This is a genomic window from Pseudoalteromonas sp. NZS71_1 (assembly GCF_015864305.1).
In the GTDB taxonomy this organism is placed as follows: domain Bacteria; phylum Pseudomonadota; class Gammaproteobacteria; order Enterobacterales; family Alteromonadaceae; genus Pseudoalteromonas; species Pseudoalteromonas arctica.
In genome coordinates this window covers 288358-346028 of the sequence record NZ_JADYXM010000001.1, presented here as the reverse complement: position 1 = coordinate 346028, position 57671 = coordinate 288358, and the positions used below count along the sequence as shown (strand labels likewise).

The following is a 57671-nucleotide window of genomic DNA, read 5'->3' as shown; positions in this document are numbered from 1 at the left end:
AAGTAAGTTGTTCCCGATAATGTTTTCATTAACAATGACTCGGCATCATTAGCACGAAACACACTTTTTATTTTTTGCTCGCAGCGTTCACCCTTACTATCGTAGTAATCTATGGTTTCTACTCGAATAGAATTACTGGCATAGCTTGCTGCTGGTAATTGCGCTAACTCTTCGATTGTTTTTGGCATACCGTAAGTTTCAATAAACTGCGGTGCAGCTAAAATTAATAATCGGTTACGCGCTATTTTACGTGCAATAAGTGATGAATCTTTAGGCTCACCTACACGAAAAGCCAAATCAAATCCTTCAGAGACTATATCAACTAATCTATCGTCTAAACGCAGTTCAACTTCTACTTGAGGAAAGCGTTTTTGAAAATCATTAAGTACAGGTTGTAAATAACGACGACCAATAAGTGTTGATGAAGTGATTTTTAATACGCCACGCGGTTCTAAATGGTAGTTTTCAGCCATGCGTACGGTTTCGCCGAGCAGCTCTCTAAGCTCAGCGGCTTTTTTGATCATTTCGGCACCCGCCGCTGTGAGCGAAAATGAACGCGTGGTTCGGTTAAGTAACCTAACGCCTAACTCATCCTCTAAACGGCTAATTTGTTTAGATATAACAGAGCGATCTATGTTGCGTATTTCTGCAGCTTTAGCAAAAGAGCCTTGCTCAACCACTTCAAGTAACATTAAAAGTCGACTTGTTGTATCCATTATTACACCTTAACTAATCTATTGATGCCATTTTGGCATTAATGAATTTAAAAATCTATGGTTTTTAAACACGGGTTTAATCCGTATTATGCGAGGCTAATCAACAATGGAGCGTCTTCATGAACAAACATCTAATTGCTGCTGCACTTACTGCGGCATCTTTAACACTAGCAGGTTGTGCTGATGAGAGCACAGCTCAATCAGCACCTGCACAGCAACTTCAACCAATTGATGTAGCACAGGTGCTTGTTAAGCCGGTACAAAGCTGGCACACATATACAACGCGTTTAGAGTCTCCACAAGAAGTTGCCTTAATGCCGCGTGTATCAGGAATCATCGATAGCATTGAATTTAAAGAAGGCGATGTGGTTAAAGAAGGCGATGTTTTATTTCAATTAGATGCTCGTCCATTTGCAGCGGTTGTTGCAAGCTTAAAAGCGCAAATCAACAGTGCAGAAGCTGCACTTGAACAAGCTAAAAGTGAAGACAAACGTGCGGTACGCTTATTAGACCGTAAGGCAATCTCAACTGAGCAAGCACAAGCGCGTACTTCAACACTACGCCAACGCGAAGCACAGCTTTCTGCACTTCAAGCACAACTTACCTCAGCAGAGCTTGATTTAGAGTTTACGTCAGTGGTATCACCAATTGATGGCATTATTTCTCGCGCAAATATTACTAAAGGTAATAACATACTTGCGGGTCAAAGCGTATTAACGTCAATTGTTTCAAACCAAGCTATGTACGCTTATTTTGATGTTGATGAACGCACCTGGAATAGCTCGTTTAACGATGTTACTGCTGCGAGCCACCAAACTGTTGTAATGCAAAAAGTCGGTCAAAGCGATTTTGCATACAAAGGCTACATTAACTTTATTGATAACCAAATTAATTCATCAACGGGCACATTACGTGTACGTGCAGTATTTAATGAAAACAGCAACCAATTACGCGCAGGCTCGTTTGCACGTATTAAGCTTGCAGCCAACTCTATTAGCGACGCGATTATTATCCCAGAGCGTGCAATTGGTACCGACTTAAAAAATCGTTTTGTATTAACGGTTGGCGAAAACAACGTACTTGAATACAAACTAATTACTATTGGTGAACGTTACGGTGCATTACGTGCGGTTACTTCAGGCCTTAGCGAAGGTGATGTAATTGCTGTAAATGGTCCTGCTCGCGTAGGCCCAGGTATGCCAATCTCTCCGCAAACAGTAACAATTGATACAAGTGGTGTGGCATTTACATTGTCAAATGACAACGCACAATTTGTGGCTAAGCAATAAGGTTTATTGATGAAATTCTCGCATTTCTTTATACAGCGCCCAATATTTGCGGCCATGCTGTCATTGGTTATTTTAATTGCTGGTGGTATATCACTATTCCAATTACCAGTAAGTGAATACCCAGAAGTAGTTCCTCCAACTGTTGTTGTTACCGCTAACTACCCGGGTGCTAACCCTACCGTTATTGCGCAAACAGTAGCAACACCGCTGGAGCAAGAAATTAACGGTACTGAAAACATGCTATATATGTTTTCGCAAGGTACCAGTGATGGCCGCATGACACTAACGGTAACCTTTGCGTTAGGTACCGATTTAGATCGTGCTCAAGTACAAGTACAAAACCGTGTAAACAGTGCACTTCCGCGTTTGCCAGAAGAAGTACAACGTTTAGGTGTTGTGGCTGAAAAGTCATCACCAGATTTAACCATGGTAGTGCATTTATACTCACCTGAAAAAACGCACGATACAGCTTACTTATCTAACTATGCTGATTTAAACATTAAAGATGAAATTGCGCGTTTACCGGGTGTAGGTGATATTCGCATGTTTGGTGCTGGCAAATACTCAATGCGAGTATGGCTAAACCCAGATGCACTTGCTGCACGCGAATTAACAGCAACAGATGTAGTAACAGCGCTTCGCTCGCAAAACCAGCAAGTTGCTGCAGGTAGCTTAGGTGCACAACCAATTTCAAACGACAGTCAATTTCAAATATTGTTAAACGTTAAAGGTCGTTTAAACAGTATTGAAGAATTTGAACAAGTTATTATTAAAGTAGGCGACGAAGGTCAGTTAACGCGTTTATCTGATATAGCCCGTGTTGATTTAGGCCAAGACACTTACGCACTGCGTGCTGAGCTTGATAACCAACCAGCACTTGCAATGCCAATATTCCAACGCCCAGGTTCTAACGCTATTGAGCTTTCCGATCAAGTACGCGAAACAATGGCGCGCTTATCTAAAGATTTTCCTACTGGTGTTGAATACGACATTGTGTACGACCCTACGGTATTTGTTCGCGGCTCAATTGACGCGGTAATTGCAACGTTGCTTGAAGCAATTGTGCTGGTAGTTATTGTTGTTATTGTATTTTTACAAACCTGGCGAGCATCAATTATTCCGCTAATTGCTGTGCCTATTTCGCTCATTGGTACGTTTGCAGTAATGCAGTGGTTAGGCGTATCAATTAATACCTTGTCGTTGTTTGGTTTAGTATTGGCCATAGGTATTGTTGTAGATGATGCGATTGTAGTTGTTGAAAACGTAGAGCGTAATATTGAAAAAGGCTTATCGCCGCTTGAAGCAACCCGCGTTGCAATGAGCGAAGTAACAGGCCCTATTATTGCCATTGCGCTAGTACTAAGTGCTGTATTTATTCCTACTGCGTTTATTACCGGTTTATCAGGTCAATTTTATAAGCAATTTGCACTTACAATTACAATTTCGACTATTATCTCAGCATTTAACTCATTAACGTTATCGCCTGCACTTGCTGCATTGTTATTAAAATCGCATGATGCAAAACCAGATGCGTTCACGCGTTTACTTAATAAATTGTTTGGTCGTTGGTTATTTAAACCATTTAACCGCGTATTTAATCGTGGTGCTAAAGGTTACGAAAAACTGGTACAAAAACTAATTCGTATGACCGTTGTTGTAATGGTGGCTTACATTGCACTTGTTGGTGGCACAATTAAGTTATTTGATACCGTACCAGGTGGCTTTATTCCACAGCAAGATAAACAGTATTTAGTGGCTATTGCGCAGTTACCTGACGCATCAAGCCTTGATCGTACTGAAGATGTACTTGCTCAAATGCAGCAAATTGCATTAGAAGTACCAGGCGTTGCACATACTGTTGCTTTTCCTGGCTTATCAGTGAACGGTTTTACGAATAGCCCTAACAGCGGCATTGTATTTACACCACTTGAGAGCTTTGATAAACGTACCGACCCAAGCCAATCAGCGATGGCGATAGCGGCGCAGTTGAATAAACGTTTTGCCGTCATTGATGAGGCATTTGTAGCGGTATTTCCACCGCCGCCAATTCAAGGGTTGGGCACAACAGGTGGTTTTAAACTGCAAATAGAAGACAGGGCTAATAAAGGGTTTGAAGCACTATTTAATAGTCTGCAGGCCGTAATTACTAAAGCGCAACAAGACCCTGCATTAATGGGCCTGTACTCAAGTTTCCGTATCCAAGTTCCACAAATGGATATTGATATTGACCGTGAGCAAGCGCTTATTCAAGGTATTCCACTTGATGAAGTATTTAATGCCCTGCAAATTTATTTAGGCTCTGTGTACGTAAATGACTTTAATATGTTTGGTCGTACGTACCAAGTAAATGCACAGGCTGATGCTGACTACCGCTTAGACCCTGATCAAATACTTAATTTAAAAGTACGTAACCGCTCAGGTAATATGGTGCCACTAGGCTCAGTATTAACAGTAACACCAACAATTGGTCCTGACCGTGTTATGCATTACAACGGTTATCCAAGTGCAGAGTTAAATGGTAGCCCAGCGCCAGGTTATAGTTCTGATCAAGCACAAGTTGCTATTGAAAAAGTACTCGCAGACACACTACCAACAGGTATTGAATATGAGTGGACTGAAGTAACGTACCAACAAGTACTTGCCGGTAACACCATGGTTTATGTATTCCCGTTAGTTGTATTACTTGTATTTATGGTACTTGCAGCGCAGTACGAGAGCTTACGTTTACCACTGGCAATTATACTAATTGTACCAATGACTATTTTCTCAGCCTTGTTAGGTGTGTGGTTTGTCGGCTCTGACAACAACATATTCACCCAAATAGCGTTAATAGTACTGGTCGCGTTGGCTTCTAAAAATGCAATATTGATGGTTGAGTTTGCAAAAGATAGACACGACTCAGGCTTATCGCACTTAGAGGCAATACTTGAGGCATGTCGTATGCGCTTGCGCCCAATATTAATGACCTCAATTGCATTTACAGCAGGTGTTGTACCTTTAGTACTTGCCACCGGTGCAGGCGCCGAAATGCGACACGCAATGGGTAACGCAGTATTCTCAGGCATGATAGGTGTAACCGTGTTTGGCCTATTGTTTACGCCGGTATTTTATATGTTAGTGACTAACAAAAAAGAGAAAGCGCAGGAGAATACTCATGACTAAATTAATGCAAAAAAGACTTAAAACAAGTCTGACCGCCAGTGCAGTATTAGTCGTTGCGTTTTTAGCCGGGTGTGCGAGTAAAATAGACACCATGAGCGAGCAAAAAGCCGTTAACGAATTTGTTGCCAAAGCTAATATTGCTAGTAACGTTAGCGTTGCTGATGAAACAAACTGGTGGAAAAAGCTTAATTCTGATCAACTAAATGAGCTTGTTACTGGTGCGCTTGCAAATAACTATAATTTGCAAACAAGCCAGCTAACACTTAAAAGTGCATTAGCGCGACTAGGAGAGCAAAAAGCCCAATACCTACCGCAAGGTGGCGTAAATGTTGGCGCAGCTCGAAGCGATGCACCAAGCGTGTTTGACCGCCAATCAAGTGCAAACGTTGCTCTTGATTGGCAGCTAGATTTATTTGGTCGCATAACAGCGTTGGTTGATGCTGCAAATGCATCAGCCATGAGCCAAGCAGAGCAAGTACGTTTATTACAAATTGAAGTAGTTTCGTCAGTCGTTAAAGGCTTTGTAAGTTATCAAGGCAATGTTGAAAAACAACACATTGTTACGCTTCAAATTGAAGCGCTTGAGCAAAGTATTGACGTTCTTCAAGCCCGTGTTGACGAAGGCGTCGCAAACGAGCTTGATTTAAACCGTACGATGGCGCAGCTTAGGCAGCAACAAGCATTAATGCCTGCTATTGAGTATGCAAAATACAGCGATTTATCTGCTCTTGCAGTACTAAGCGGTAAGTTAGCGCAAAATATTGCTATTGAAAACGAGCAAGGCGTGCTTGAACGTGACTTTAGCGTAGCACTAAAAAACGCTAATAATGCCATTGCCTTACGTCCAGATATTAGCCGTGCACTGTTTGACTTTAGCCAAGCAAATAGTTTAAGCGTTGCAGCTAGTAAAGCGTTATTACCCGATATTAGCTTATCTGCTTTTGCAGGGGTTGTGAGTATAGATAGCACAGGCTTAAAAAATACCGATCAACAGTGGCAAGTAGCGCCGCAGTTGCAATGGTCGTTATTAAGCTACCCAGCATTATTAGCACAGCGCGACGCGCAGCAGTTTTTAAGTGAAGCCGCTTACAGCGATTATCAACAAGTAGTATTAACTGCACTAAGTGAAAGTGAACTTTCACTGCAATTGTTGGTCAATCAAGCACAGCAAAAACGCTTTGCCGATGAGCGCTATGACTTTGCTAATAAAGCATTTTTACAAGCACAAGCAATGTACGAAGAAGGTCAAATTCCTTACCTTGAGTTGTTAGATGCGCGCCAGGATGTTTTAATAGCACAAGAAAATGCTGTTGAAACAACAATTTCTTCACTGCTTGCCAAAGTAAATGCTTACCAGTCATTTAATGGCCAATGGAGTTATGCGTTAAACGACACTAATAAGTAGAGTTATATTGATGCCAAATACTGAAAATTTACATGAATACATTATCCCGCAAACGATGCGCGCTATTGTACTGCCAGAACCAAATGAAGCAATTGACTTAGCGGATGCTGAGCTGCCTGTTCCTATTTGTGCAGATAACGAGCTGCTTGTAAAAGTAGAGTACGTTGGTTTAAATCCAGTTGATGGCCAATTTGCTAAAACAGGCTTTTGTAAATGGCAGTATCCACACATTTTAGGCTTAGATGCCGTAGGTGTTGTGGTTAAAGCTAATAAAGGTGTGTTTCCAAATGTTGGCCAGCGCGTTATGTGGCATGCCAACATTGGTGAGCAAGGTGCTTTGAGCGAATACACCAAGGTACCTAACTTTGCAGTGTCGGTTGTGCCAAGCGGTTTAAATCCGGCCATTGCAGCAACACTTCCATGCGCCGGTATGGCAGCACTTATAAGCTTAGATAAAATAGGCATTAGTGAAGGCGATACTATTTTTATTGAAGGCGGAGCCGGAGCGGTAGGGCAGTTTGCTATTCAATATGCAAAACAGCGCGGTGCAGATGTATTTACCACGGCATCAAAGCGTAACCATAAGTTGGTTAAGCAGCTAGGCGCTGATGTGGTTTTTGACTATAGCGATAAAAAGCTATGCGAAAAAATCCGCAGAGAACTTGGCCCACAAGGCTTTGATGCGGTTATTGATACGATTGGTGGTGAGTGTACTCAGCGTAATATTGAGTTAATGCGTTTTTGCGGACGTATTGCCTGCTTAAATCCGCTCCCTTGTTTTGATCAAGACTTAATGTATCACCGAGCGCCCAATATTAGTGTTGTATCGATTGGTGGTGCGTGGCTTGCTAATAGTTTATGTGCACAACAACGTTTGAGTTTTATGGGCAACTTGTTACTTGAAGGCGCTGTTAGTGGCGACATTAAACACCCAGAAATAACGCCCGTAGATTTTAGTGCTGAGTCAGTATCGCAAGCACTTAATAAACAACTTGCTGGTGGTTTTACCGGCAAGCAAGTTGTTAAAGTTGCTAAGTGAAGCGCTTATACAATTTGATTTAAATTTAGGTAGTTTTAGCTAGATTAACTGATAATGTAGCCTCTACAAATTGAATAAAAACGTAGCCTATTTGTGCTGCGTTTTTTTATGCCCATAAAAAAATAGATACAGCGCTAGGGTCTGTTGATCTTTCAAGGTTGAATTTGCAGCAGTCTGTTTGGTATTTAGGCAAGGCAGAGCCTATGTAGTGTGGTTATTCCCCATAAATGGGCGATAACGTAGCATTAATGGCAAACAGGCGCTGCCCAAAGGGTTCTTCCTAGGGGCTATTTACTCTTTGTTGCTCGGTTTTTACTTAGCCCACTAGGTTACAAACCTCGCGCCGCGATTAAATAGCCCCTAGTTTGAACAAATTTTAATCCGCAAAGATCAACAGACCCTAGAGATTTTGCTGTTTTATTCATCATTTTAGTTAAAATACTTTTTTTCAGCGTACAGCTGTAAGCCTTTGTGTTTCAACAGTTTACGTTCAGGTAAAGAAAATAAATTGAAAAAACTGTTAATTAATTGAATAGAGTAATTGATCTAAACGATTTTTTATGACGTAATGTAGGTATTATTTAGCTGGTCGGATGAGTTCAATCATGAGTTTACGTGCAAAACTAAAAAAAGTATTACCAAGTATTTCTATCACAGAACAAGAAGCGCTAGACGCGGGTGATGTATGGCTTGAAGGTTCTATCTATCAAGGTAAGCCAGATTTCAGCGCACTTCGCGACGTACCTGCTGCTACATTAAGCGCAGACGAGCAAGCATTCTTAGACGGTCCAGTAAAAGAACTACTGGGCATGATTGACGATTCAGTGATTCAAAACGGCATTCATTTACCAAATGACATCTTAGAATTTTTGAAAAAAGAGCGTTTTTTCTCGCTTATCATTCCTAAGTCGTTTGGTGGTTTAGAGTTTAGCCCTTATGCAAACTCTACTATTGTTGGCACAATTGCGACTAAAAGCTCAGCAGTTGCGGTAACCGTAATGGTTCCTAACTCGTTAGGTCCGGGTGAGTTATTACTTCACTTTGGTACGCAAGAACAACAAGCACATTACTTACCACGCCTAGCAAATGGTACAGACATTCCATGTTTTGCATTAACAAGCCCAGAAGCGGGTTCTGATGCAGGTGGCATTCCAGACATTGGTACAGTTACTAAAGGCATGTATAAAGGCGAAGAAGTACTTGGCCTTGAGATTACATGGGACAAGCGCTACATAACGCTTGCACCTATTGCTACCGTACTTGGTTTAGCTTTTAAAGTAATGGACCCTGATGGTTTATTAGGTGGTAAAGAAAGCTTAGGTATTACTTGTGCACTTATTCCTAAAGAGCACCCAGGTGTAGAGCTTGGTAATCGTCACGACCCAATGGGTATTCGTTTTTACAATGGTACTACACGTGGTAACAAAGTATTTGTACCAATGGACTTTGTTATTGGTGGACAGAAAAATATCGGCCGTGGTTGGCAAATGCTGGTTAGCTGTTTAGGTGCTGGCCGTGGTATTTCATTACCTGCGCTAGGTGTTAGTACAGCACAAGTTGCATTTAAATCAGCATCTGAATACGCAGCAGTGCGTGAACAGTTTGGTTTAGCCATTGGCCAGTTTGAAGGTATTCAAGAAAAACTAGCTGACATTGCAGGTAAAACATACCTACAAGAAGCAATGCGCGTACTTACAACTGAAGGCTTAGGCATGGGCTTAAAACCATCAGTAGTAACTGCAATCGCTAAATACCACATGACAGAGCTTGGTCGCGACGTGCTTGATTCAGCAATGGATATTCAAGCAGGTAAAGCGATTCAAAACGGTCCACAAAATACATTAGCAAGTGGTTATGTTGCTCAGCCGATTGCCATTACGGTAGAAGGCGCGAACATTCTTACACGTAACCTAATGATCTTTGGTCAAGGTGTTATGCGTTGTCACCCATATTTACAATCTATGGTTGAGTCAATTCACAGCGAAGACAAAGGCGCAGATAAAGAATTTAACGGTATTTTACGTAAAACAATTGGTTACAGCACAGCAAACAGCTTACGTGCTTTCCGCCTTGGTGTTTTACCATTTACAGCAAGTGCTAATTCTGAATTACCAGAAGTACGCGACTATGAAAAAGCAGTACATAAATTATCTGCAAAACTTGCAGTGTACGCAGACTTTTCGTTACTGGTACTTGGCGGTAAATTAAAGCAAGCAGAAATGCTATCGGCACGTTTAGGTGATGTAATGAGCTTCTTATATGCAGCTATGGCATCAATTAAATACTACGAGCAAAAAGTATCAAGTAGTGACCGTGAACAAGCAGCGCCGTATTTCCATTACGCGACTCGTTTTGCACTACAAAGCGCTGAAGAAGCATTGCATAAGTTTTTAGATAACTTCCCTGCAAGTGGTACACGTAAGTTTATTCGTTTCATTACAATGAACTACTCAACTAAAATGCCAAAAATTAGCGATGACTTAATCCGCGAATTAGCTAAGCAAGCTCAGCTAGATACCGCATTTAAAGCGCAAATTACGCATTTAGTTAAACCAGTTGAGGGCGATGGCCATCATATTAATGAGCAAGCTTACAAAGCTAAAATGGCATCACTTGGCGAGCTGGCTAAAGTTAAAAAAGCATTACGTGCTAAAGTAATTAAACCAGGTATACGCTTTAACATTACGCTTGATAACGCACTAGCGGCAAACGTAATCACACAAGCTGAACACGTTCAGTTAATTGATTACAACATCAAACGTGAAAAAGCGATTCGTGTAGATGAGTTCGATTTTGATATGAACCTACTAGACGATAACGCACAGCCGATTAATCCGCTTAAAAGCGTAGTTAATCAATAAAATTAAATTCAATAATGCAAAGCGCCCGCAGTATCGGCGCTTTTATTGTTGAAAAGTATTAGTGTGGAGCCCCGCTTGTGTAAAAACAAGCGGGGCTTTTTTATGTGTTTTTTAAAGTAGAAATAGATAGCGGTATTGGTTTGAAAGTGAATATGTATCTGTAGAGGATTAAAGAGGGACGTTTATAATCTTGAAAAAGGGCTAACAACCCCATTAGCACCTTGTTGTAGTACATGGGTATATATTTGCGTAGTACGCACATCACTGTGACCTAGCTGTGTTTGTACTGTACGAATATCAGCGCCGCTTTGCAGTAAGTGCGTAGCAAAAGAGTGGCGCAAAGTATGTGGGGTAACGTGTTTATTAATATGTGCATCAAAAGCGGCTTTTTTAACAGCGCGTTGTAATTGTTTTTCATCGATATGATGACGTCTTAATTGCTTACTCTCAGGATCAATGCTTAATTTATGTGATGAAAATAAATATTGCCAGCCCAGCTGTCTATTGTGGTTTGGATATTTTTTACGTAATAAATGAGGCATGTAAGCGCCGCTATACAAGGGGTTTTTCAAATCTAATTGCAGGTAACTATCAACTAATTGTATTTGAGAACGTAATTGCGGTGTGAGCTCTACTGCAAGCGTTACAACACGATTTTTGCCTCCTTTGCCATCCCAAATTCGAATGCAGTTATAGTCAAAGTCAATATCGTGTATCCGTAAACGCAGTACCTCCATTAAGCGCATACCGCTACCATAAAGTAATCCACAGGGTAAATAATGCTTTGCAGAGCACACTTTAAAAAAATTATTTATTTCTTGCTGCGTTAAAACTACCGGTAGTTTAGTTGCTCGTTTGCTCTTAATAAAACCTAATGATAATGAAAGTGGTTTTTTAATCACTTCTTTAAATAAAAAGCTCAATGCATTTAAGGCTTGCGCTTGAGTGTTAGGAGCAACATTTTGTTGGTTGACAAGGTGGTTTAAAAAAAGTTCGACCTCATTGTCTCCCATCGTTGTTGGGTGCCTCATAGAGTTAAATCGAATAAACGAAGCTATCCAGTATAAATACGCTTTAACGGTACTTTTAGCATAACGCTTTAGATACATTTGTTCGGCTATCATAGTTAAAAAAGGTGATTTCATGATATGAATCTCTAGCAAAAGTTAGCTGTATATATAGACAGTGCTTGTTGTTGTTTTGTCCAATATTACTGATCTCCACCATTTCGGTGCATTTTCGCACTGATTAAAAATAATTTTCAGTTAACTAATTGTTTACAGGTGTTTATTTGATGGTTAAGATAAATGCATTGTAATATATGGACATTTGTCGGTTTATAAAACGACAAATGTCGTAGACAAAGTTGTTACATTTCACAACCAAGTAGGCCGTCATCATATGGATATCAGAAGAGAAAACGCACTTAAGGCTTTAGCAGAAAGGTTTGCAACTTTTTCAAATGTTGTAACCATTCAAAACAAAGCTGGATTTAATGATATAAATAAAAGTGCAGAAAGGCTGTTTATAGATGTTTTAAATATTGCATACAACCTTCGCTTGAGAGATATGAATGCAATACAAGATAATTACCCTGCTATCGACTTGGGGGACTATAATGCTAAAACTTGCGTACAGGTCACATCTGAATCCTCGAACCAGAAATTCAGGAGTACTGTTGCAAAATTCAAAGAAAAGCAATTAGATCGAGACTTCACAGAATTAGTTTTTCTAATAATTTCAAATAAAGATCTATGTAGCTTAACTGATAATGATATTGATACTCGTGTCATTAATCTTAATAATTTATACAAAGCCATAAGCAATCTTCCTGACAGAGATGTTTTCTACATTGAAAGTTATTTAGCAGAGAATCTAGTTAGTCGCATCGAACAATCAGACAGTATTTTACCTTCCGGATTAATGACAACCTATGCAATGGTGCGCCCAAATGCGTTTATTTCATTTTTAGGTTTTGAAAGCGAACCTGAATATACAGACCAACTATTAAATGATCTGAAATCACTTTCACAAAAACTATCAAATCTAACTAAGCATCAAAGAGAATACTTATTTTATGTCGTTGGGCAAGGCCAGTTTGCTCGTAATCTTTATGGTCATTTAGACGAAAATAATATTGTCATGCCTACAAACCAAGCAGCTCAAGCATTCGGTGGCTATGGGTTTCAGATATTTGAAGTTTTAAAAGCTCAGGATCTATTATTTGTAAATGATGAATATGATCCACACGGAGATGATAGATACATTAGTGTTCTTGAGCCATATTTCAGGGGCGAGTTAGACGACGGAAATTTGTTTTGTGCACTAAAAAAATTCAGCAACGGTGATAATAATAAGCTCAGAAGAATAATCTTAGAGTGTGATTTCTCACAGCTTCAGTGATGAAATGTAACAAGTCAATTAAAAGGACTAAAAACAGCGGGCTATCTCGCTCCGCTCGTATTTTAGCCCACAAGTTTTAGCCTCTTATTGAGACGTTATGTTTCAATCATGGAAGGTGCAAATAAATATGTTTGGTTTTATATTTAAATATATATTCTTTAGTATTATTAACGTCGTTTTATTCCTTCTAGCAAGTTTTGCTTTAATGGCGTTGCTACCTGAAACTATCGTAAATGGAGATACATTCGAGTTGGTCTATGGAATAGTTTTTATTTCTTTTTTAGTTCTAACTGGCTTTGTAGTAAACCATCAAATCACCCCAAAAGTTGGCTTTATCGAAGGCTGGAAACTTGGGTTTCTAAGTATAAAAATGTATATTAAGCCCTGAGTAACTGAAACATAAAAAGAATTTCAAGCAGGACAAAATATAGTTGGCTTTTGTTCACTCCGTTCACCTATTTTAGCCAACTATATTTTGCCTCTTAAATGGGCGTTATACGCACAAAGGACATGTAGTTGAATAACGAAGCTGTTAAACCAAAATACTTAAATTACACTGAGATATTGGGTTTTAAAATTCCTTTAGTGTGGTGTTCGTTAGCTATGTTAATTGGCCTAATATTTCATGAAGTTGTAGAAGCAATTTTAGTACCGACGCTAACGTTATTGATGGTTTATATTTGTTATAAAATAACCAGTTTTTTCCTGAGCTTTCAGGAACACAGTGGGGAAAAAATAAACTAGACACCCATCCTAAATTTTGCATTTTTTAAAATTAAAGGCTAGCCTTTATTTAGTGCAAAAAACAAGCAGAGTGTCTTATGGCAATCGCAAGAAAGCGTCAAGTAAGTTTGGTTGATACAAAATACTACCACTGTATTTCACGTTGCGTGCGTCGTGCTTTTTTGTGTGGTGAAGACCGTTTTACAGGCAAGTCTTACGAGCATCGACGAGGCTGGGTTGAAGATAGGTTGCTCGTATTAGCAAAAATATTTTGCATTGATGTCTGTGCTTATGCTGTTATGAGTAACCACACGCACTTAGTGTTGTATGTTGATGATAAGAAAGCGAATAGGCTAAATGATAAAGCGATTATTATTCGCTGGCATAAACTCTGTAAAGGCACATTACTAACGCAAAAATATGTACAAGGTGAAAAGCTAAGTAAAGTTGAACTTATTTTTTTTAATCAAACAGTAAAGCAATACCGAGAGCGCCTATCAAGTATCAGCTGGTTTATGCGGCTATTAAATGAAGACATTGCTCGCAGAGCAAATAAAGAAGATAACTGCACTGGACGGTTCTGGGAGGGTAGATTCAAATCGCAAGCATTACTAGATGAAGCAGCCCTTGCGGCCTGCATGGCGTATGTCGATTTAAACCCCATCAGAGCAAAAATGGCAAATAGACCAGAAGAATCTGACCATACCAGCGTTCAAAAGCGACTAACATACGCTAAAGAGGGCAAGCAACCAAAACAACTCCTGCGCTTTGCAGGTATACCACGTCAAATAATGCCAAAAGGACTCCTGTTTGGGCTTAAATCGTACCTTGAACTTGTTGAATTAACAGGACGTTGTATACGAGAAGACAAGCGCGGGCATATTGATAATATGAACCTTCCTTTACTCGAAAGATTAAATATATCCCCTGAAAACTGGTTAAAACTCACCACACAATTTACGCGCGTATTTCATGGCGCAGTGGGCAGGCCAGCCTCACAAGAAGGTTATTGTGAAAACTTAAAGCGAAAGCGGCGAGCGAATATCAGTAACTGCGAAAAGCTACTGGCATAAAACGTAAACTACTCAGTAAAACTATTCAGTAATAAATCACAACTGCACCATGCAGTCATTTTCATGCGTGCAATTTAGATTAAGAGCGCTAGTGACTTATTTGATGGATGAAATGTAAATAACCTGTCGATAAAAGATATGTTATTAACCTACAAATTAAATTTAATGGCAACATTTTGTTTGTTCAATTAGAGTGGCTGTCTAGTTTATCGTTTTTAACTACACGGCCGGATGTAGGCAATACCCTTTATAAGTATAACACACTAGGTGAACTCATCTGGAGCCAAGGTGGCGTTGCTAATACACAATGTACCAGTACAGCGCCGAGTGGGAGTACTTTTTATACATATGAAAACTTAGGCAGTCTTAAACAAGTTAACTACCCAGATGCTTCAGGCGATGTTAGCTACGAGCGCGATAACAACGGGAACGTTAAAACCTTAACAGCTGGTAATGTAATTCATCGTTATGAGTACAACAACCAAAATCGCCTCGAAGAAGAGCAGCTATTTGTGGGTAATGAACTACCTCTAATGCTTAATTATAAATACAATGCTTTGCAACAGCGTGAACAGTTAGGTTACCCAGATGGAACTATTGTAAACTTCAAACCCAATGGCTTTGGTGAGCCAACAGAAGCACAGGTGTATAAAAGTGGAAATGTTGATTTAAGTTTTGCGAAAAGTGCAAGCCACTATGCTAATGGTACACTGAGTTCGTTTACGTATGGTAATGGTGTTAAGCATCAAACAACACTATATGCAGATAGCCTACTACCAAAACAACTTAAAGACACAGGCCCCGCTGGCAGTAATATACCTAGTACTGTTATGGCTTTAACATATGATTACGACAATAATGCAAATGTAACGTCGATTATTGATAGCCAAAACAGCGCCTATAGTTTAACTAATTTACAGTATGACGACCTTGACCGCTTAACCAGTACCACTGGGGCGGCAGGTATTGGGTCGAGTGAAATGCACTACGATGGGCTCGGTAACATTACGTACTATAAAAATAAGAATAAAACACTTAATTACACCTACGACTACGCTAAAAATCGGTTATCTAAAGTAACCGGCGTAAGCGGACGATATGGCTCAATAGGTTACGATACCCGAGGTAACATTACTAATAATGGCGCATACTCACTGAGCTTTAACCGCGCTAATCAGCTTACTTCAGCCAAAGGCAACAGCTATTTATACGATGCGCATAACCGCCGTGTAAAACAAACTGATGATAATGGCACTAGCTATTCAATGTACAGTCAAGATGGTACATTGCTGTACAGAGAAAAAGGCAACACCATAACCGGCAGCGGCACTGACTATATCTACTTAGGTAAAAAACTCATTGCTAAATATGGTGATGTAACACCACAAACAGTGAGTGAAAGTCGTCAGCATGCTCGTCCATTTGGTGAATCGATAGAAGCCCCCAAAGATGATGTAGGGTACACAGGGCATAAATTCGACACCGACTTAGGGTTGAGTTATATGCAGGCACGATACTATGATCCAGTCATAGGTCGTTTCTACTCGAATGATCCTGTTGATGCTGCAACATTTTTGTCAGGAGGCAATGTTCATGGGTTTAACAGGTACACTTATGCCAACAATAACCCATACAGATATATAGATCCTGATGGTAGAAGTTGCACAAGCGCTGACGGAAATACTACCTGTAAACCAGAAGATTCTAGATTTGAGTCGTTTTCATTCGATACACCTGAGGGGTGGACCGACTTTGAAGCAAGTGATAAATCGTTCCACGCATACACACAAGAGGAAGATGCAGGTTCGGGTGGCGCAGATTTTGGGAGTGCATTGACCAACGGATTAATTGCCTCCCCTACACCTGCTGAAGGTGCAGCAACGACAAGTGGGGCAACCATTGATGTCGACATAGCGGGACCTTTTGGCAAAGATGAAGTTACTTCTACTGTGAGAACAGATTCTAGTGGACAGTCCTTTATAACTAATGTTACACAAGAAAATCATACATTACACTCTGGCTTTGTTATTAGGCAAGTCAAGCCTAATGGAAGTGGCGGTTTTAAAATTGTTACGTATGGTGAAGGCAATGCTTTGAAACAATTAGCACCGGGTGCAACTGGTTTTGCAAATTCAGCGTGGAGCGCTAATTCCAAGGCTATTATCGAAAAGGCGAGAAAGTGACAATACTTAACTTATTTTCTAAATTGAATTGGTTACAAAAAACGTTCTTGATTTGCTTATTTTGCTTTTCTAACTTCTTGGTTGTTGTTAGAACAATTTGGTTATATGAGCCGTCATATGTTTGGTTTACCTATCAAATTTGGCATTTTGTTTTGTTCATTTTTACGGTGTGGCTTATAGAAAGTCGCTTTAACTATATAAAGATAATTATCGCTTCAATGTCATTTTTGATAGCTTTTATTCCTTACGGTACTTGGTATTACTCAATCGTACATTTTGATAGCTCACAGCTTAGTAGCCTCACTTCTAATTTGCATATTTTGTTGAGGATTTTGTATGAGTTTGGAATTTATTTTGCTTTTCAAGTACTGATTTTTTGGGGAACTCATAACGTGCTCAAAAGGCCCGTAAATAGGGATCAAACCTAAAAAAATTGAATCCAAAGCCTCGCCCTCTGAAGTGACCCATTGGGTTCTTACTGATGGGGCAAGCAAGGCTCAATTTCGACGTTGACCGCATTGAATCCAACCACATCGCCTCGCACTCGCGGGGCTTTTTGTTATTTTCAAACCTATCAGCAAGGGGCTTTATTTTTGGCAACAAATAAACTAGACACCCATCCTAAATTTTGCATTTTTTAAAATTAAAGGCTAGCCTTTATTTAGTGCAAAAAACAAGCAGAGTGTCTTATGGCAATCGCAAGAAAGCGTCAAGTAAGTTTGGTTGATACAAAATACTACCACTGTATTTCACGTTGCGTGCGTCGTGCTTTTTTGTGTGGTGAAGACCGCTGTACAGGCAAGTCTTACGAGCATCGACGAGGCTGGGTTGAAGATAGGTTGCTCGTATTAGCAAAAATATTTTGTATTGATGTATGTGCTTATGCCGTAATGAGTAATCATACCCATTTAGTACTGTATGTTGATGATAAAAAAGCGAATAGGCTAAATGATAAAGCGATTATTATCCGTTGGCATAAACTCTGTAAAGGGACCGTACTTACGCAAAAATACATACAGGGTGAAAAGCTAAGTAAAGTTGAACTTATCTTTTTTAATCAAACAGTAAAGCAATACCGAGAGCGCCTATCAAGTATCAGTTGGTTTATGCGGCTATTAAATGAAGACATTGCTCGCAGAGCAAATAAAGAAGATAACTGCACAGGACGGTTCTGGGAGGGTAGATTCAAATCGCAAGCATTACTAGATGAAGCAGCCCTTGCGGCCTGTATGGCGTATGTCGATTTAAACCCCATTAGAGCTAAAATGGCTAACACTCCAGAGGATTCAGGCCATACCAGCATCAAACAGCGACTAACATATGCAAAAGAAGGGAAGCAACCAAGACAACTACTGCGCTTTGCAGGCATGCCACGTCAGATAATGCCAAAAGGACTCCCGTTTGAGCTTAAATCGTACCTTGAACTTGTTGAATTAACAGGACGTTGTATACGAGAAGATAAGCGAGGGTATATTGAGAGTACACACTTGCCTTTACTAGAAAGAGTGAATATATCTCCAGAAAACTGGTTAAAGCTTACAATCCAATTTACGCGCGTATTTCATGGCGCAGTGGGCAGGCCAGCCTCACAAGAAGGTTATTGTGAAAACTTAAAGCGAAAGCGGCGAGCGAATATCAGTAACTGCGAAAAGCTACTGGCATAAAGCTTCAACTATTCATTAATAAATCATAACTGCATCATGCAGGCATTTTCATGCGTGTAATTTAGATTAAGAGCGCTAGTGACTTATTTGATGTATGAAATGAAAGCAACCCGGCGATAAAAGATAAATTCCTAACCTAAAAATTAAATTTAATAGTAACGTTTTGTTTGTTCGATTAGAGTGGCTGTCAAGTTTAGTTTGTAACTGCGAAAAGCTACTGGCATAAAGCTTCAACTATTCATTAATAAATCATAACTGCATCATGCAGGCATTTTCATGCGTGTAATTTAGATTAAGAGCGCTAGTGACTTATTTGATGTATGAAATGAAAGCAACCCGGCGATAAAAGATAAATTCCTAACCTAAAAATTAAATTTAATAGTAACGTTTTGTTTGTTCGATTAGAGTGGCTGTCAAGTTTAGTTTGTAACTGCGAAAAGCTACTGGCATAAAGCTTCAACTATTCATTAATAAATCATAACTGCATCATGCAGGCATTTTCATGCGTGTAATTTAGATTAAGAGCGCTAGTGACTTATTTGATGTATGAAATGAAAGCAACCCGGCGATAAAAGATAAATTCCTAACCTAAAAATTAAATTTAATAGTAACGTTTTGTTTGTTCGATTAGAGTGGCTGTCAAGTTTAGTTTGTAACTGCGAAAAGCTACTGGCATAAAGCTTCAACTATTCATTAATAAATCATAACTGCATCATGCAGGCATTTTCATGCGTGTAATTTAGATTAAGAGCGCTAGTGACTTATTTGATGTATGAAATGAAAGCAACCCGGCGATAAAAGATAAATTCCTAACCTAAAAATTAAATTTAATAGTAACGTTTTGTTTGTTCGATTAGAGTGGCTGTCAAGTTTAGTTTGCTATTTTTAGCTTGTTATTTGGGCGTTATGTTCTTTATGTGATTTATACTGCAACATTCTAACAGGACGGAATTTTGGACAATATTTATTACTTAGTATTAGGGTTAGTAGCTTTTTTTTCGATTCTATTCTTATTGCCAACTGAAGCAAAAAATATAAAAAAGCGGTTTAAGCGAGAAGTAACAGCGTTAACAGGAAGCATTGATGCAAGAATAGTTAGAATTCAAGGTAAAGCGGTTTTAATAGAAGAATTAACTACTCCGATTTTTTTAAAGGAAGCTGCAGTAGTCGAAACCAAGTTTTACGAGATGTCAGAATATGCGAAACGTAATACTGGATTTAGTAGTAACAAGGGGGATTGGTCGTTAAAAAATTCGAAAAGCCAAAAAGTAAATTTCTTGTTGCAATGTGGAGGCGAATTCGCACTTATCGATGTCGAACATTGCAAATGGCTACTTACGAAAAATATCGAAACGGTAAACAACTATGGCGATATTGAAGAGCTCTTTTTTAATGGTAAATATAAATATATAGATCTTGCCCCTAGAGTTTTAAAGTTTATTTCGACGTTGGGCTTGAATGCTAAATATTACAAACACAGCCTAGATGAAATCATTAAGTTAGACGAATATGCAATTGAAAATGGTAACCATATTTCAGCCATTGGCAATTGCACATTACGCGATGTAAAGCATTACCCTGAGCTACTTAAATATTTACCAGAATACATAGACAAATTATATATAATCACTGGCACTGAAACAGAACCAGTATACTTAACCGATGACTTTGGTATTTTATTTGGCTAGAGTCCTGTTGTTTAAAGAACATAACAAACGCCTTAACTCCGACAATGTAATGTTGTCATGGTTTTGGCAAAAAACGCAAAAAACGCAAAAAACGCAAAAAACGCAAAAAGCCACGCCAACACATTGCGTGTTAGGCGGGCGTTATGTGCTCAAGGAATGTGATGTATCACCAATACTTTGAAGACTGGGAAGTGAAATCTGATTTCAAAAAGGAATTTGTATCTCTTTGGGCTGATTGGTTGGGCGAGAAAGATTCACACAAACTGGACGAAGTTACTGAGAATGAATGGCAAAGGTTTAATCAGCTCTTAGTTCTACTCAGTCAGGATTATATTCTTCAGGAAGCGGTTTGTGCTAAAGAGGAATTAGTAACTATTAACAATATTAGTACTGCACTTTCAAGCTACAAAGAGTCTATGAACAAGGACGCTTCGGAATTCTCAAAAATTGTAATTCCAGACCTCGATTGTGTAATTACAGAAGAGTGGGATTATACCTACATAGTTTGGTATAAAGATGCACAGGCAATAATCAAATTAGCACCTTACATAAAAGCGGCAAACCTATGTCATTTTGCGTAAGCACACATAACAAACAAATCATGGCCGACGCGCAAACAGCGCGCGCCGCATATTCGAAGCGTTATCCTTCAAGGAGGTTGTAATGAAATATGATGATGCCTCGTGGCACTATGGCGGCGATTTCCCAAAAGATTTGGCGAGTGAGAAAGGTGCAACACACATGGCGATGTTTGTATCATGGTGTTTATTAAATAATTTGGCAGGCTCAATTCATACTGAAGAGTTTCCAGAGGCTTTGGGTGCACTAAAAACCAGAGAGTTATCTCCGACAAATTGGTTTATTCAAAATTGCGACGAAAAATTCACTGACGAAGACCTTGATGTTATTGGAAACAAGTTTGCTGCTTATTACTATGAATCCGAAGACGGTCTTTTTTACGAAGATTATGAATCAGCCGCTGGCGAGGGTGCAAAAACTTTGTATCACATAGAGGACAGTTGGATTACCTTCGATAAATTAGCACCTGTTTTAAGTAAGCGCTTTGATGAATGGTCGGCAATTGAAGGGTAACAAAACGATGAAGACGGATATCTGGGAAAAGCGCCCAGCTACCGCTTATCGTAGGTGTTATACATCCTAGGAAAAGTGTTTTGCTAATTCGAGCAATTAACAGTCAAAAAAGACTAAAGCCTTACTTTTACTCGCAGTCTGCGAAAGTTGGCGGTGTTTGTTGCTTATTTGGGTTTGCAGTTGCATACCCTTTATTTTTCGTCATTGCTTCAAGCTTTGGTGTCGAGTCAGATATACCAATCCGCAGCTACGATGGTCATACAGTATTAGTAGTGTTCACATTATGCTTCTCAATCCTATGTTTATCGCTATACACGTTTTATGCTTTATTTTCCTTCATTTACTATGGCATTAAATGCAAAAAAGGATATATAGACAGACAAGAACTTATTAATATCGTATTCAAAGGTATCTACCCAAAGCGTTGGCAACGTGGGCTTTAGTTCGGATGTATAACAAACCACTCAAGGCTCTCGCTTCGCTCGCTGGGACGCTAACACATGGGCTGCGTCACTTCGTTCCATTTTAGACTGTTATTTGAGCGTTAAGTGGCTCGGAGGCCGAGAGTATTGTTTACATATCTTAGAAGTCTTTTCTCGAATGATTTACTGTAGTGGCATAGTGATTTTGGCCACTATTTACATACAAACTTGTATAAAACCAAGTGGGGCTTTTTTATGCCTTAGTTTTATTAAAAACGTCCACTAATGTTAAACTACAAAAAACTTAATTACTTAATATAGCTATGGCATTTTATATTCCTTTATTACAACCTCACTTTAAGCACATTGAAATTGGCGATACGCTTACATCACTTTGGAGTGGATGTGGCAGTATTGTGCAGTGCCAGCTTGATGATAAGCCATGCGTTATTAAAGCTATTAAAATACCCAGTTATATACACCATCCTAAAATTAAACAAAGCGAATTTGCGCTTGAAAGAAAGCAGTATTCGTATAGTGTTGAATACACATTTTATAAGCTTTATAGCCAACATTTACCAGTACATGCGCAAAGTATTGAATGTATAGGTGCAATTAATAAAGACGATGAATACGCGCTGGTGTTTAAAAACTTTACCAAACATGGGTTTACTCAAGCAGGGCCACAACATGTTAAAGCTATATTAAGGTGGCTTGCACACTTTCATGCGTTTAACTTAAGTAAACCCGCTGATGGGTTATGGCAGCAAGGCAACTACTGGCATTTAAGCACGCGCCCAGATGAGTTTAATAAACTAAAAAATAACCTTGATAAAAAGTCCGATATTAAAAATGCTGCACATAAAATAGATGAGCAACTACAAAGTTGTGCGTATAAAACGCTGATTCATGGCGATGCAAAACTTGCTAACTTTGCAGCGAATGAGCGCGATGAAATACTCGGTTATGATTTTCAGTATATAGGTGCAGGCTCTGGGATAATTGATGTAATGTATTTTATGACCAGTTGCTTAAGTGATGCACAATTACACGAGTGCGCTGATGAGTATCTTGCGTATTATTTTGATAATTTAAAGACTGCTATTACTACTTATCATCCTACAGCACCAGCAGGTAAAATAGCTGACAATTGGCTCGCTTTATGGCCTGCTGCATGGGCTGACTTTTATCGATTTTTAGCTGGCTGGAGCCCCAAGCACCAAAAAATAAATAGTTATATGCAACAGCAAGTAAACAGCTGGTTAGCGAGTAACATTTAATAAACAGGTTTTGCTAATCTCTTGCATAAATATCAAGCAAAACAATGCATTTTGGCACGATGTATGAAAATCTCTTTAAAACTACAGGTCAAATGACCTTTTTTAATATAAAATACTGCAAATTCTTGTATCAGTAGGTTTATATCATGGCAATTCACGTTATTTCTCACCCTCTTGTTCAACATAAACTAGGCCTAATGCGAGCGCATGGTATTAGTACTAAAAGCTTTCGTGAATTATGTTCTGAAGTTGGAACCTTATTAACTTACGAAGCAACTAAAAACCTACAGTTAGAAGATAACGAAATTACAGGCTGGGATGGCAATAAATTAAAAGTAGAGCATATTAAAGGTAAAAAAATTACCGTAGTGCCTATTTTGCGTGCTGGTCTTGGCATGATGGATGGTGTTATGCAGTTATTACCAGCCGCTAAAGTGAGTGTTGTTGGTCTTGAACGTAACGAAGAAACACTAGAGCCAGTACCATATTTTGAAAAGCTAGTAGGTAATATTGATGAGCGCTTAAGCTTAGTTATTGACCCTATGCTTGCAACGGGTGGCTCAATGATTGCCACAATCGATATGCTTAAAAAAGCAGGCTGTAAAGAAATCAAAGTAATTGTACTAGTTGCAGCACCAGAAGGTGTTGAAAGAACACTTACAGCACATCCAGATGTAGAAATATTTACAGCCTCAGTAGATAGCCACTTGAACGAAAAGGGCTATATTATCCCTGGTTTAGGCGATGCGGGCGACAAAATATTCGGTACTGTTTAGGAGTCTTAAGTGCAAAATAATGACACCTTTTCAATAAAAACTATTTTAACGGGCGCGCAAATGCTGTTTGTAGCATTTGGTGCATTGGTATTAGTGCCGCTTTTAACGGGCTTGGATCCTAATGTTGCGCTTTTTACCGCAGGCCTTGGTACTTTGCTGTTTCAGGTAGTGACTAAAGGCCAGGTGCCTATATTTTTAGCTTCATCGTTTGCCTTTATTGCTCCTATTATTGCCGCTGTGCAAATGTGGGGCGTACCGGCCACTATGGGCGGCTTAATGGTTGCAGGTTTTGCTTATATGCTTTTAAGCTTATTAGTAAAATTTAAAGGCGTTGCAACGCTTCATAAAATTTTACCGCCTGTTGTTGTAGGCCCAGTAATTATGGTTATTGGCCTTGCGCTTGCACCTGTTGCCGTAAATATGGCGATGGGTAAAAGTGGCGATGGCAGTATTCAAATTATTGATTACACTAGCGCTATTTATATTTCGTTGTTCTCGTTAGTGGTAACGCTTATTTTTGCAGTATGGGGAAAAGGCGTATTTAAGCTTATACCAATATTAGCAGGGGTTGTAGCGGGTTATTGTTTATCGCTTGGTATGGGCGTTGTGCAATTTGACGCAGTGACTAACGCACAGTGGTTTGCTGTACCAAACTTCACTTGGCCTGAGTTTAAATGGCAGGCTATTTTGTTTATGGTACCTGTAGCAATAGCACCTGCAATTGAACATATTGGCGATATGATGGCTATTAGCCAAGTAACCAATAAAGACTTTTTGAAAAAGCCAGGGCTTCACCGCACTTTATTTGGTGATGGCCTTGCGACTTCTGCAGCATCGTTATTTGGTGGTCCGCCTAACACTACATACTCAGAAGTTACGGGCGCTGTCATGCTTACCAAAAACTTCAATCCTAAAGTAATGATGTGGACAGCCGTTATTGCCATTATTTTAGCGTTTGTAGCTAAAATGGGATCTGGTTTGCAAACTATTCCTGTGCCAGTAATGGGCGGCATTATGATTCTACTTTTTGGCTCTATTGCTGTAGTGGGTTTAAATACATTAGTTAAGTCGGGCGATGATTTAACTGCGCCGCGTAACTTAAGTATTGTTGCACTTATTTTGGTGTGCGGTATTGGTGGTATGCATATTGGTGGCAGCCAATTTAGTTTAGAGGGCGTAAGCCTCTGCGCTATTTTAGGAATAGTACTTAACTTAGTGTTACCAAAAGCAGAACCTGAAAAAGTTTAATTTTGTACATTAGGTAAATAGATTGCACCATAATAGCGCATTTTGAATGCGCTATTTTTTTAACCTATTAATAAATATATAAAAATAATAATGGTCTAGTACCTGCATTTAACTCCCAGACGCATTGTATGCAAAGGAGTAACTATGTCAGAGGCCAATATTGTGGATATAACCCCGTTTTTAGCAAAACACCAACTGCCTTTAAAGTATCAATATTTGAGTGAGCAATATTTTGTTCCACTCGCGCATGACATCCTCGAATCTAAAAAAACAAATACTCCTATTTTTGTTGCCATAAATGGATGCCAAGGCTCAGGAAAAACAACACTCGCTGATTTTTTAGTTACCTGGTTTTCTAAAAACACCCCGTTTAATAGTGTTGCATTGTCGATTGATGACTTTTATTTAGCAAAACAAGCACGTACTGAGCTTGCCAAAGATGTACATCCTCTTTTTACTACTCGCGGAGTACCAGGTACTCACGACGTAGCGTTAATGAATAGCACAATAACTAACTTACTTGCAGGTGAGGTAAACATACCGCTTCCGCGTTTTAATAAACATGAAGACGACTGCGTGCCAGCAAGTGATTGGCTAACAAACAAAAAGCCCGTTGATATTATTATTTTAGAAGGGTGGTGCGTAGGTAGTGAGCCACAACCGCTGTTTTCATTGAGTGAGCCGCTTAACGAGTTAGAGCAACAATTTGATAAAGAAGGTGTTTGGCGCCGCTGTATAAACAGCTGTTTAGCAAACGAATATAAAGCCGTTTTTAACCTAATTGATTATACCGTTATGCTAAAAGCACCGAGTTTTAGTGATGTTTTTACATGGCGACAAGAGCAAGAACAAAAGCTAATAGCCAAAAAAGGTGAAGGCTCAGGCACCATGACTAACGAGCAATTGGTGTATTTTATTTCTCATTTTGAGCGTATTACGCGTGAGAACTTAAACACACTGAGCGCTAAAGCAAACGCTTTAATTGAGCTTGATAGCAACCGCGATATTAGCGGTATGCATCTAACAAGTGATGACACTCTCCAGCCAATTATTTTTACAGATTTGGATGGCACATTACTCGATCACGCTGATTATAATACAAATAATATCAGTGAGTTATTACAGCAGCTGCAAAATGCGCATATTCCGGTGGTGTTTAATACCAGTAAAACTTTTTGCGAAGTCATTGAGCTTAAAAATGATTTAAATATTCAACAGCCTTTTATTGTAGAGAACGGCGCAGCAGTATTTATTCCAGAAGACTATTTTGAATTAAAGCCTATTGGTTGTAAAAAAGTAGGCGCTTACTGGTGTTATGCGATGGCAAAGCCATTATCGAGTTTATTACAGGATTTAAATACCTTAAATGCCGATTACAAAGCGCATTACAAATTGTTTAGCGACTTATCGAGTGAGCAAATATCAGAGCTTACCGGGCTAGACGATGCGCAAGCAAGACGTGCACAAACACGCGATTATTCAGACCCTCTTTATTGGTATGGCAACGACGAATTACTCACCGCCTTTGTAAATGATGTAGAAGCACTCGGTTACGATATAAAAATTGGTGGGCGCTTCATTCATATTGCTAAAAATACCGATAAAAGCGCTGCACAGCAGTGGTTAGTTAAACAGTTTACCCATCATTTCAGAAAGCCTCTCACGGTCATTGCACTTGGTGATAGCGATAACGATAAGCAAATGTTAGAGCATGCAAATATCGCCATTATTATCGCCAATCCGGCGAGTAAAAAGCCGGTTAAATTGTCGCACAATAAAGCACGATACTCTCAATCGCCAGCACCGCTGGGCTGGATTGAAGAAATAACATCGTTGCCGTGCATTAGCAGTATTTTAAGTATTTCTGAGGAGCAAACATCTCATGGCTGATTTTTATCAAAATGGCATTATTACAACATTACATAATATTGCCGACAGACCAATAGAAGATCTAGAAAAAGAGCTACTTACTTTTAGCAAGCAGCGCCCAATGGGATTAATACTTCCTTCGTTATTTAGTGAACTCGAAGGCCCTGCACTGCAAAATATAGTTAGTGAGTTGCGCGAAGTACCGTATTTATCGCAAATTACCATAGGTTTAGATAGAGCCGACGAAGCACAGTACCGCCATGCACTTGGTTTTTTTAAAGAGCTAAACCAAAACCATAAAGTATTATGGAACGACGGCCCACGCTTACAAGCACTTGATAAAGAATTACAAGAGCTAGGCGTTGCACCGCGTGAGTTGGGTAAAGGCCGTAACGTGTGGTACTGCATGGGCTATAAATTAGCAACAGCGGAAGTGGAATCTATCGCGCTGCATGATTGCGATATTTTAACCTACGACAGAAGCTTACTTGCTCGCTTAATTTACCCCGTTGCGCATCCGCGTTTTAACTATGAATTTTGTAAAGGATTTTACCCGCGTACTGCTAATGGCAAAATTAATGGCCGTGTATCGCGCTTATTAGTAACGCCACTGCTTCGCTCGTTTAAAACAATTTTAGGCAATACCGACTACCTTGAATATATGGACTCATTTAGATACCCACTTGCAGGTGAGTTTTCGTTTAGACGCGATGTTTTAAACGATATTCGCATACCAAGTGATTGGGGCCTTGAAATAGGCGTACTGAGTGAAATGTATCGTAACTATTCACATAACCGCTTGTGCCAAGTAGATATTGCAGATAATTACGATCATAAGCACCAAGAACTTTCACTTGATGACCAAAGCGCAGGTTTGTCTAAAATGTCGATTGATATTACTAAGGCATTGTTTAGAAAGCTGGCAACACAAGGTGTTACTTTTACCAGCGAAACAATTCGTTCATTAAAAGCGACTTACTACCGTATCGGGCTAGATTTTATTGAAACCTATCACAACGATGCGCTTATGAACGGGTTAACGCTTGATGTACACCAAGAAGAAAAAGCAGTAGAAATGTTTGCACAAAATATTATGGAAGCAGGGCAACACTTTTTAGAAAACCCAATGGAAGCGCCATTTGTGCCAAGTTGGAACCGTGTTGTATCAGCAATGCCAGACGTACTTGAGCGCTTAAAAGAAGCCGTAGAGCTAGATAACGAAGAATATAGTTAACCTGCGCGCAGGTTAACTAGCCTATAAGTCTAAACAATAAATATTAGGGGCGCATGTGAGCACAGTTAGCGAATTATTTTTACAACGAGTAGAGCAACATCTTCATATTATTTATGAGGGTGTTGAGCTGCCTTTATCGGTTACTGAGCTTGCTCAGCAACTCATTAAAATTATATTAGGTAGCAATGCACTGCGCGACCCGACACCCCATACAAACCGATGGGATGAACAAGATATAGTATTGATTGCTTATGGCGATTCTATTATTAAACACGATGATAGTGAATTTGCCGTATCGAGCCCAATGGAGGCACCGCTTAAAACACTACACCGGTTTATAAAAGAGCAATGTGATATGCAGTTAAATACGCTGCATATATTGCCATTTTACCCGTATAGCTCAGATGAAGGCTTTGCCGTAATGAACTACGTGCAAGTGAATGAGTCGTTAGGTGATTGGGGAGATATTCAAAACATCGCTAAAGACGTAAAGTTAATGGCAGATTTAGTTATTAACCATTGCTCAAGCAGAAGCGTATGGTTTGAGAACTTTTTAAACGATTTACACCCTGGTAAAGACTACTTTAAAACGGCCAGCTTAACGGATGATTTAAGCCAAGTTGTACGCCCGCGAACCTCATCGTTATTAAATACTGTAACAACGCCAAGCGGTGAAAAGCACGTATGGTGTACGTTTAGTCACGATCAGGTTGATTTTGACTTTGGCAATCCTGATGTACTTAAAGAGTTTGTGGGAATAATTAGGCATTATTTAGACAATGGCGTACGTTTATTTAGACTCGATGCGGTTGCATTTTTGTGGAAACAGCTTAATACAAGTTGTATTAACTTGCCGCAAACACATGAAGCCGTAAGGCTAATGCGAACACTTATTGAGCACGCAGAGCCCAGCGTAGTTATAATTACCGAAACCAATATTCCAAACCAAGAAAACCTGTCTTATTTTGGTAATGCCAACGAAGCGCACAGTATTTATAACTTTGCCTTACCGCCATTGTTGCTACACACATTACTTAGCGGAGATAGTACAGCAATTAAACATTGGATGATGAGTATGCCGCCTGCGCAAAATGGTACTGCATACTTTAACTTTATAGCCTCGCACGATGGAGTAGGGCTCAGACCAATTGAAGGTTTACTACAACCTAGCGAAGTGGCGTCACTAGTAAGTACAACCATGCAGTTTGGTGGTCGTGTATCTATGCGTACAAGTAACGATGGCACACATACACCGTACGAGCTAAATATTGCTTTATTTGATGCACTTCAAGGGACGCACAATGGCCCCGATAAGTTTGGCCTTGAGCGATTTATGTGTGCTCACGCAATTATGTTTGCGCTTGAAGGTATCCCAGGGCTTTATATTCATAGTTTGTTGGGTACAACTAACGATTACGACCGATTTGAAAATTCACAGCATAACCGCGCTATAAATCGTCATCGTTGGCAAGAGTCAAAGCTACTGGCTGCAATTGGTGAAAAGTATAGTCATCATCATAAAGTGTTTAACGGCATAAAAAGTTTATTGGCAGTACGCAAAAAGCAGAGTGCCTTTCACCCCAATGCTACACAGTTTACGCTGCATTTAGCAGGTGGTTTATTTGGCTTTTGGAGGCAAAGTATAGACAGACGCCAAAGTATATTTTGTGTTTATAACATTAGCGATAAACCACAAACACTCACATTGGCCGACTTAAACTTAATTAACACCCAAAAGTGGTTTGATTTGGTGGCAGATAAAACGATTGAAGAAAGCCAATTAACAATAGAGCTAGAACCATACCAAAGCGTGTGGCTGAGTAATATTAAATAAGGCGCAATAATACCAATCCTCAAAATTGATCACTTAATTAAGAGGATTGATATAAAAAGGCTCGCAGTGCGAGCCTTTAATTTAATCAATAACGTTGTTACTAATTATAAGCTGTAGCTTAAGTTAATGTAGCCAAAGCGGCCAATGTTATCGTAACTTGCGCTACCCGCGCTTGTACCACGTGAACCGTACGGAAGTTTACGGTTAAATACGTTATCAACACCTACTTTAACGCCTAAACCGCTATCGAAGTTATAACCAACAGTCATATCGGTAATAAAGTATTTACCGTAAGACATTTGATTACTTGGATTTGGGTTGTTTTCAAGTTCAACATTTGTGTATAAATCGACTTTACTTAAAAAGCGTGTTTCAACTGTTGAGAAAAAGTTGTCCATAACATAACTTACAGATAAGTTAGTTTGCCACTTAGCTTCACCTGTAGTACCTGCGTATTCAATGTAGTTACTAGGATCGTCTTGGAACGGGTAATCTTTACGTTCAATTAAGTAAGTACCAATTAAGCGTGTTTTAAAGCTACCTTCAAACGCGTCAAAATCGTAACCTAGTTCAAAATCTATCCCTGATGCTTTTTGGCCAGCAACATTTAATACAGAGTTTTGAATTAAAGTAATTTCACCATTAGCATTACGTGTAATTAAGTCACAGTACTGATTGTTTATACCTGTTGCGCTATCTACACAGCGATCAAGAATGTCTTGAGCGTTAATTGTGTCAATTGCATCTTCAAGTTCAATTTCCCAGTAATCAATAGTAAGTAGCGCGTTTTCTAAAAACTCTGGTTGGTAAACAATGCCTACAGTTGTACTTGTTGACTCTTCGCCTTTTACATCGCGGTTACCACTGCTTAAACCATCTAATGACGCTGAATCGTAATCTGAGTTAAAGTCACTCGCTACGCCTAATGCGGCACAGTTTGCAGTACGTGTTGCACCGTTTGATAAGTCACCTAAGTTTTCAGCGCGACACGGGTCGTCTACATTGTAGAAAGTTTGGCTTGCTGCACCAAATACTTCACTAATGTTTGGGGCACGAAGTGCTGCAGATTGAGTTACACGTACACGTAGCTCATCATTTACAGTCCAATCAAGGCCAAGTTTCCAGCTAGTTGCTTCGCCAATCGTACTGTAGTCAGCATGACGTACTGCAGTATCAAACACTAAATCTTGAATAAGCGGTAAATCAGTTAAAATTGGCATCGTCGCTTCAAAGAATACTTCGCGAACATTAAACGAGCCCTTATCTTCGCCCAGTGCGTTAAAGAAAGTACCTTCAGCGTTATCTGGCTCTTTTGTTTCGCTTTCTTCTTTACGGTACTCAGCACCAAATGCAACACCTACATAGCCCGCTGGTAATTCAAAAATAGCGCCATTAGCAAGTGAGCCAGAAATAACTGTTTGCTTAATAGTTGATGTGCCAACAGATACTGTATTAATGTAATCAATGGCTTGTTGAGATGGCGAACCAAACCCCATAATATTTACAGGAACACAGCCATCAGCTTGGGCTGCAGCACTACGACATACTACGTTACCATTTGTATCTTCAACTGCATCAAGTGCATTAAAGTAGTTGGCTACAATCATGTTAGCGCCGTTTTCACGCTCTAGATCAGTTTGGCCATAAACAACTGATGTATCTAATTCCCAATCTTCAAATACAGTACCTTTTAAGCCGGTAACAAAGCGCGTTGTTTCACGCGTATTGTTTTCAATGCGGCGGCCTAGGTCGGTCATCATGCGGTTAACCATGATCGAATCAACACCTTGTTCTTCCATACGCGCTTTGATGGCTGGGTCTAGGTAAGGGTTGTCGATTTTGATGCTGTTTTCATCGTCAAAGAAGAAAAACGCAGGTTGACCTATGCTTTCACCTTGGCTGTTTACGTATTTTGCATCAAAGTAAATGTTTAAGTCGTCGGTAACATCGTAGTTAACTTTAAAGTTTACGTTGTAGCGCTCAAACTCAGGTTGAATCTCTTCAAATTGACCAAGATTAAACGAATCACAGTTTGCACACGACAAGCCATCTACATTATCACCTATGTATAAGTCGCGAGCGCTGCTGTCGGCGTTAAAGCTATTAGTATATCCATCTTCAAGTGCATAAACACCGGCGTTATTAATAGCGTAATAACCAGCATTAGGTGTTAAGATTTTATCAGGGAAAGCTGCGCTATCTTTGTTTGCATCTGTTTGGGCTTGATTACGTAAACTACTAAACGAAGTGCTAGTCCAAGGGTGATCAAGCGCGTTTAATGAATCCTGGCCTGAGTACTCAATAGCAAAAGCTGCATTACCACGATCGTTATCAAAGTTAGAGCCGTATGAGAACGTCACTTTTTCGTTGTTGTAGCTGCTTAAATCGGCAAAACCACGTGTAACGCTAAAGTCCATACCTTCAATGTTGTCTTTTAATATAAAGTTAACAACACCTGTTACCGCATCAGCACCGTATACAGCAGATGCACCACCAGTAATTATCTCTACACGTTCAACCCATACACTTGGAATAGTGTTGGTATCTACAGATTGAGAACCTGCAGAGCTTGATACATGACGCTTGCCATTTACAAGTACCAAAGTACGATCTGTACCCATGTTACGTAAATCAAGAATATTTAAACCCGCAGTACCAATAAAACGGCCTGAGTTAGCCATAGAATATGTATTGCCAAGTGCTGGTAAATTATTTAGCGCTTCACCAATGTTTACTGCGCCAGTGTTCATTAGCTGCTCGCCACTGATAACTGTAACAGGTGCAGGCGCAATAGCACCTTCACGTAAAATACGTGAACCCGTTACTTCAACACGTTCAATTTTTGTTGCTTGCTCATCTTGTGCAAGCACAGAATTACTTGCTGTTGCAGCAGCAGTAATTAATGCACATTTAATGCTAGTAGAAAGTAAATTATGACGTTTCATTTGATTCCCAGAGAACATTTTATAGTAATTAAATACAATGTAGTTTTATCCAAATGCAGTTTGTATTTGGATAAAGCCCTATAACTTTTTTTATGAGGGCGGCGATTATTGCATGCTGATTATTTTATTAAAAGCAGCTAACTCACTGTAAAATAAGCAACTTGAAATAACCTGAAGAACTTTTATTGTGTTTTTTGGTATTAATTACAAAGGCCCTTTAAATGATTTACTGAGGTGTTTTTACATTTAGTTTTTCTTATATATTTTAGTTATTAACATTGGTTTTTATTTGTTAAATTTTCAGTTGTTTTTTAAGTCAATTTTTTGCGGTTTATAATTATTCACATATAAATTTTTATTTATATGAAGTTGCCAGCGAGTGTTATATGTACTTATTTGTAAAGGTTATGTGTGTTATTACTCTTTTAAAGTGATTTTTATTAGGTGTTTTTTATTCAAAAAAATCGTTATTTGAATATTTTTCACTATTGCGGCTTTAAAATGATTAATTTGTAAACCCCCTTTACAGCTCAAAGTGCTCATAACAGCTCGTAAAGTTACTTTGCTACGTAAACTTGATACAATTTAGGTGTTTTTAATTAATAGGTTTGACCATGAAGTATTTAGTTATTATTTTTACCTTTGCGTTTAGTTCAATGTCTTTTGCGCAGCAAGAAGTCGATCTTGAAGTAAATATGAAAAACACTGGCCTTGCATATAAACAAGCGGTGCAGGCAACTCAACTTAGTGAATTTAATACTGCGATTGATGAATTTATAAAGCTGGTTAAAGTGAGTAAAACAGGTAAGTTTTACAAAAAACCTGAGCAGTCATTGCAGGGCCTTGATAAAGTGATTGCGCAAGCTGAACTTGCAAAAAAAGCAGCAAACGAGCAGGGGCTAAGTGCGGCAAAAGAACCACTGAAAAATATAGATGATTTACGTAAAAAATATCATGAGTTACACGAGCCTCCAGGGTTCTTTGAATTACTGTTCGGTTCATAAACCTAGACTATATGTATCTTTAGTAGCTACTTTTAAGCTAATTGCGTTAAAGATATCTGCAGCAATAAATATAAGGAAACACAATGGAAATTTCAGTTTCAATGTTAGAAGGCCAAAAGCAAAGCGCTAAATTTGGCGACCTAGAAGTAATAAGCGATCAAAGCGTAAACGCTGGTGGCAATGCAGAGTATCCAGAACCGTTTGATTATTTTTTAGTAAGTATGGTTTTATGTGCAGGTTTTTATGCGCGTAAGTTTTGCGAGCAGCGTGATATTTCAACGCAAGGTATGACGCTTACTCAAAATAACGAAAATGTAGATGACAACGGTAAAAAGCTATTTTCAATTGAGATTAACTTACCAGAAGGCTTCCCTGATAAATATAAAAAGGCGCTTATTGCAGCCGTTAATACCTGTACGGTAAAAAAAGTAATTCAGGCAGTGCCAGAGTTTTCAGTCGTGGTAAAATAGTCCCCCCTAAATTAGGTAGCTTAAGCAAGCTACCTAATTATATGTTGAGCATCCCCGTTTAACTTATTTCTTTTTCATTCCTTGTACTGCTTTAAAGCGTGGGTTGTTTTTACAAATTACAAATACGCGGCCTTTGCGTTTTACAATTTGACACCCCGGACGTTGCTTAGCACTTTTAAGAGAGCTTAATACTTTCATACCTTTTCCTTTTTAACAGTCGATAAACTTTTAAAACGACGATTAAACTGCGCAACGCGGCCATCTGTAGCGGTTGTTTTTTGCTTGCCTGTATAAAATGGGTGCGAGTCACTTGATACATCAATAGGTACGTATGGATATGTATTACCCTCTATTTCTACTGTGCGGCTCGTTTTTATGGTTGAGCCAATAATAAAGTAAGAATCGGCAGCGGTATCGTGAAAAGCAACCACGTGGTAATCAGGATGAATATTTGGTTTCATAATACGCCTCAATAAATGATATGTGATAGTATATCATTTTAATTTAACGTATTTATTCTCCCATTGCAAATTATTTAAATGTTCCTCAAAAAGGCCGTAATTGCTGGCTATTTGCGCAAACAAATCAAAAAATAAGCACTTGAATCAAAAATGCTGGCTATTGGCGTTTAGGCTGTTATAACTATATTTAAGAGTTAAAACGTTAACAAATACGGTTATAAAGTTATTACAGAGGTTATGTATGAGTGACGCAACACAACAACAAGAACAAATTGATCAAGGGGTGATGGAAACCCTAAGAGAGCGCGACCACAGTACCTTGGCGCAACAAGTAAATCCTTTAACCTGCAACCACAATGATATTGTAGAGTTACTAGCAAGGTATATGGCACTAAGCGAGCAAGAAGATGATGAGCTGTTTGATGATTGGTTTGATAACCTAACTAAAGAGCAACATACTGTTTTAAAAGTATTTGAAGTTTACCGTGGACAATATGAGCACCAAAATTAAAGTGTTTATTTTTGTAAGTATGCCAAATCCAGTGGTTATTTAAATAAAACTAAATAGCCACTACTACTTTTTCATTAAAGAGTAGCTATGTTGTATCAACCACTACTCCCACCTGTTTAAATCATAATTTTTTGCGGATTGAATCTTATCTTTATTTAGGCACGACTTACTGATATTTATAAATATTTATTTATTGCTATTTTTAGGTAATGTTCTAGTTTGAATAGGCAGACTGTTTATAGTTTAAATAAGTTTATCGGATTATATACTCGAAAATATTCGCTCCAGTTTCGTAATTTATAAAACATTTAAAATTAATAGAGCTTTAATGATTAAACCTGAGATTCCAAATAACGAAGCTGAGCGATTACACGCGCTTAGAGCATTAAAAATTCTAGATACGTCTCATGAAGAGCGATTTGATCGTGTTACTCGTATTGCCAAGCGTATGTTTAATGTTTCTATTTCATTGGTTACTTTGATTGACGAAGACCGCCAGTGGTTTAAATCAAGACAGGGGCTCGATGCGCCTGAGCTTCCTCGCGAAACCTCATTTTGTGGCCACACCATAAATCAAGACGAGTTATTAATAATCCCAGATACAGCTCAAGACGAAAGGTTTTTTGATAACCCCTTTGTTACAGGCGATCCTAAAGTACGCTTTTATGCAGGCTTTCCTTTAAAATTAAGGGAAGGAGTCATTATAGGCACTTTGTGCCTTGCCGATAATAAACCTAGACAACTCAATGATGAAGAAAAACAATTACTAAGAGATTTAGGCACGTTAGTCGAGCGAGAAATTCAATCAATTCAACTAGCCACAATTGATGAGTTAACAAGAATCTCTAATCGACGTGGCTTTTTAAACCTTGCCGAACATACGCTAAATGTATGTAGGCGAAACAAAGTATCAATGTCGTTTATTTTGTTTGATCTCAATAAGTTTAAACAAATTAATGATATTTATGGACACCACGAAGGCGATTTTGTATTAAATAAATTTGCACAAATTATGCTTAGTTCATTTCGTGATTGTGAAGTCATAGGTCGACTTGGCGGAGATGAATTTGTTGCGATGTTAAGCGACTCAGACGAGACAAAAGCAGAGTTTGTTTTACAAAGGTTTGCGGATGCAATAGCGCATGCTAATAATACCTTAAACAAGCCATACAAAATTGATTACAGTGTAGGGGTAACACACTTTAAACACGATACAGGTAAATCGGTTGAGGATATGATTCAAGATGCTGATGTTGCAATGTATCAGCAAAAAAAGCAGCAATCACTTTAGTGAGCTATTTAGTTTAATTGCTGCTTGAACTTCACTTATCTTACTCAAGTTAGTACAAATCTTATAATATGCCGTTATTCGCTATTGCAGTCATTTTTTGCAGCGGGTGATGCTAAAGACACATTTGGTTGCCAAATCCTGTTCCATATTTTATGAAGATTGTTTAAGTTTGGTCTTTGACTTATTTTTTCAAAGTTACCAATGCTCACTTCTGAATCATTTTTTTGACCCACTACAAAATTAAACACATAGTTGCACTCCATGCCCATACGTAAATCAGAAAGTACAATATTGCTTTGCTGTTGGCGCACCGAATAAAACCCTTTAGTAAACCACTGCAAGCGTTTTATAGCCCATTCATCGCTAATATTATTTAACAGTGAAGGCGTTGTTTGATAAGCCGTTAATGTAACATCGTTGGGCGCGTCAAATACTGATGCATAACCTTCGTAGTATTGTCCGTCAGACATCACAACAATACGCCACAGCAAAGTGGTTAGCGGAGCAGGCGTACTAACATACGCATTTACTGGTATTTGCCTGTTGTTGAGAGCCGTTTTTACTTTGTCATCAATATTTACTTTTAAAATTAAAGCGCAAAATAAATATAGACTACTTAAAACTAAGGCCACTGCATTTATACGATAAGCCGTTGCTGCTTTTATTTTGGGTATTAGCGTACATATTACGCCAATTGATAAAGGAAGCGTGTAAGCGGGGTCAATAATAAACACACTAGAAACCGCAAAGGGGTACTCAGTAAAAGGCCAGAGTAGTTGTGTACCGTATACCGTTAGGCTGTCTAATAGGGCATGTGTAGATAAACTTAAAAATACTAGCCAAAACCAGCGCACTTTATAAATTTGCATTCCCGCGTGTACTTTTAATATTAGCCATACAATGAGCGGGCTAATTAATAAATGTATTAATAACGAATGGCTAAAGCCACGGTGATAAGTAAATGCTTCTACAGATCCGCCATATGGCAAAAATACATCTAAATCAGGGAGCGTGCCTAAAATTGCTCCCCATAAAACGGCTTTTCGACCTATTTTATTGCCTAACACCGCATAACCTACAGCACTGCCTAATGCTACCTGCGTTAAAGAATCCATTTTAATTAATACCTTTAATTACTACTTTTGTTATTTATACTTTTTGATTATTAAAAAGCGTCAAAAAATCATTTGAAATATTTAATAAGCATATTAATACCCAGAATTTATAAACTAAGCCTAGGCTTTATAAAATCTAAAAACGCTGTAATGCGAGACGATATCGCACTGTTTTTATAATACACGGCTTGTATAATTTCTCGGTTATTAGGTGAGCTAATTGCAGTGGGTAACACTTCAACTAATTTACCTGTTTTTAGGTCATTGCCAATCATAAAGTGAGAAAGTAGCGCAATGCCTTGGTTTGCAATGCACAGCTGGCGCACTGTTTCACCGCTGCTTGCGCTAAGCGAAAACGTAAATAAAGCGGGCTTTACTAACGGCCAAGTGTTTAATTTAGGGGAGTCACTAAAACCAATTAACTTATGGTTTTGTAAGTCATCTATTTGTGTAATTGCTGCGTTGTTTTTTATATATTCTGGGCTGGCTACAATACGTAGCTGGCTGCTGCCAAGTTTACGAGCATGTAAGTTTGAGTCTTTTAAATCACCAATGCGTATGGCTAAATCGGTTTTATGTTCAAGTAAATCAATAATGCTGTCGTGTGAGGTTATATCAAGCGTTATGTGAGGGTATTGCTTAGCAAATTCTCCAATTAAAGGCGTAAGTTGGTGCAATACAAAAGGGCTTGCCGCATCTATTCGCAGCTTGCCACTTGGCGCTTGTTTTAAAAGCTTTATGGCTTCTTCACCGGTATAAAGCGTATTTAATCCTTCGCGCGCATATTTTATAAAAGTATGGCCCTCTTCGGTAAGTTCTAATCGGCGTGTTGTTCTGTTTAGTAAAGTGCATTGCAGTGTATTTTCAAGGCGTGATACAGCTCGCGACACTTTAGCCACTTGTTGATCGAGCAAATTAGCTGCCCCCGAAAAGCTTCCGCAATCTACTACCGTTATAAACGTTTCTAAATCTTCAGTTTTTGAATGAACCGCCATAATATACCAACACCATCTTTGCATTATTAACAAAAGTATTTTGTCACTAATGCTATTTTTTGCAAATGATATTTTAGCCAAACTACATTCTTCAAATATTAATGAGGATATAACTATGCCATTGGCTTTGTGGGCGCTTACCTTAAGCGCATTTGCAATAGGAACAACTGAGTTTGTAATAGTGGGATTAGTACCCACCATTGCAAACGACTTAGGCGTAAGCCTACCTTCAGCGGGTTTGCTTGTAAGTTTATATGCGGTTGGCGTTGCTATTGGTGCACCGGTGCTAACAGCTTTAACGGGTCGTTGGAATCGTAAAGTGGTCTTAATAAGCTTAATGGGCTTGTTTGTATTGGGTAACTTACTCGCTTGGCAAGCGCCAAGTTACGAAACATTAATACTTGCGCGCATTTTAACGGGGCTTGCCCATGGTGTGTTTTTTTCAATCGGATCGATGATTGCCACAAGTCTAGTAAGCAAAGACAAAGAAGCCAGTGCAATTGCAATTATGTTTACCGGGCTTACTGTAGCACTAGTAACTGGTGTGCCACTAGGTACATGGATTGGACAACACTTTGGTTGGCGTGCAACGTTTTTAGTTGTGTCGGTATTAGGTTTAATTGCATTAATCGGCAGCTCTATTTTAGTGCCAAAAAATTTAAAACAATCAATACCAGCGACGTTTAAAGAGCAACTACAAGTAATCGTAAAACCGCGTTTATTATTCGTATATTTAATGACGATATTGGGCTACGGCGGCACGTTTACAGCGTTTACTTATTTAGCACCTATTTTAGAGCAACAAACAGGTTTTGCGCCTTCGGCTATTGTTTTAATAATGCTTGTTTACGGTGTATCGGTAGCGATAGGTAATATTTGGGGTGGAAAGTTGGCCGACAAACGCGGTCCAATTAGCGCACTGAGCATTATATTCAGCGCTTTGAGTATTATTTTACTGATATTTACCTTTACGATGGAATCAAAAATTGCCGCTGTACTTACTATTTTAGTATGGGGCGCATTTGCTTTTGGCAATGTGCCAGGCCTGCAACTTTATGTTGTAAAGCAAGCGCAAAAGCACACGCCAAATGCGGTAGATGTTGCATCAGGTTTGAACATAGCCGCATTTAATATTGGTATTGCACTTGGGTCAATTATTGGCGGTAGCGTAGTAGAGAATATGACCCTGCAAGATACAGCATGGATAGGCGCCGTTATCTCTGTTTTAGCACTCGGTGTTACACGCTACAGCGGTATGCTTGATAAACGTGAAATTCAGCAAGCATAAAGCCTTAGCAGGGTCTGTTGACCTTTTAGGATTAAATTTGTTCAATCTAGGGAGGATTTAATCACGGAGCGAGGTTTGTAACCTAGTGGGCTAAGTAAAAATCGAGGGACAAAGAGTAAATCCACCCTAGGAAGAACCTACAGGCAGCGCGTATTTGGCATTTATGCTGCGTTATCGCCTATTAATGTGGAACAACCACACTGCATAGGCTCTGCCTTGCCTAAATACCAAATACACTGCTGCAAATGTAATCTCTAAAGATTAACAGACCCTAACCTTGAAACTAAAATTAATGACCTCATACCTGTTGTGAGGTCATAGATTTTTAAGTGACAGTCGTAATAAGAAGTAAAAGGTGTATTTCGTAAAACTTTTAAAAGTTTGTATTTCAAACCGATTATTTTATAAGGATAAACCATGACAAAACGTGTAATAGAAATGCCAGAACTCGGTATGGGAACATTCCGCTTAGAGGGCGACACTGCCTATAACTCAGTAAAAATGGCGCTCGAAGTTGGGTTTCGCCATATTGATACCGCACAAATTTATGGCAACGAAGAGCAAGTAGGCCAAGCTATAAAAGATAGTAATATTCCGCGCAGTGAAATATTCTTAACCACCAAAGTGTGGAATAACAAATTAAATAAAAGCGACTTTATCCCAAGCGTTAAAAAGTCACTTGAAAAGCTACAAGTTGATTCGGTCGACTTACTACTAATTCATTGGCCATCGCCTGCTAACGACGAGCCAATGAGTGAATACCTCACTGAATTACTAAAAGCGAAGCAGCTTGGTTTAACTAAGCACATTGGTGTATCAAACTTCACCATTGCAAACTTAAATGAAGCAATGCAAACGCTTGACTCGCGTGAAATATTTACCAATCAGGTTGAGGTGCACCCATATTTAACTAATACTAAATTACGCGCATTTTGTGCTCAGCACGACATTCATGTAACAGCATACATGCCATTTGTAGTAGGCAAAGTACTTAAAGATCAAACCATTATCGATATTGCTAAAAAGCACGATGCAAGTCCAGCACAAGTTGTTTTAGCATGGGTTAACGCCAGCGGTATGACGACAATTCCATCATCAACTAAGCGTAAAAACTTAGAAGATAACTTTAACGACCACGTTAAATTAGATGATGAAGACATAGCCCGCATTGATGGCCTAGATTGTGGCGACCGCCAAGCAACACCAGAATTTGCGCCGCAGTGGGATCAGTAAACTTACCTCAAACGCAAAGTTAAACTAAATATTTTAAGGTGTAGATTATCTACACCTTAACTTTTAAGAAGGAATACACATGTTAACGGTTATAGCTGCACTGTCGTGCAAAAATATTGATGCAGATGTGATGCTTACAGCACTTGAAAACTTACAAAAGTCATCGCGCCAAGAAGTAGGGTGCTTACGTTATGAACTATCGGTAAAAAGTGATGATGAACATACCGACTACGTTGTTAGCGAACAGTGGGCGTCTGACGAGCACTTTGAAGCGCATAAAAACGAGCCACACTTTAAAGCATTTGGTACGCAAGTTACTGGGCTTTTAACCAATAGTAGTATTGATGTATATAAATCAATTGGTTAAATTCTTTTTATAGTGCCTATTATGGTACGTATTAAAATACTTAGCTAAATTACATATCATAAAGTAAATACTCAAATAGGTGCTGTTAACCTACATCACCTTTCATTCTTACAGCCCAACCTGCCTAAATACTCAACTTCGCCAATATCAATGAAACCTATTAGGACTCTTTTTTGTTAATTCGCATTCGTAGTGCGTCGAAATCAAAAGAGGTTCATAACTTTATTAAAAGTCGTTTTGATATCACAACCCACTCTAATAAATAGCCTATTTAATTTGTTGTTTACATTAAAATTCTCTGGTGTAAATATAGGAAGATGTAATTTAAGGCATTAAGCATATATGTTCGACTTGAATAGTTTGAAAGGAAAAGTTCTTATAGCTGTTTCATTAAGTCATATTCACGAAAAAGTTCACCTAGCATGGCAAGATAAGAGTAATGAAGGTTTTTTGATTTGCTATGAAATAACCTTAGAATTTGAAGATGGCAAAACTTATTTAATTAAACCGTGTGAAGTTGACGCTATTGGTTATTACCCAAGTTTAGGCTTGAGTATAGAACCTGTAGAAAGAATTGAATTATTGTACCCTTTTAATATTTCAAAACTGCCGAGCCGAATATGCGACATTGTTGAAAGTGATCATTTAGGTGAAGGCGTAGTAAATCAATTTACACTAACTTTTGATAATGAAAAAAATTTTGTTATCAGACATGTTTATCCACCTATGACGATGGGAATTAGAGTAGGGTAAATCTTAGGTAGTAATTTAACTATAAGCCTGGTAGTTGTTAATAGGCTCCTTACTTCTGCATATTTTAACTAACCACTTTCTATTATAAGACGTAAGGTATACGTGACATGTTTGATGAATTCAGATATATCTTGTCAAAAATTGAAGTTAGAGAACACGTTGAATGGGGTGCATCAATTGAATTAATTGATTACGATCACAAGGATTATATTGAAGACGTATTGTGTGAAAAGTTCGGTCTTGAATATGCATTCAGTTCTAATAAAGATATTACGGGAGGATATGTTCTATACTTCTGTAAAAGTGCAACTTCTGATCAAGTCAAAAATGCAGTTGCAAAGATAAATAACTACCATGAATTACAAAGCAGAGAATTCAAGGTAGCACCGTATAAGTAATTAAGGCGAGAAGGGAGGCTAGCCGCTGGCAATTTTCGTCCTTCAGTACTTACCTATTTTACAGCTGAGTTAATTAAACTAATAATGGAGACATGGGTATGGAAATTAATAAATCAAATCAATCTATTCTTATTTTTGTAATCCCTTTATTAACTGCGTATTTCGGATCAAAAGTTATATTTCACTTATTTACTTTTGAGTATCTTGTGTTTACAGATACTTTTGACATTCTAAAGCTACTCATTGATATTAGTGTATTTGGAGTGTTGTTCTATATTAGTTCGCTGGGCGTTGGTTATGTCATCAGAGCTAAAACATAAGTTTTTAATCATTAGCTGGTAAATTGCTAGCTAAAAAATCACAGCCAATAAAGCCTTAACAGCTTTAAACTGTATAATTTATATGGAGATAATAATGAAAAAAATAATCGCAATAATAGCGTTGTTAGGCTTTGTTTCATTTGCACAAGCTAATGATAGTTTTGTAGTAAATGCCAAATTTTATGATAATAAAAACTTAATTGGCTCACCTGTTTTAGTAGTCAATTCAAACGAAGAGGCGTCAGTTTCAGTTGATAATTCGTATAGTTTTGCTCTTACAGTAACGCCAATTGATGATTTTACTGTTAGTTTAGCAACTGACCTAAAACTAGGTGGAAAACATATGGCTCCCTCTTTAGTTGTTGAACTAGGCAAAGAAGCAAGTATTAATCTTGATGGTAAAGAGCTTTCAGTTTTAGTAAGCAAATCAAACAGCTAATAAGTTAAAAACTAGGAATATAATTAATGAGAAACTCAAGAAATGAGATAGTAAAATATGGAGTCTCTTTTGGTACGGCCCTAGCAATTGCTATTTCATGGAGTGCTAATGAGTCTGTGTTATGGGCAATTTTGCACGGTTTTTTGTCTTGGTTTTATGTTATTTGGCATGTAATCACGCGATAAGTGTTTTCGCGTGTGCACTGATTGATTATGTAGACCGCGGTCAATGTTAATAGTCGAGTAATTACCATTTAAAACGATTAAGTTAAAAATATAAAAGGAATAATTAATAATGAAAGGTGCGGGTGGAAGCTCTGGTGGTATTGGGCATTTTTTTATAGGTTTAATTATGATGTGCGGTGGCTTTTATATGCTGCTAAACGCAATTTCGGTGACCTCTAATTTTGGACTAAGTTCTCGCATTTATAGTGTTAATGCTTTAGGTGGCTTTGGCGTTACAGGCGGCATGGTTATGATCCCGTTTATTTTTGGTGTGGGTCTGATTTTTTATAATTCTAAAAATATTTTAGGCTGGGTGCTATCTCTAGGTTCGTTAACCGCACTCATATTTGGTGTTATATCGAGTGTGCGATTTAGTATGCGAACTATGACGTCGTTTGATTTGATTGTTATTATAATTTTAGCGTTTGGCGGCTTAGGGTTGTTTTTACGTTCGCTTAAATCTATTGATACTTAAATAATTACCACGCTTTGTTTTAAATACAATTTTAATTATAGGCATTTAACATGATGTTCTAATGCCTAAGCTAATACATTAATAATATAACCCTTCCTATTTACTGCTTAACCAGTAACGTATTTTAAAGAGATTTATGTGAACAACTCAATACAGCTAAAACTAATTGCTACTCACTTATTAGCACAAAGAGATGAAAACCCAGCACGTTCAAACTTTCCTAAAGAGTTAGTACTAGACTCGACTGACGATGCAATAGAAGTACAAAAGTTGATGATTTACTTAAATGATCAAACTGTATATGGCTGGAAGTGTATGCTGCCTTTAGATAATGGCTCAATTATATTAGCGCCTCTTTTACATGCACCTATAAAACAAGCTGAAAATTGCCCACTGTATACAACAAACAACAAAGCGCTTGTTGAACCAGAAATTGCATTTATTTTGCAAAGCGATTTACCAAGTAATAAGACCTATACAAATGAAGACGTGGATACTGCATTTGCCAGCGCCCACTTGGCACTTGAGCTTATCCAAAAAAGGTTTGATGAAGACACTCCAAGCACGCACATTGAAAAGCTGGCCGATGGTTTATCTAATCAAGGCGTGTATTTAGGCCCACAAATAGATAAAGCCAAAGCGTATAACGCAAGTACTGTAAATATTAACGTTAAGCAAACTGAGTTGGAGTTAAACCTGGCGGGTGTGCATCCTGCAGAGCTTGCGCAGCTTCCACTTTATTGGGCGGTTAATTACTTATCAGCAAAGGGAATTAATTTAAAAGCAGGGCAAGTGTTTATAACTGGTTCTTACTGTGGTGTTGTTGAGCTTAATACCAATGAGCAAACATGTATTACATATGAAGATTTAAATACATTTAATGTGACATTTTTATCCCATTAAGCGTAATACACATTTTAACGGTCATAATAAAACAACCCACTAATTAGCGGGTTGTTTTTTATTTGGCTAAATTTTAATTATTGATTTTAGAGAGTAATGCAGGATTTATTACGAGATTTCGTACGCCGTGAGCATGATCTTCATTAAAGGTGTTACTTTCACACCATTTGCCAACACTGTTTATATCAACCTTTGCTACTTTTGGTTTAACTGACCATGTTACTTGAAAAGGAGAGCCTGTCTCGTTGTAACTAGGACCAGTAGTTGAACCGCTATAAACAACCGGTTTACCCGTATTTGTAGGTGTAGCAATAGCTTGATAGTAACCATTAACAGATGACACGGTGCTTATTTGAGCAAAATCAAGTGCGTTAGCATCGTTTACTAATACATATACTTGGGCTTCAACACGTAGTTGCGGATTTTTAATCGAATCACTTAAACAGCTACCCAAGGTAGGGCCTGGTTTTACAATTGCTGACGTATGAACGTTATGAACCTCAATGGTATCGCCAACTAAAAGCGCGCCGTGATCGCTCGGACAAATTTCAATTTTTGCTGGTTTACTTTCACTTTTAGTTAAAGAGCCTGAATATAAGTAGCCACTTTTAAAGCCTTTTCCATTACCATTTCCGGCATATTTACTAAACTCGCCACCGGCATGTTCAGCATTTTTATGAAAGTGTATATTACATAAGTTCATATTTGATGAAGTTGGAGCATGAGAGAAAACTACGGTGTTTTTGCCTTTATAATTATCAATATTGCGTGGAGATTGTGGGCCAAAGCCTTTATTCTCAGTATTTTTAGCAAGTGCTGCACGCTGCATTTTTATTATGTCGTCATTTGCTATTTCGTGGTTAACTTTAGCTAGCGTATTAAAAGACAGGATAGTGATTACAGCAGAAATTACACTTATTTTTGTTTTGATTGTCATTGAGTCAGTGCCTTTAAATCATGTTTTACGTAACAATTAAGTTAACAGTTCTTGTTTTTCGTAAAATAATCCTAAAATGATAAATAATCAAACTAATGCAAAACTATTTTATAGATAAATCGTATTTTAAAATAAGTGCATCTATATAGCGGGTGCGTAATGTGTGTTGTTTTTCATGATCGGCGCCATGCCCTAATGCTTTGTTTAAAAGCTTCATGGCGGGGTGCAGTAGCGCTCTTTCTTCTTGGCTTAAGCTCGCTTTACTGCGCAGTTCTGTAATGTCGTCAACTAATAGCCTGCCAATATCTACCGAGACTATTTCGTCTATTAATCCATTTTGAGTAAGCACGCCGTACTTACTGCATAAAAACTGTTGCCAAATTTGCTGCAAGTGCTCGTCTATTTCGCAGCCAAATAGCTCTTCGCTAAACGTAAATCCTTGCTGAGCGAGCTTAGTTAGGCTTGCAGTATATTGCTGTGCAAAATAATTAAAAGCATGGCTTGATGATTCTATTTTTTGTTTTAAAAGACCTTGACCCCAATTAACACAGCCGCGCGGGTAATAGTCGTCATACTCTTCGCATTCATACAAACCTGAATATGAGCTGCAGCTAAGTTGACTTTTAATACAGTAACTTGGTTTTGGGAAAACACTTCGCTCTTGCCAAGCTAAAAGTGTATCTGCATCTATATTTAATGCTTGGCACAGTTCATCGGTGTTATAAAAATGAGTTGCTAAGTAGTCAGATAAACGCATAAAGCCTCTGGTATCGTTAAAAATAAAATACTGTTCATATATACAGTTATTCATTTTGTATTACCAAACTTAATAACACAAGAAATTTTATAATTAAATGTAGGCTTACACCTCCAAAAGTACCGGCAATTATGTTACAAATAGCGCAAGTTTTATAAATAATGATTTTTTATGCGCACCCTAGACCAAATTAAACAAGCAAGCCTTATTACAGCTATTAAAACGCCATACTTAGCAAACGGTGAAATAGACCTAGCAAAGTACGATGAACTCGTAGAAATACAAATTGCAGCAGGCGTTGACGGCATTGTAGTTGGTGGCACAACAGGCGAAGGCCAGTTAATGAACTGGGAAGAGCATTTAATGCTTATAGCGCACAGTGCAAACAAGTATGGTGACAAACTGGTTATTGTCGGTAATACCGGTAGTAACAACACCCGTGAAGCGATTAAAGCAACTAAATATGGCTTTGCCAGCGGTATGGATGCAGCACTGCAAATTAATCCATATTACGGACGTACGTCTATTGCGGGTGTTAAAGAGCACTTTAAGCGCGTACTTGATATTGGACCTGCCTTTATTTACAACGTAGCAGGGCGAACAGGTCAAGACCTAACACCTGATATTATTGAGCCACTCGCTAAACATGAATATTTTATTGGTGTAAAAGAGTGTGGCGGTAATGAACGTATTGCCCATTATGAACAACAAGGTATTGCATGTTGGTCGGGTAACGATGACGAAAGTCACGATGCGCGCCACACACATAAAGCGCACGGTGTTATTTCGGTTACTTCTAACTTAATACCTGGGTTATTCCGTCAGTTAATGGATACTAAAAATGATGAGTTAAATACATCATTACAACCATTAATGAACTGGTTGTTCTGTGAACCAAACCCCATTGCTATTAATACCGCGTTGATGATGACAGGTGCAGTAAACCCTGTATTTAGATTACCGTATTTACCGCTTAGTGATGAGCAGCAAGCTCAAGGCGAAGTGTTAATTAATGAGTTAAATAACAACGATGTTGTTGGCGGCACAGCTAAGTGTATAAAGCAGGACGATATAGCCCTTCTTTCTTAGCAATATGAGCAAGCACTGAACAAAGTGTTAGTTCAGTGCTTTTTGTTAATGATTATTTACTTCTATTGCTAAAATCGGTAAAATTCCTTCCCTTATATCTTATAAAATATGCAGAGCTGTGAAATTTGTTGTTGAAGAACTCGCTATATGGATAAAGCCCGAACAGCGACAAATAAAAGAGAGTAATTGGTTTGATTCCTCCGTATTAAATCTTAGTTGGGTGCCTGCTATGCAGCGACGCCGAATGACTTCCTTTATTAAAATGGCACTCTTTAGTGCTCATCAAGTAAGCACTCAAGGTAACTATGTTAATTTACCGAGTGTTTTTTCTTCTCGCCACGGTGATTTTCACAAAACGTCTAACTTACTTATTGATGTAGTAAATGATCAGCCACTGTCGCCCACTGGTTTTGGGTTAAGTGTGCATAATGCCGCATCGGGACTTTTTGGGATAATACAGGGTAATACAAGTGCTACAAATGCTATAGCTGCAGGAGCCGAAAGCTTTATTTATGCACTCGTAGATGGCTTTGTAAGACTTGCTGATAACGATCAGCAACACATGTTAATAGTTCATACCGACGAGACTCTCCCCGATATTTACGCTCAGTACGCCGATGAACAGCAAATAGCACACTCTATTGGTTTAATAATAAGAGCGCCGCAAAAAGGCGAACCCCATTTTAGTTTAAACAAAGTATTTAATACGGGCATGGAAAAAAGCGACTTACCAATGAGTATTCAATGCGCTAAAGCTTTGTATGAGCGAAGCAATATATTACTTGTTCATAACACGCTTGAGCACGATTGGCAGCTTACATACCATGCTTAAAAATGTACAAAGGTTATGTGGGTTGATTTGGCGGATTATTGCTACTGCATTTTGCTTTTCAGTTTTTGGGGTTGGTGGTTTAGTATTAGCCTTTATTGTTTTTCCTGCTCAGCGCCTATTTCAAAGTGACTCAGTTAAACAAAAGATTAAGGCTCGAAAAACAGTACATTACAGCTTCAAATGGTTTGTTAGTTTAATGCATGTAACGGGCGTTATTCGATTTCATGTCAACGATAAAGCAAAAATTGAAGGCTTAAAAGGGCAACTGATATTAGCAAACCATCCTTCTTTAATTGATGTTGTTGTTTTAATTTCGGTAGTAAAAAATGCAGATTGCGTAGTAAAGGCGCATTTATTTAAAAATCCTTTTATGCGCGGCGTTATTAAAAGCACCGGCTATATAAGTAATGACGATCCGCAGGAGCTATTACGAGAATGCGAGCGCAGTTTGCAAAAGGGTAATAACTTAATTGTATTTCCTGAAGGGACACGGACAGAGCCTCACAAAACATTAAAGTTTAAACGAGGCGCTGCAAATATTGCAATTAGATGTCATGCGCCCATTACTACTTTTTTAATTAAAATGAAGCCAAACACTTTAACCAAAGGCACACCTTGGTATAAGGTCGCGCCATATCAGGCGCATTTTACAATGGGGCTTGCGAGCCAGCAGTTTAATTGTGCAACGTACGACAGCGATATGCCTGCGATGCAATCACGCCAATTGACTAAAGATTTACAACATTATTTTACACAAGAGCTAAAAAATATATGAGCGAATTAAAAGAACAAATAAAACAACTGATTATCTCAAGCCTTGACCTTGAAGACATGACCACTGCTGACATACAAGATGATGACGCTTTATTTGTAGATGGCCTAGGACTAGACAGCATAGATGCATTAGAGCTTGGTCTTGCGATAAAGAAGCAATTTGATGTAAAAATAGATGCAAACTCTGATCAAACTAAAGCGCACTTTGCCTCAGTTAATTCTTTAGCAAAATTTATTGAACAAGCACGTTCTTAATATATAAAAGTAGGAAGAAAGATGAAAACCGCTGCTGAAATTTATGATGTATTACACGGCATTTTAGAAAACGAATTTGAAATAGACCCAGAAGATATTAGCTTAGAGGCTAACCTGTACCAAGATCTTGATTTAGACAGTATTGATGCAGTTGACTTAGTTGTGAAATTAAGAGAAATCACAGGTAAAAAAATTGAGCCTGATGCCTTTAAGCTTGTGCGCACAGTGCAAGACATAGTCACCGAAATAGAAAAGTTAGTTAACTAATACTATGTTAAAAGTAGTTTTAACAACGTTAATTATGATTTGCTTGGCTTGCTACCCTATTATTGTGTACGTAGGCCTTACGCGTTTTAATAGTCTGATTATTACAGTATTACTGCTATTTTTACTCGGGCTTAGACTTTGGTTAAGCAGAGCCTTGTTTGATAAAATGCCGTGGTTAAAGCCCGCTACATTTTTAGCAGCCATTACTATTTTGATTTCCAAGGTAATGGATAGCGATTTAGGGCTGCGTTTGTATCCCGTAATCATTAATTTAGTTATGTTAGTTGTGTTTGCGTATTCTTTGTATAAAGGGCCTTCTATTATTGAAACCTTTGCGCGCATTACTGAGCCCTCACTTGATGAAAACGGTGTAATTTATACAAAAAAAGTAACGCTAGTGTGGTGTGTTTTTTTTGTATTAAACGGTGGCATTGCCCTGTACACCAGTATTTTTAGTAGCCTAGAAACCTGGGCTTTTTATAATGGTTTTATTGCTTACTTAGCTATGGGCACATTGTTTGCTATAGAGTGGCTAGTCAGACAAAAAGTAAAAAGGAACGCCGGTGTTTAATGCTTTTCAAAGTAATGCGATAAGAACATGTTTTAATCATACTGATAATGATATTTCGGAGCGTCAGTTTGTTAGTGATATAAACGAAGTTTTAGCAAAGCTATCAACGTTAAATGCTAAATCATCGGTTGTTTTATACACCACAGACACCTACAAATTTGCCGTGTACTTATTTGCTTTGGCACTACACGGAAACACAGTGATTTTGCCGCCTAATGGGCAACCTGCAACGTTAAACTCCTTGCTTAAACAAACACCTTTTTTTATTGGTGAGTCTGAATTAGTAGCCGATTTAGAGGCTGATTTTTTAGATATAGGCTCCTTAGTCAATCAACCTCACTTTGTATCTATTGAAACAATTAAATGGCCTCAAGAAGGCACAATTGTTTTTTACACGTCGGGCTCGTCGGGTAAAGCAAAGCCAATTGTAAAAACGTGGCAGGTAATAAATAAAGAATTAAGTACATTAATTAATAGCTACGCACTGATTGATAATCCTATTTTTATAGCGAGTGTTTCGCATCAGCATATATACGGCTTATTGTTTAGATTATTGTGGCCATTACGTGCAGGAAAGGTTGTTAATACAGAACTATTGCATTACCCAGAACATATAGCTACAAAGCTCAAGTTATTTAAAAAAGTAGTGTTTGTTTCAAGCCCAGCGCAGTTAAAACGGTTATGTATTGATAATGTTTTAGTGGATGATAAGTCTCATTTACAATGGATTTTCTCATCAGGTGGACCGCTATTAAACGAAGATGCTGTATCGTTGTTTACGCAATTAAATAAACCAGTTACACAAGTTTTTGGTAGTACCGAAACCGGTGGTATTGCATATCGACAAGTTACTTCACTTGAAAAGGTTAGCCTTTGGCAGCCATTTTCGGGTATTAAAGTACGGGCTTTGGACGATCAGCGTTTAATTTTAAACTCACCGCTCGTTCGCGACAAAAATTACCCTTTAGATGATAGAGGCGAAGTACTTAAAAATGGTCAATTTAGATTATTAGGCCGATTCGATCGAATTATAAAATTAGAAGAAAAGCGATTAAGTTTAGATGAGCTAGAACAACATTTGTGTACTAGTGAGTGGGTAAGTGAAGCTAAAGTAATCGCCTTGCCTGGTGAGCGATTAATTGTAGGCGCTATTGTTGTGCTTACGCATAAAGGGCAGATGTTTTTTAATGGTGACGGTAAGTTAGCTACAAATAATTTATTAAAAGCGCATGCATTAGCGCGCTTTGAGCGAATTTGTATCCCTAAAAAGTGGCGTTTTGTAGAGCAATTACCATACAACTCACAGGCAAAGTTAAATTTAAAAGCATTGGAGAGTCTTTTTGCAAAAGTTGACTAAAACACAGCCTGATTTACTGTCTTGTGAAAAAGCAGAGCAAAAGTATAAATTAAGCTTATTAGTTCCTCATGATTTAGATTATTTCAAAGGACATTTTACGGATGGCCCAATACTCGCAGGTGTTGTGCAATTAGACTGGGCTGTGGCTGCAATTTGTAAATATTATAATGTTCAGCAATCTGTTAAAAATGTTGAAGTATTAAAGTTTCAGGTAGTGATTACCCCAGGTATAACAATCGAATTATTGCTTGAGCAAAAGGCAGAGAATAAATATACCTTTTCGTATAATTCAAACAAAGGACAGCATGCATCTGGCCGTGTTGTTTTTGATAGCCTAATAAATGAATAATTTTTGTATTGTTATCCCAAATTATAATCACATTACGGTTATTGATGATGTACTGAGCCAATTATCGTCATTTAATCTTCCTATTATTATGGTTGATGACGCAAGCAACGCCGAAGCTAAAAATGTGTTCAGTAAGCTCGATGCAAAACACGCGCAGTTGAGTGTAGTTGCCCACGACGATAATCAAGGCAAAGGCGGCGCGGTACAAACAGGCTTAAAGCAGGCACATAAGCTAGGTTTTTCGCATGCGATACAGGTTGATGCTGATGGTCAGCATGACTTATCTGATATTAAAAAACTAATAGCGCTTTCAAACGCTCAGCCTAAAGCGCTTATAAGCTGTTGCCCAATATATGACGATTCAGTGCCTAAACACCGTTATTTAGCACGTTATTTAACGCATGTTTGGGTATGGATTGAAACGTTAAGTTTTACAATTGTAGATTCGATGTGTGGCTTTAGAGTGTATCCGCTTGAGCAAAGTACAAAGCTAATTGATGAGGTGTCGCTTGGAAAACGCATGGATTTTGACCCCGAAATTTTAGTGCGTTTATATTGGCGCAATGTGCCTTTTGTATTTTTACCTAGCCAAGTAATTTACCCCGAAAATGGGCTTTCTCATTTTCAACCATTACACGATAACGTGCGTATTTCGTGGTTACACACCCGCTTGTTTTTTGGAATGTTGATTCGCTCTCCTGTGTTAATTTGGCATAAATTAAAGAGGCGTTATGGCCGCTAAACACTGGTCTAAAATGCAAGAACGCGGTAATTTCTTAGGTATTCAAATACTGTTATTTGCTCATAAATTACTGGGTAGAAAAGGGCTGTGGATTGTTTTGTTTCCTGTGGTTTTTTATCTTTTTTTAACAGGAAAAGTAGCGCGTGTAGCATCTAAAGTGTTTTTAGAGCAAGTTAATGTTTACCAAGGCTGCAAACAACCTGTTACGTTTAAAATGCAATTAACGCACTTTTGCAGTTTTGCAGATAGCGCATTAGATAAAATTGATGCTTGGCTTGGGCGAATAACTCAACGTGATATTAAATACACTAATGAGCATTTATTTGCTGAGCTAGATGAGCAAAATCAAGGGGCTATTTTTATAGGTTCCCACTTGGGTAATTTAGAGGTGTGCAGGGCACTTAGCCAGCACCGCAGCAGTAAAAAAATAAATGTACTGGTGTTTACCCATCACGCTGTTGAATTTAATAAAATGCTTAAAAAGATTAACCCAGATGTGTCGGTTAATTTAATACAAGTGACTGATATGGGGCCTGACTTAGCTATTTTACTAAAAGAAAAAGTAGAGCAGGGAGAAATAATCGTTATTGTTGGTGACAGAACAAGCACAACAACGGCTTCTCGGTCGGTACAGGTACCGTTTTTAGGCAAAAATGCCCCATTTTCACAGGGGCCTTTTATATTAGCCGCGCTGCTTGATTGCCCTGTTTACTTTTTGTTTTGTTTAAAAGATAAAAAAAGCAAAAAGTATCAAGTGATATTTGAACATTACAGCCAATCATTAAAAATGCCTCGACGAGAGCGACAGCAGGCGCTAACACTTATTATTACTGACTATGCACAGCGTTTGAGTTATTACGCAGCTTTATATCCTTATCAGTGGTTTAATTTTTACGATTTTTGGAAAAGTGATCAGCAGGTAGTACGCGATCAATCAATGGAGAACAAGTGTGACTGAACAAAATATACAGCTTTTTGGCAATCAGCGATTATCAATTGAAGATATTGTTCGAGTTGCCTTTAATGAAACACAAGTGCAATTAAATAGCTGTGAAACTTTTAGCGTTAAAATTAATAGCGCTTTGCGTTTTTTAGACACACTTTTAAAAGAAGATGGCGTGATTTACGGCGTTACTACTGGTTACGGTGATTCTGTAACGGTGGCTGTACCCCTTGATTTAGTTAATGAATTACCTCTGCATTTAACTCGCTTTCACGGTTGTGGACTCGGGGATGTATTTAATAAAGTTCAAGGGCGTGCAATTTTAGCGACCCGCTTAACATCACTTTCACAGGGCTACTCTGGTATTAGCTGGGAAATGCTGCACCTACTTAAAGATTACTTAAATAACGATATAGTGCCTGTGATCCCGCAAGAAGGGTCAGTAGGTGCCAGTGGCGATTTAACACCGTTATCTTACGTTGCAGGTGCGATGGTTGGCGAGCGTGATGTGTTTTACAAAGACCAAGTACGTAACAGTGCAGAAGTTATGAAAGAAGTTGGCTTAGAACCACTAACACTAAGGCCAAAAGAAGGTCTTGCCGTTATGAATGGCACAGCGGTAATGACTGCATTAGCGTGTTTAGCGTTTGATAGGGCTAATTACTTAGCTAAACTGGCGAGCCGTATTACTGCATTATCAAGCTTAGCGCTTAAAGGAAATAGCCATCATTTTGATGAGATATTATTTTCAGTTAAGCCACATCCTGGGCAGCAGCAAATTGCACGTTGGATAAGAGACGATTTAAACCATCACGATCACCCTCGTAATGCAGACAGACTTCAAGATAGGTATTCAATCCGTTGTGCACCCCATGTTATTGGTGTTCTGCAAGACAGTCTGCCGTTTTTTAGGCACATGATAGAAAACGAGCTTAACTCAGCAAACGATAACCCAATAATTGACGGCCAAGGTGAGCATGTATTACACGGCGGGCATTTTTACGGAGGCCACATTGCAATGGCAATGGATAGCATGAAAACAGCCGTTGCAAACCTTGCTGATTTAGCAGACAGACAAATCGCTTCTTTGGTTGATACTAAGTACAACAATGGGCTACCTTCAAACTTGTCTGATAGTGCACCAGAGCGCCGTTATATTAATCATGGTTTTAAAGCGGTTCAAATTGGCTGTAGTGCTTACACTGCTGAAGCATTAAAGCTAACCATGCCGGCCAGCGTTTTTTCTCGCTCTACGGAGTGTCATAATCAAGATAAAGTGAGTATGGGGACTATTGCGTCTCGCGATTGTTTACGTATTTTACAGCTAACAGAACAAGTGTTAGCAAGTACGTTATTAGCCAGTATTCAAGGTGTTAGATTGCGTATAAAACAAGGCGATCTTGAGTTTTCGACTTTAACGCAAGATATGCAAAACATGTATACCGATATAACTGATTACTTTGAAAACCTCACTGAGGATAGACCAATGGAAGCCGTGCTAAGGCAAACAATAGGGTATATTCAAACTAAACGTTGGGCGTTGTATGAATAGTAAAGGTGCATTATTAACGCATGTGGTAGAAATCGAAATTCCATTTCATGACTGCGACCCAATGAATGTTGTATGGCATGGTAATTACCCACGTTATTTAGAAGTAGCGCGCTGCGAGTTACTGCGTTTATTTGATTATGATTACCCGCAAATGCATGAATCGGGCTACGCGTGGCCAATTGTTGATATGCAAATAAAGTATGTCGCCTCAGCAGTATTTACTCAAAAAATTAAAGTAGCGGCTTATTTAAAAGAATACGAGAATAGACTACGGATTGATTACGTAATCACTGACTCGCTAACTAATAAGCGCCTTACTAAAGCCTCAACCACGCAAGTTGCGGTTGAGGTTAGCTCCAAAGAAATGCAATTTGAATCACCCGCTATTTTATTTAATAAGTTAAAAGCGGTTTTGAATTAAATTTTTATTTTATAGGCGATTAAATGAATTTTTTAAAATGTTTTACATTGAGCATAGCTATTAGCTTTTTACTGTTTTGCACTGTAGTAAATGCAGCAGCTATTAAAGGTGAGTTTAAGCAATATAAGCAATTTAATGGATTTGCTAAGCCTTTTATTTCGTCGGGTGTTTTTTCGTTAATTGATGAAAAGCTCATTTGGCAAGTGAAAATGCCTGTTGAGAGTATGCTCATAATAGAAAACGGCAAAGTGCTTGCACAAAATGCCAATGGTGAGTTAATACCACAACCTGGTAGCGAGCAATTTGTAGGATTACTGAGTGACTTACTTAGCGTAAATATGAGTGCGCTGGAAACACGTTTTGACATTGCTAAAATGCAAGACAGTTGCACACAGTTAACACCAAAAGAAGCTATGTTACAGCAATTATTTAGTGATTTTATTTTATGTGAAACTGCTAAGCAAGTGAGCAGTATTACACTAAATGAGCACTCAGGAAATAACACAAAAATTGAGTTTACTTATTCCAAATAAAATTATGTTTTTAAATAATGCAGTGGTTAATTAAGGGAATAGTGCAGTGACAAAACGAATTACCGTTATTGTAGGGTGGTTTAGCAGTTTAATTTTACTTTTTGCTGCAGCTTTTTGGCTGTCTAAACCAACGTTTAGCGCCGATATGTTTAGTTTATTGCCAAAATCGCATTCCCAAATTGCACATGCGGAAGATGTTTTTTTTCAGCAAAATGCTAACCGTATTATGTTCTCGTTTGCAGGAAGTAATAAAAATAAAGCATTTGATGATTTCCAAAAATGGCTTGACGATAATGCAATTAAAAGCACATTTAACTTTCCGTCCGTTAACGATTTAGCGCAAACATTCTCACCTTTCAAACATGCGTTATTAAGTGATACTTACAAGCAAACATTAAGCAAAAAAACAACGTTTGAATATTATTACCTTGAGCAATTAAATCAGTTAGGCAACCCATTTGTAAGTGCTACCTTAAGCAAAGATACAAGTTTGAGCTTAGCGGCATTTATAGAAGATAACTTAAAACAAAGCCAATTGTTTACGCTTGAACAAGGTCGTTTAACTCGACGTTTGAATGGCGTTGAATACCGTGTCATTTTGGCAAACTTAGCGCCCGAAAATTTAGGGGTTAATAAATCAATTGATTTAGCTGGCGCGATAATTAAACAGATCAATATACTTAATAAAACCTACCCTGATTTAAGCATTACTTACTCTGGTGTGCTATTTCATACGGCTGAAAATGCTAAACAAGCTAAATACGAGATGAGCCTGTTTGGTGGCATTAGCTTATTAGCTCTTATTGCTATGGTATTTTGGGTATTTAGGCGTTTAAACAGTATTTTATTAGCAAGCTTTACCGTACTGAGCGCACTTATTGGTGGCGCTATCGCTATGGTGTTGCTGTTTAATACTATTCATTTATTAACGCTTGTTTTTGCAGTTACCTTGATTGGTATTGCCATTGATTATGCATTCCATGGTATGACTGACTTAGCCAAAAAAGAGCATGAAAAAGGCTACAGCAAAGGGACTCAATCTGCGCTTTTACTCTCTCTTATTACGACTACGTTGGGTTATTGCTGCTTACTAGGTGCACCACTAACGTTATTATCTCAAGTTGGTGTGTTTGTTATTG

Annotated in this window: 53 protein-coding genes (2 of these 53 only partly in view); 44 read left to right on the top strand and 9 right to left on the bottom strand. The window is 38.4% G+C overall.

The features are described 5' to 3' along the window. Window positions 1-716, bottom strand: the 5' portion of a protein-coding gene (locus tag I6F43_RS01450; RefSeq protein WP_197100610.1) for a LysR family transcriptional regulator. Its footprint begins 223 nt before the window's first position; 716 of the gene's 939 nt are visible here — the first part of the coding sequence; its start codon is at window positions 714-716; its stop codon lies off the left edge, out of view. 119 nt (window positions 717-835) lie between these two features. Here I6F43_RS01450 and I6F43_RS01445 point away from each other — a divergent pair, with 119 nt between their 5' ends. From I6F43_RS01445 to I6F43_RS01425, 5 genes are all read left to right on the top strand, one after another. Further along, the gene (locus I6F43_RS01445) at window positions 836-2005 is read left to right on the top strand and encodes an efflux RND transporter periplasmic adaptor subunit (RefSeq protein ID WP_197100608.1); all 1170 of its coding nucleotides are present in this window, start codon (window positions 836-838) and stop codon (window positions 2003-2005) included. A gap of 9 nt (window positions 2006-2014) precedes the next feature. After that, window positions 2015-5167: an efflux RND transporter permease subunit gene (locus I6F43_RS01440; RefSeq protein WP_197100606.1), complete on the top strand. Its 3153-nt coding sequence runs from the start codon at window positions 2015-2017 to the stop codon at window positions 5165-5167. Beyond that, window positions 5160-6572 carry a TolC family protein gene (locus I6F43_RS01435; protein WP_197100604.1) on the top strand — a complete coding sequence of 471 codons (1413 nt, stop codon included), beginning with the start codon at window positions 5160-5162 and terminating at the stop codon, window positions 6570-6572. The genes I6F43_RS01440 and I6F43_RS01435 overlap by 8 nt, the downstream gene beginning before the upstream one ends. Before the next feature lie 10 nt (window positions 6573-6582). After that, window positions 6583-7611, top strand: coding sequence for a zinc-binding dehydrogenase (locus I6F43_RS01430; RefSeq protein WP_165722564.1), 1029 nt, complete (start codon window positions 6583-6585; stop codon window positions 7609-7611). Window positions 7612-8216: 605 nt separating this feature from the next. Then, a complete protein-coding gene (locus I6F43_RS01425) occupies window positions 8217-10472 on the top strand; it encodes an acyl-CoA dehydrogenase (RefSeq protein ID WP_197100602.1) in 2256 nt (751 codons plus the stop codon). Between the two features lie 182 nt (window positions 10473-10654). Here the strand turns inward: I6F43_RS01425 and I6F43_RS01420 are convergent, their stop codons facing one another. Beyond that, a complete protein-coding gene (locus tag I6F43_RS01420) occupies window positions 10655-11617 on the bottom strand; it encodes an integron integrase (RefSeq protein WP_002958683.1) in 963 nt (320 codons plus the stop codon). A 256-nt stretch (window positions 11618-11873) separates the two neighbouring features. Here I6F43_RS01420 and I6F43_RS01415 point away from each other — a divergent pair, with 256 nt between their 5' ends. The 13 genes from I6F43_RS01415 to I6F43_RS01355 all read left to right on the top strand — a co-directional run bounded on the left by I6F43_RS01415 (window position 11874) and on the right by I6F43_RS01355 (window position 29961). Continuing rightward, window positions 11874-12875: an SMEK domain-containing protein gene (locus I6F43_RS01415; RefSeq protein ID WP_197100600.1), complete on the top strand. Its 1002-nt coding sequence runs from the start codon at window positions 11874-11876 to the stop codon at window positions 12873-12875. An 821-nt stretch (window positions 12876-13696) separates the two neighbouring features. Further along, on the top strand, window positions 13697-14671 hold the full coding sequence (locus I6F43_RS01410) for a transposase (protein WP_197100598.1): 975 nt from the start codon (window positions 13697-13699) through the stop codon (window positions 14669-14671). Between the two features lie 176 nt (window positions 14672-14847). Next, window positions 14848-16854 carry an RHS repeat-associated core domain-containing protein gene (locus tag I6F43_RS20020; RefSeq protein ID WP_231613988.1) on the top strand — a complete coding sequence of 669 codons (2007 nt, stop codon included), beginning with the start codon at window positions 14848-14850 and terminating at the stop codon, window positions 16852-16854. A 689-nt stretch (window positions 16855-17543) separates the two neighbouring features. Further along, the gene (locus tag I6F43_RS01400) at window positions 17544-18518 is read left to right on the top strand and encodes a transposase (RefSeq protein ID WP_197100596.1); all 975 of its coding nucleotides are present in this window, start codon (window positions 17544-17546) and stop codon (window positions 18516-18518) included. Window positions 18519-19471: 953 nt separating this feature from the next. Next, entirely contained in the window at window positions 19472-20206 is a 735-nt protein-coding gene (locus I6F43_RS01395; RefSeq protein ID WP_197100594.1) for a hypothetical protein, read from the top strand. A gap of 161 nt (window positions 20207-20367) precedes the next feature. Next, a complete protein-coding gene (locus I6F43_RS01390; protein WP_169061463.1) occupies window positions 20368-20787 on the top strand; it encodes a hypothetical protein in 420 nt (139 codons plus the stop codon). Window positions 20788-20869: 82 nt separating this feature from the next. Then, window positions 20870-21298, top strand: a complete 429-nt coding sequence (locus I6F43_RS01385; RefSeq protein ID WP_169044783.1) for a DUF7832 domain-containing protein — start codon at window positions 20870-20872, stop codon at window positions 21296-21298. 745 nt (window positions 21299-22043) lie between these two features. Next, on the top strand, window positions 22044-23000 hold the full coding sequence (locus I6F43_RS01380; protein WP_197100593.1) for a phosphotransferase: 957 nt from the start codon (window positions 22044-22046) through the stop codon (window positions 22998-23000). 146 nt (window positions 23001-23146) lie between these two features. After that, window positions 23147-23776 (top strand): uracil phosphoribosyltransferase, encoded by a 630-nt coding sequence (upp, locus tag I6F43_RS01375; RefSeq protein WP_007580883.1) that lies wholly within the window; start codon window positions 23147-23149, stop codon window positions 23774-23776. 9 nt (window positions 23777-23785) lie between these two features. After that, entirely contained in the window at window positions 23786-25024 is a 1239-nt protein-coding gene (locus tag I6F43_RS01370; RefSeq protein ID WP_024607205.1) for a uracil-xanthine permease family protein, read from the top strand. 144 nt (window positions 25025-25168) lie between these two features. Then, window positions 25169-26914, top strand: coding sequence for an HAD-IIB family hydrolase (locus I6F43_RS01365; protein ID WP_197100591.1), 1746 nt, complete (start codon window positions 25169-25171; stop codon window positions 26912-26914). Beyond that, entirely contained in the window at window positions 26907-28127 is a 1221-nt protein-coding gene (locus I6F43_RS01360; RefSeq protein WP_002958673.1) for a glycosyl transferase, read from the top strand. Before I6F43_RS01365 ends, I6F43_RS01360 begins: the two co-directional genes overlap by 8 nt. A gap of 55 nt (window positions 28128-28182) precedes the next feature. After that, window positions 28183-29961, top strand: coding sequence for a sugar phosphorylase (locus I6F43_RS01355; RefSeq protein ID WP_197100589.1), 1779 nt, complete (start codon window positions 28183-28185; stop codon window positions 29959-29961). Window positions 29962-30065: 104 nt separating this feature from the next. Here I6F43_RS01355 and I6F43_RS01350 read toward each other — a convergent pair whose 3' ends face one another. Next, a complete protein-coding gene (locus I6F43_RS01350; RefSeq protein ID WP_197100587.1) occupies window positions 30066-32906 on the bottom strand; it encodes a TonB-dependent receptor domain-containing protein in 2841 nt (946 codons plus the stop codon). 614 nt (window positions 32907-33520) lie between these two features. Here I6F43_RS01350 and I6F43_RS01345 point away from each other — a divergent pair. Together I6F43_RS01345 and I6F43_RS01340 are read left to right on the top strand one after the other, a co-directional pair. Next, a complete protein-coding gene (locus I6F43_RS01345) occupies window positions 33521-33910 on the top strand; it encodes a cytochrome b562 (protein WP_165722725.1) in 390 nt (129 codons plus the stop codon). An 83-nt stretch (window positions 33911-33993) separates the two neighbouring features. Beyond that, on the top strand, window positions 33994-34380 hold the full coding sequence (locus I6F43_RS01340; RefSeq protein ID WP_024591728.1) for an OsmC family protein: 387 nt from the start codon (window positions 33994-33996) through the stop codon (window positions 34378-34380). Between the two features lie 63 nt (window positions 34381-34443). Here I6F43_RS01340 and ykgO read toward each other — a convergent pair whose 3' ends face one another. After that, window positions 34444-34578, bottom strand: coding sequence for a type B 50S ribosomal protein L36 (gene ykgO, locus I6F43_RS01335; RefSeq protein WP_002958669.1), 135 nt, complete (start codon window positions 34576-34578; stop codon window positions 34444-34446). Beyond that, window positions 34575-34841, bottom strand: a complete 267-nt coding sequence (locus I6F43_RS01330; protein WP_197100585.1) for a type B 50S ribosomal protein L31 — start codon at window positions 34839-34841, stop codon at window positions 34575-34577. The genes ykgO and I6F43_RS01330 overlap by 4 nt, the downstream gene beginning before the upstream one ends. A 241-nt stretch (window positions 34842-35082) precedes the next feature. On the opposite strand from I6F43_RS01330, the gene I6F43_RS01325 reads away from it, so the two are divergent. Both I6F43_RS01325 and I6F43_RS01320 read left to right on the top strand, forming a co-directional pair. Beyond that, entirely contained in the window at window positions 35083-35352 is a 270-nt protein-coding gene (locus tag I6F43_RS01325; RefSeq protein WP_007580861.1) for a hypothetical protein, read from the top strand. Between the two features lie 328 nt (window positions 35353-35680). Beyond that, on the top strand, window positions 35681-36643 hold the full coding sequence (locus tag I6F43_RS01320) for a sensor domain-containing diguanylate cyclase (protein WP_024593037.1): 963 nt from the start codon (window positions 35681-35683) through the stop codon (window positions 36641-36643). Between the two features lie 74 nt (window positions 36644-36717). Here I6F43_RS01320 and I6F43_RS01315 read toward each other — a convergent pair whose 3' ends face one another. Further along, the gene (locus I6F43_RS01315; RefSeq protein WP_197100577.1) at window positions 36718-37758 is read right to left on the bottom strand and encodes a metal-dependent hydrolase; all 1041 of its coding nucleotides are present in this window, start codon (window positions 37756-37758) and stop codon (window positions 36718-36720) included. A gap of 107 nt (window positions 37759-37865) precedes the next feature. Further along, window positions 37866-38753: a LysR family transcriptional regulator gene (locus I6F43_RS01310; protein WP_197100575.1), complete on the bottom strand. Its 888-nt coding sequence runs from the start codon at window positions 38751-38753 to the stop codon at window positions 37866-37868. A gap of 115 nt (window positions 38754-38868) precedes the next feature. Here I6F43_RS01310 and I6F43_RS01305 point away from each other — a divergent pair, with 115 nt between their 5' ends. The 8 genes from I6F43_RS01305 (at window position 38869) to I6F43_RS01270 (ending at window position 45153) form a co-directional block, all read left to right on the top strand. Continuing rightward, window positions 38869-40041, top strand: a complete 1173-nt coding sequence (locus I6F43_RS01305) for an MFS transporter (RefSeq protein WP_197100573.1) — start codon at window positions 38869-38871, stop codon at window positions 40039-40041. A gap of 417 nt (window positions 40042-40458) precedes the next feature. Further along, window positions 40459-41274: a 2,5-didehydrogluconate reductase DkgB gene (gene dkgB, locus I6F43_RS01300; RefSeq protein ID WP_024591732.1), complete on the top strand. Its 816-nt coding sequence runs from the start codon at window positions 40459-40461 to the stop codon at window positions 41272-41274. Window positions 41275-41353: 79 nt separating this feature from the next. Next, complete coding sequence (locus I6F43_RS01295) at window positions 41354-41641, top strand: putative quinol monooxygenase (RefSeq protein WP_002958660.1); 288 nt, start codon at window positions 41354-41356, stop codon at window positions 41639-41641. A 342-nt stretch (window positions 41642-41983) separates the two neighbouring features. Continuing rightward, window positions 41984-42394 carry a hypothetical protein gene (locus I6F43_RS01290; RefSeq protein ID WP_197100571.1) on the top strand — a complete coding sequence of 137 codons (411 nt, stop codon included), beginning with the start codon at window positions 41984-41986 and terminating at the stop codon, window positions 42392-42394. Window positions 42395-42501: 107 nt separating this feature from the next. After that, window positions 42502-42792 (top strand): hypothetical protein, encoded by a 291-nt coding sequence (locus I6F43_RS01285; protein ID WP_165722732.1) that lies wholly within the window; start codon window positions 42502-42504, stop codon window positions 42790-42792. A 414-nt stretch (window positions 42793-43206) separates the two neighbouring features. Continuing rightward, complete coding sequence (locus tag I6F43_RS01280) at window positions 43207-43551, top strand: hypothetical protein (protein WP_197100569.1); 345 nt, start codon at window positions 43207-43209, stop codon at window positions 43549-43551. A gap of 294 nt (window positions 43552-43845) precedes the next feature. Continuing rightward, window positions 43846-44250: a hypothetical protein gene (locus I6F43_RS01275; RefSeq protein ID WP_002958658.1), complete on the top strand. Its 405-nt coding sequence runs from the start codon at window positions 43846-43848 to the stop codon at window positions 44248-44250. Window positions 44251-44388: 138 nt separating this feature from the next. Next, window positions 44389-45153, top strand: coding sequence for a 2-keto-4-pentenoate hydratase (locus tag I6F43_RS01270; RefSeq protein ID WP_197100567.1), 765 nt, complete (start codon window positions 44389-44391; stop codon window positions 45151-45153). A gap of 73 nt (window positions 45154-45226) precedes the next feature. Here the strand turns inward: I6F43_RS01270 and I6F43_RS01265 are convergent, their stop codons facing one another. Both I6F43_RS01265 and I6F43_RS01260 read right to left on the bottom strand, forming a co-directional pair. After that, window positions 45227-46090, bottom strand: coding sequence for a delta-class carbonic anhydrase (locus I6F43_RS01265; protein WP_197100565.1), 864 nt, complete (start codon window positions 46088-46090; stop codon window positions 45227-45229). A 103-nt stretch (window positions 46091-46193) separates the two neighbouring features. Next, window positions 46194-46847 carry a DUF6058 family natural product biosynthesis protein gene (locus I6F43_RS01260; protein WP_165735823.1) on the bottom strand — a complete coding sequence of 218 codons (654 nt, stop codon included), beginning with the start codon at window positions 46845-46847 and terminating at the stop codon, window positions 46194-46196. A 171-nt stretch (window positions 46848-47018) separates the two neighbouring features. Between I6F43_RS01260 and dapA the strand changes: the two genes are divergently transcribed. From dapA to I6F43_RS01190, 14 genes are all read left to right on the top strand, one after another. Then, on the top strand, window positions 47019-47936 hold the full coding sequence (gene dapA, locus I6F43_RS01255; protein ID WP_024608419.1) for a 4-hydroxy-tetrahydrodipicolinate synthase: 918 nt from the start codon (window positions 47019-47021) through the stop codon (window positions 47934-47936). Between the two features lie 118 nt (window positions 47937-48054). Next, window positions 48055-48768 carry a beta-ketoacyl synthase chain length factor gene (locus I6F43_RS01250; protein ID WP_197100563.1) on the top strand — a complete coding sequence of 238 codons (714 nt, stop codon included), beginning with the start codon at window positions 48055-48057 and terminating at the stop codon, window positions 48766-48768. After that, complete coding sequence (locus I6F43_RS01245) at window positions 48761-49543, top strand: lysophospholipid acyltransferase family protein (RefSeq protein WP_180961397.1); 783 nt, start codon at window positions 48761-48763, stop codon at window positions 49541-49543. The genes I6F43_RS01250 and I6F43_RS01245 overlap by 8 nt, the downstream gene beginning before the upstream one ends. Then, a complete protein-coding gene (locus I6F43_RS01240) occupies window positions 49540-49797 on the top strand; it encodes a phosphopantetheine-binding protein (protein ID WP_007580830.1) in 258 nt (85 codons plus the stop codon). The genes I6F43_RS01245 and I6F43_RS01240 overlap by 4 nt, the downstream gene beginning before the upstream one ends. Window positions 49798-49818: 21 nt before the next feature. Further along, window positions 49819-50064 (top strand): acyl carrier protein, encoded by a 246-nt coding sequence (locus I6F43_RS01235; RefSeq protein WP_002958648.1) that lies wholly within the window; start codon window positions 49819-49821, stop codon window positions 50062-50064. Window positions 50065-50068: 4 nt separating this feature from the next. Beyond that, window positions 50069-50635 (top strand): hypothetical protein, encoded by a 567-nt coding sequence (locus I6F43_RS01230; protein WP_197100561.1) that lies wholly within the window; start codon window positions 50069-50071, stop codon window positions 50633-50635. Beyond that, complete coding sequence (locus I6F43_RS01225; protein WP_197100559.1) at window positions 50628-51992, top strand: AMP-binding protein; 1365 nt, start codon at window positions 50628-50630, stop codon at window positions 51990-51992. Before I6F43_RS01230 ends, I6F43_RS01225 begins: the two co-directional genes overlap by 8 nt. Then, the gene (locus tag I6F43_RS01220; protein WP_197100557.1) at window positions 51976-52341 is read left to right on the top strand and encodes an ApeI family dehydratase; all 366 of its coding nucleotides are present in this window, start codon (window positions 51976-51978) and stop codon (window positions 52339-52341) included. The genes I6F43_RS01225 and I6F43_RS01220 overlap by 17 nt, the downstream gene beginning before the upstream one ends. Next, window positions 52334-53083 carry a glycosyltransferase family 2 protein gene (locus I6F43_RS01215; RefSeq protein WP_197100555.1) on the top strand — a complete coding sequence of 250 codons (750 nt, stop codon included), beginning with the start codon at window positions 52334-52336 and terminating at the stop codon, window positions 53081-53083. The genes I6F43_RS01220 and I6F43_RS01215 overlap by 8 nt, the downstream gene beginning before the upstream one ends. Beyond that, window positions 53073-54041 carry an LpxL/LpxP family acyltransferase gene (locus I6F43_RS01210; RefSeq protein ID WP_165735812.1) on the top strand — a complete coding sequence of 323 codons (969 nt, stop codon included), beginning with the start codon at window positions 53073-53075 and terminating at the stop codon, window positions 54039-54041. Before I6F43_RS01215 ends, I6F43_RS01210 begins: the two co-directional genes overlap by 11 nt. Further along, complete coding sequence (locus I6F43_RS01205; protein WP_197100553.1) at window positions 54034-55578, top strand: HAL/PAL/TAL family ammonia-lyase; 1545 nt, start codon at window positions 54034-54036, stop codon at window positions 55576-55578. The genes I6F43_RS01210 and I6F43_RS01205 overlap by 8 nt, the downstream gene beginning before the upstream one ends. Further along, window positions 55571-55999 (top strand): acyl-CoA thioesterase, encoded by a 429-nt coding sequence (locus tag I6F43_RS01200; RefSeq protein WP_007580812.1) that lies wholly within the window; start codon window positions 55571-55573, stop codon window positions 55997-55999. Before I6F43_RS01205 ends, I6F43_RS01200 begins: the two co-directional genes overlap by 8 nt. A gap of 23 nt (window positions 56000-56022) precedes the next feature. Then, on the top strand, window positions 56023-56532 hold the full coding sequence (locus tag I6F43_RS01195) for an outer membrane lipoprotein carrier protein LolA (protein WP_024591747.1): 510 nt from the start codon (window positions 56023-56025) through the stop codon (window positions 56530-56532). A 46-nt stretch (window positions 56533-56578) separates the two neighbouring features. Further along, on the top strand, window positions 56579-57671 hold the 5' end (the start) of the coding sequence (locus tag I6F43_RS01190) for an MMPL family transporter (RefSeq protein ID WP_197100551.1). The gene runs 1148 nt beyond the window's last position; 1093 of the gene's 2241 nt are visible here — the first part of the coding sequence; the start codon lies at window positions 56579-56581; the stop codon falls past the right edge of the window.

Excerpts from the sequence above, each read along its gene's own strand:
- I6F43_RS01230 (WP_197100561.1), top strand. The coding sequence starts at position 50,069 with ATGTTAAAAGTAGTTTTAACAACGTTAATTATGATTTGCTTGGCTTGC.
- I6F43_RS01280 (WP_197100569.1), top strand. The coding sequence starts at position 43,207 with ATGAAAAAAATAATCGCAATAATAGCGTTGTTAGGCTTTGTTTCATTT.
- I6F43_RS01235 (WP_002958648.1), top strand. The coding sequence starts at position 49,819 with ATGAAAACCGCTGCTGAAATTTATGATGTATTACACGGCATTTTAGAA.
- I6F43_RS01195 (WP_024591747.1), top strand. The coding sequence starts at position 56,023 with ATGAATTTTTTAAAATGTTTTACATTGAGCATAGCTATTAGCTTTTTA.
- I6F43_RS01265 (WP_197100565.1), bottom strand. The coding sequence starts at position 46,090 with ATGACAATCAAAACAAAAATAAGTGTAATTTCTGCTGTAATCACTATC.
- I6F43_RS01390 (WP_169061463.1), top strand. The coding sequence starts at position 20,368 with ATGTATCACCAATACTTTGAAGACTGGGAAGTGAAATCTGATTTCAAA.
- dapA (WP_024608419.1), top strand. The coding sequence starts at position 47,019 with ATGCGCACCCTAGACCAAATTAAACAAGCAAGCCTTATTACAGCTATT.
- I6F43_RS01445 (WP_197100608.1), top strand. The coding sequence starts at position 836 with ATGAACAAACATCTAATTGCTGCTGCACTTACTGCGGCATCTTTAACA.
- I6F43_RS01245 (WP_180961397.1), top strand. The coding sequence starts at position 48,761 with ATGCTTAAAAATGTACAAAGGTTATGTGGGTTGATTTGGCGGATTATT.
- I6F43_RS01430 (WP_165722564.1), top strand. The coding sequence starts at position 6,583 with ATGCCAAATACTGAAAATTTACATGAATACATTATCCCGCAAACGATG.
- I6F43_RS01290 (WP_197100571.1), top strand. The coding sequence starts at position 41,984 with ATGTTCGACTTGAATAGTTTGAAAGGAAAAGTTCTTATAGCTGTTTCA.
- I6F43_RS01275 (WP_002958658.1), top strand. The coding sequence starts at position 43,846 with ATGAAAGGTGCGGGTGGAAGCTCTGGTGGTATTGGGCATTTTTTTATA.
- I6F43_RS01330 (WP_197100585.1), bottom strand. The coding sequence starts at position 34,841 with ATGAAACCAAATATTCATCCTGATTACCACGTGGTTGCTTTTCACGAT.
- I6F43_RS01200 (WP_007580812.1), top strand. The coding sequence starts at position 55,571 with ATGAATAGTAAAGGTGCATTATTAACGCATGTGGTAGAAATCGAAATT.
- I6F43_RS01325 (WP_007580861.1), top strand. The coding sequence starts at position 35,083 with ATGAGTGACGCAACACAACAACAAGAACAAATTGATCAAGGGGTGATG.
- I6F43_RS01345 (WP_165722725.1), top strand. The coding sequence starts at position 33,521 with ATGAAGTATTTAGTTATTATTTTTACCTTTGCGTTTAGTTCAATGTCT.
- I6F43_RS01210 (WP_165735812.1), top strand. The coding sequence starts at position 53,073 with ATGGCCGCTAAACACTGGTCTAAAATGCAAGAACGCGGTAATTTCTTA.
- I6F43_RS01425 (WP_197100602.1), top strand. The coding sequence starts at position 8,217 with ATGAGTTTACGTGCAAAACTAAAAAAAGTATTACCAAGTATTTCTATC.
- I6F43_RS01410 (WP_197100598.1), top strand. The coding sequence starts at position 13,697 with ATGGCAATCGCAAGAAAGCGTCAAGTAAGTTTGGTTGATACAAAATAC.
- I6F43_RS01315 (WP_197100577.1), bottom strand. The coding sequence starts at position 37,758 with ATGGATTCTTTAACGCAGGTAGCATTAGGCAGTGCTGTAGGTTATGCG.
- dkgB (WP_024591732.1), top strand. The coding sequence starts at position 40,459 with ATGACAAAACGTGTAATAGAAATGCCAGAACTCGGTATGGGAACATTC.
- I6F43_RS01420 (WP_002958683.1), bottom strand. The coding sequence starts at position 11,617 with ATGAAATCACCTTTTTTAACTATGATAGCCGAACAAATGTATCTAAAG.
- I6F43_RS01400 (WP_197100596.1), top strand. The coding sequence starts at position 17,544 with ATGGCAATCGCAAGAAAGCGTCAAGTAAGTTTGGTTGATACAAAATAC.
- I6F43_RS01415 (WP_197100600.1), top strand. The coding sequence starts at position 11,874 with ATGGATATCAGAAGAGAAAACGCACTTAAGGCTTTAGCAGAAAGGTTT.
- I6F43_RS01310 (WP_197100575.1), bottom strand. The coding sequence starts at position 38,753 with ATGGCGGTTCATTCAAAAACTGAAGATTTAGAAACGTTTATAACGGTA.
- I6F43_RS01365 (WP_197100591.1), top strand. The coding sequence starts at position 25,169 with ATGTCAGAGGCCAATATTGTGGATATAACCCCGTTTTTAGCAAAACAC.
- I6F43_RS01360 (WP_002958673.1), top strand. The coding sequence starts at position 26,907 with ATGGCTGATTTTTATCAAAATGGCATTATTACAACATTACATAATATT.
- I6F43_RS01295 (WP_002958660.1), top strand. The coding sequence starts at position 41,354 with ATGTTAACGGTTATAGCTGCACTGTCGTGCAAAAATATTGATGCAGAT.
- I6F43_RS01240 (WP_007580830.1), top strand. The coding sequence starts at position 49,540 with ATGAGCGAATTAAAAGAACAAATAAAACAACTGATTATCTCAAGCCTT.
- I6F43_RS01260 (WP_165735823.1), bottom strand. The coding sequence starts at position 46,847 with ATGCGTTTATCTGACTACTTAGCAACTCATTTTTATAACACCGATGAA.
- I6F43_RS01435 (WP_197100604.1), top strand. The coding sequence starts at position 5,160 with ATGACTAAATTAATGCAAAAAAGACTTAAAACAAGTCTGACCGCCAGT.
- I6F43_RS01380 (WP_197100593.1), top strand. The coding sequence starts at position 22,044 with ATGGCATTTTATATTCCTTTATTACAACCTCACTTTAAGCACATTGAA.
- I6F43_RS01340 (WP_024591728.1), top strand. The coding sequence starts at position 33,994 with ATGGAAATTTCAGTTTCAATGTTAGAAGGCCAAAAGCAAAGCGCTAAA.
- I6F43_RS01350 (WP_197100587.1), bottom strand. The coding sequence starts at position 32,906 with ATGAAACGTCATAATTTACTTTCTACTAGCATTAAATGTGCATTAATT.
- ykgO (WP_002958669.1), bottom strand. The coding sequence starts at position 34,578 with ATGAAAGTATTAAGCTCTCTTAAAAGTGCTAAGCAACGTCCGGGGTGT.
- upp (WP_007580883.1), top strand. The coding sequence starts at position 23,147 with ATGGCAATTCACGTTATTTCTCACCCTCTTGTTCAACATAAACTAGGC.
- I6F43_RS01320 (WP_024593037.1), top strand. The coding sequence starts at position 35,681 with ATGATTAAACCTGAGATTCCAAATAACGAAGCTGAGCGATTACACGCG.
- I6F43_RS01215 (WP_197100555.1), top strand. The coding sequence starts at position 52,334 with ATGAATAATTTTTGTATTGTTATCCCAAATTATAATCACATTACGGTT.
- I6F43_RS01305 (WP_197100573.1), top strand. The coding sequence starts at position 38,869 with ATGCCATTGGCTTTGTGGGCGCTTACCTTAAGCGCATTTGCAATAGGA.
- I6F43_RS01385 (WP_169044783.1), top strand. The coding sequence starts at position 20,870 with ATGAAATATGATGATGCCTCGTGGCACTATGGCGGCGATTTCCCAAAA.
- I6F43_RS01285 (WP_165722732.1), top strand. The coding sequence starts at position 42,502 with ATGTTTGATGAATTCAGATATATCTTGTCAAAAATTGAAGTTAGAGAA.
- I6F43_RS01440 (WP_197100606.1), top strand. The coding sequence starts at position 2,015 with ATGAAATTCTCGCATTTCTTTATACAGCGCCCAATATTTGCGGCCATG.